At 65.7% G+C, this 50,399-nt stretch carries 39 protein-coding genes; 17 read left to right on the forward strand and 22 right to left on the reverse strand.

All coding sequences use genetic code 11. The features are described 5' to 3' along the window. Window positions 1–716, reverse strand: a 716-nt coding sequence (locus ACN0WF_RS19170) for a cache domain-containing protein (protein ID WP_417774375.1), incomplete at its 3' end; no start/stop codon positions are given. Between the two features lie 226 nt (window positions 717–942). Here ACN0WF_RS19170 and ACN0WF_RS19175 point away from each other — a divergent pair. The 3 genes from ACN0WF_RS19175 to ACN0WF_RS19185 all read left to right on the forward strand — a co-directional run bounded on the left by ACN0WF_RS19175 (window position 943) and on the right by ACN0WF_RS19185 (window position 4,623). Continuing rightward, complete coding sequence (locus ACN0WF_RS19175) at window positions 943–1,692, forward strand: glutathione S-transferase family protein (protein ID WP_417774376.1); 750 nt, start codon at window positions 943–945, stop codon at window positions 1,690–1,692. Window positions 1,693–1,933: 241 nt separating this feature from the next. Further along, window positions 1,934–2,356: a nucleoside-diphosphate kinase gene (ndk, locus tag ACN0WF_RS19180; protein ID WP_417774377.1), complete on the forward strand. Its 423-nt coding sequence runs from the start codon at window positions 1,934–1,936 to the stop codon at window positions 2,354–2,356. A gap of 185 nt (window positions 2,357–2,541) precedes the next feature. Then, window positions 2,542–4,623, forward strand: a complete 2,082-nt coding sequence (locus tag ACN0WF_RS19185) for a molybdopterin-containing oxidoreductase family protein (RefSeq protein ID WP_417774378.1) — start codon at window positions 2,542–2,544, stop codon at window positions 4,621–4,623. A 13-nt stretch (window positions 4,624–4,636) separates the two neighbouring features. On the opposite strand, the gene ACN0WF_RS19190 is transcribed toward ACN0WF_RS19185, so the two are convergent. After that, the gene (locus ACN0WF_RS19190; protein ID WP_417774379.1) at window positions 4,637–5,383 is read right to left on the reverse strand and encodes a glutathione S-transferase family protein; all 747 of its coding nucleotides are present in this window, start codon (window positions 5,381–5,383) and stop codon (window positions 4,637–4,639) included. A 94-nt stretch (window positions 5,384–5,477) separates the two neighbouring features. Here ACN0WF_RS19190 and ACN0WF_RS19195 point away from each other — a divergent pair, with 94 nt between their 5' ends. Further along, window positions 5,478–6,200 (forward strand): helix-turn-helix transcriptional regulator, encoded by a 723-nt coding sequence (locus tag ACN0WF_RS19195; protein WP_417774380.1) that lies wholly within the window; start codon window positions 5,478–5,480, stop codon window positions 6,198–6,200. Between the two features lie 36 nt (window positions 6,201–6,236). Here ACN0WF_RS19195 and purN read toward each other — a convergent pair whose 3' ends face one another. Next, entirely contained in the window at window positions 6,237–6,902 is a 666-nt protein-coding gene (gene purN / locus ACN0WF_RS19200; RefSeq protein ID WP_417774381.1) for a phosphoribosylglycinamide formyltransferase, read from the reverse strand. Then, window positions 6,899–7,978: a phosphoribosylformylglycinamidine cyclo-ligase gene (gene purM, locus ACN0WF_RS19205; protein WP_417774382.1), complete on the reverse strand. Its 1,080-nt coding sequence runs from the start codon at window positions 7,976–7,978 to the stop codon at window positions 6,899–6,901. Before purM ends, purN begins: the two co-directional genes overlap by 4 nt. Before the next feature lie 267 nt (window positions 7,979–8,245). Between purM and ACN0WF_RS19210 the strand changes: the two genes are divergently transcribed. The 4 genes from ACN0WF_RS19210 (at window position 8,246) to ACN0WF_RS19225 (ending at window position 13,891) form a co-directional block, all read left to right on the forward strand. Next, window positions 8,246–9,352: an AI-2E family transporter gene (locus ACN0WF_RS19210; protein ID WP_417774383.1), complete on the forward strand. Its 1,107-nt coding sequence runs from the start codon at window positions 8,246–8,248 to the stop codon at window positions 9,350–9,352. Further along, a complete protein-coding gene (locus ACN0WF_RS19215) occupies window positions 9,345–10,037 on the forward strand; it encodes an HdaA/DnaA family protein (RefSeq protein ID WP_417774384.1) in 693 nt (230 codons plus the stop codon). The genes ACN0WF_RS19210 and ACN0WF_RS19215 overlap by 8 nt, the downstream gene beginning before the upstream one ends. 115 nt (window positions 10,038–10,152) lie before the next feature. Then, the gene (locus ACN0WF_RS19220; protein WP_417774385.1) at window positions 10,153–12,372 is read left to right on the forward strand and encodes an RNA degradosome polyphosphate kinase; all 2,220 of its coding nucleotides are present in this window, start codon (window positions 10,153–10,155) and stop codon (window positions 12,370–12,372) included. Further along, window positions 12,365–13,891, forward strand: a complete 1,527-nt coding sequence (locus ACN0WF_RS19225; protein WP_417774386.1) for an exopolyphosphatase — start codon at window positions 12,365–12,367, stop codon at window positions 13,889–13,891. Before ACN0WF_RS19220 ends, ACN0WF_RS19225 begins: the two co-directional genes overlap by 8 nt. Before the next feature lie 143 nt (window positions 13,892–14,034). On the opposite strand, the gene rnd is transcribed toward ACN0WF_RS19225, so the two are convergent. Continuing rightward, window positions 14,035–15,267, reverse strand: coding sequence for a ribonuclease D (rnd, locus tag ACN0WF_RS19230; protein ID WP_417774387.1), 1,233 nt, complete (start codon window positions 15,265–15,267; stop codon window positions 14,035–14,037). Window positions 15,268–15,526: 259 nt separating this feature from the next. Between rnd and aspS the strand changes: the two genes are divergently transcribed. Beyond that, window positions 15,527–17,311 (forward strand): aspartate--tRNA ligase, encoded by a 1,785-nt coding sequence (gene aspS, locus ACN0WF_RS19235; protein ID WP_417774388.1) that lies wholly within the window; start codon window positions 15,527–15,529, stop codon window positions 17,309–17,311. Between the two features lie 27 nt (window positions 17,312–17,338). Then, window positions 17,339–19,114 carry an ABC transporter ATP-binding protein gene (locus ACN0WF_RS19240; RefSeq protein WP_417774389.1) on the forward strand — a complete coding sequence of 592 codons (1,776 nt, stop codon included), beginning with the start codon at window positions 17,339–17,341 and terminating at the stop codon, window positions 19,112–19,114. A 161-nt stretch (window positions 19,115–19,275) separates the two neighbouring features. Here the strand turns inward: ACN0WF_RS19240 and ACN0WF_RS19245 are convergent, their stop codons facing one another. The 3 genes from ACN0WF_RS19245 to ACN0WF_RS19255 form a co-directional block, all read right to left on the reverse strand. Beyond that, on the reverse strand, window positions 19,276–21,375 hold the full coding sequence (locus ACN0WF_RS19245; protein ID WP_417774390.1) for a hypothetical protein: 2,100 nt from the start codon (window positions 21,373–21,375) through the stop codon (window positions 19,276–19,278). A gap of 169 nt (window positions 21,376–21,544) precedes the next feature. Next, complete coding sequence (locus ACN0WF_RS19250; RefSeq protein WP_417774391.1) at window positions 21,545–22,735, reverse strand: hypothetical protein; 1,191 nt, start codon at window positions 22,733–22,735, stop codon at window positions 21,545–21,547. Window positions 22,736–22,896: 161 nt separating this feature from the next. Next, window positions 22,897–23,805, reverse strand: a complete 909-nt coding sequence (locus ACN0WF_RS19255; protein WP_417774392.1) for a sugar kinase — start codon at window positions 23,803–23,805, stop codon at window positions 22,897–22,899. A 154-nt stretch (window positions 23,806–23,959) separates the two neighbouring features. Here ACN0WF_RS19255 and ACN0WF_RS19260 point away from each other — a divergent pair, with 154 nt between their 5' ends. From ACN0WF_RS19260 to ACN0WF_RS19275, 4 genes are all read left to right on the forward strand, one after another. Then, on the forward strand, window positions 23,960–25,576 hold the full coding sequence (locus ACN0WF_RS19260; protein ID WP_417774393.1) for an EAL domain-containing protein: 1,617 nt from the start codon (window positions 23,960–23,962) through the stop codon (window positions 25,574–25,576). A gap of 105 nt (window positions 25,577–25,681) precedes the next feature. After that, window positions 25,682–26,662 carry a D-alanyl-D-alanine carboxypeptidase family protein gene (locus ACN0WF_RS19265; protein ID WP_417774394.1) on the forward strand — a complete coding sequence of 327 codons (981 nt, stop codon included), beginning with the start codon at window positions 25,682–25,684 and terminating at the stop codon, window positions 26,660–26,662. 120 nt (window positions 26,663–26,782) lie between these two features. Beyond that, entirely contained in the window at window positions 26,783–28,369 is a 1,587-nt protein-coding gene (locus ACN0WF_RS19270) for a PAS-domain containing protein (RefSeq protein WP_417774395.1), read from the forward strand. Further along, window positions 28,359–29,180, forward strand: coding sequence for a response regulator (locus ACN0WF_RS19275; RefSeq protein WP_417774396.1), 822 nt, complete (start codon window positions 28,359–28,361; stop codon window positions 29,178–29,180). Before ACN0WF_RS19270 ends, ACN0WF_RS19275 begins: the two co-directional genes overlap by 11 nt. A gap of 168 nt (window positions 29,181–29,348) precedes the next feature. Here ACN0WF_RS19275 and ACN0WF_RS19280 read toward each other — a convergent pair whose 3' ends face one another. The 5 genes from ACN0WF_RS19280 to ACN0WF_RS19300 all read right to left on the reverse strand — a co-directional run bounded on the left by ACN0WF_RS19280 (window position 29,349) and on the right by ACN0WF_RS19300 (window position 34,774). After that, on the reverse strand, window positions 29,349–30,638 hold the full coding sequence (locus tag ACN0WF_RS19280) for a TRAP transporter large permease (RefSeq protein ID WP_417774397.1): 1,290 nt from the start codon (window positions 30,636–30,638) through the stop codon (window positions 29,349–29,351). Further along, window positions 30,635–31,153 (reverse strand): TRAP transporter small permease, encoded by a 519-nt coding sequence (locus tag ACN0WF_RS19285; protein ID WP_417774398.1) that lies wholly within the window; start codon window positions 31,151–31,153, stop codon window positions 30,635–30,637. Before ACN0WF_RS19285 ends, ACN0WF_RS19280 begins: the two co-directional genes overlap by 4 nt. Window positions 31,154–31,219: 66 nt before the next feature. Then, on the reverse strand, window positions 31,220–32,242 hold the full coding sequence (locus ACN0WF_RS19290) for a TRAP transporter substrate-binding protein (RefSeq protein WP_417774399.1): 1,023 nt from the start codon (window positions 32,240–32,242) through the stop codon (window positions 31,220–31,222). A 91-nt stretch (window positions 32,243–32,333) separates the two neighbouring features. After that, entirely contained in the window at window positions 32,334–33,749 is a 1,416-nt protein-coding gene (locus tag ACN0WF_RS19295) for an FAD-binding oxidoreductase (protein WP_417774400.1), read from the reverse strand. Window positions 33,750–33,868: 119 nt separating this feature from the next. Next, the gene (locus ACN0WF_RS19300; RefSeq protein ID WP_417774401.1) at window positions 33,869–34,774 is read right to left on the reverse strand and encodes a dihydrodipicolinate synthase family protein; all 906 of its coding nucleotides are present in this window, start codon (window positions 34,772–34,774) and stop codon (window positions 33,869–33,871) included. Between the two features lie 279 nt (window positions 34,775–35,053). Here ACN0WF_RS19300 and ACN0WF_RS19305 point away from each other — a divergent pair, with 279 nt between their 5' ends. Continuing rightward, entirely contained in the window at window positions 35,054–35,842 is a 789-nt protein-coding gene (locus tag ACN0WF_RS19305) for an IclR family transcriptional regulator (RefSeq protein ID WP_417774402.1), read from the forward strand. A 25-nt stretch (window positions 35,843–35,867) separates the two neighbouring features. Here ACN0WF_RS19305 and ACN0WF_RS19310 read toward each other — a convergent pair whose 3' ends face one another. From ACN0WF_RS19310 to ACN0WF_RS19350, 9 genes are all read right to left on the reverse strand, one after another. Continuing rightward, a complete protein-coding gene (locus tag ACN0WF_RS19310; RefSeq protein WP_417774403.1) occupies window positions 35,868–36,674 on the reverse strand; it encodes an IclR family transcriptional regulator in 807 nt (268 codons plus the stop codon). 102 nt (window positions 36,675–36,776) lie between these two features. Further along, a complete protein-coding gene (locus ACN0WF_RS19315) occupies window positions 36,777–38,483 on the reverse strand; it encodes a dihydroxyacetone kinase family protein (RefSeq protein ID WP_417774404.1) in 1,707 nt (568 codons plus the stop codon). 15 nt (window positions 38,484–38,498) lie between these two features. Then, entirely contained in the window at window positions 38,499–40,031 is a 1,533-nt protein-coding gene (locus ACN0WF_RS19320; RefSeq protein WP_417774405.1) for a tripartite tricarboxylate transporter permease, read from the reverse strand. A 16-nt stretch (window positions 40,032–40,047) separates the two neighbouring features. Then, the gene (locus ACN0WF_RS19325; protein WP_417774406.1) at window positions 40,048–40,575 is read right to left on the reverse strand and encodes a tripartite tricarboxylate transporter TctB family protein; all 528 of its coding nucleotides are present in this window, start codon (window positions 40,573–40,575) and stop codon (window positions 40,048–40,050) included. Next, window positions 40,572–41,540 (reverse strand): tripartite tricarboxylate transporter substrate binding protein, encoded by a 969-nt coding sequence (locus tag ACN0WF_RS19330; RefSeq protein WP_417774407.1) that lies wholly within the window; start codon window positions 41,538–41,540, stop codon window positions 40,572–40,574. Before ACN0WF_RS19330 ends, ACN0WF_RS19325 begins: the two co-directional genes overlap by 4 nt. Before the next feature lie 127 nt (window positions 41,541–41,667). Beyond that, the gene (locus ACN0WF_RS19335) at window positions 41,668–42,588 is read right to left on the reverse strand and encodes a dihydrodipicolinate synthase family protein (protein WP_417774408.1); all 921 of its coding nucleotides are present in this window, start codon (window positions 42,586–42,588) and stop codon (window positions 41,668–41,670) included. A 361-nt stretch (window positions 42,589–42,949) separates the two neighbouring features. Continuing rightward, a complete protein-coding gene (locus tag ACN0WF_RS19340) occupies window positions 42,950–43,330 on the reverse strand; it encodes a VOC family protein (RefSeq protein ID WP_417774409.1) in 381 nt (126 codons plus the stop codon). 256 nt (window positions 43,331–43,586) lie between these two features. Next, entirely contained in the window at window positions 43,587–46,979 is a 3,393-nt protein-coding gene (locus tag ACN0WF_RS19345; RefSeq protein WP_417774410.1) for an acyl-[ACP]--phospholipid O-acyltransferase, read from the reverse strand. Between the two features lie 58 nt (window positions 46,980–47,037). Continuing rightward, window positions 47,038–47,319 (reverse strand): YiaA/YiaB family inner membrane protein, encoded by a 282-nt coding sequence (locus ACN0WF_RS19350; RefSeq protein WP_417774411.1) that lies wholly within the window; start codon window positions 47,317–47,319, stop codon window positions 47,038–47,040. A gap of 186 nt (window positions 47,320–47,505) precedes the next feature. Here ACN0WF_RS19350 and ACN0WF_RS19355 point away from each other — a divergent pair, with 186 nt between their 5' ends. Next, on the forward strand, window positions 47,506–48,087 hold the full coding sequence (locus ACN0WF_RS19355; protein ID WP_417774412.1) for a TetR/AcrR family transcriptional regulator: 582 nt from the start codon (window positions 47,506–47,508) through the stop codon (window positions 48,085–48,087). A gap of 449 nt (window positions 48,088–48,536) precedes the next feature. Further along, complete coding sequence (locus ACN0WF_RS19360; protein ID WP_417774413.1) at window positions 48,537–50,147, forward strand: AAA family ATPase; 1,611 nt, start codon at window positions 48,537–48,539, stop codon at window positions 50,145–50,147. Window positions 50,148–50,399: the final 252 nt, after the last annotated feature.

Here is a 50,399-nt window from a genome sequence, read left to right on the forward strand (position 1 = left end):
CGGCCGGCGCCGGGCACGGCGACGGAGAGGTCGCCCTCGGCGAGGTGGCGCATGGCGTCGGTGATCGCGGCGATGGGACGCGAGATGCTGTTGGCCAGATAGAGCGCTGCACCCGCGATCAGCAGGATCAGCGGAACAACCCAGAGCGCGGTGGAGATCATCTGCGAGTAGAAGGCGCTGTCGACGTCATCGACGTAGAGCGCGGAGGAGATCGCCCAGTCCCAGGGAGCGTATCTGGCGGTGTAGCTCACCTTGGGCGCCGGCTCGCTCTCGCCCAGGCGGGGGAACTCGAACTCGGTGTAACCACCGCCGCGCCGTGCCGCCTCGACCTGGCCGACGACGAACTCGATGCCGTTGGCGTCCTTCGAGGTCCACAGGTTCTTGCCCTCGACCTGCGGGCTCGGATGGACGATGACCGCCCCTTGCCGAGCCGAGCTTGAATCGATCACGATGAAGTAGTCGCTGCCGTTGTAGCGCATCTGCCGCAGGGAGTTGCGCAGGCTCTCCTGAGCATCGGCAACAGAAATCTTGCCGGCCTCGGCGTCGGCTGCGACCTTCTTGATGAGGCTGAGCGCGGTTTCGACCTGGGTTCTGACCAGGTCGCGGCGCGCCTCCATCATGGAGGTGTAGAATGTGTAGGTCTGGACACCGACGACAAGCAGCAGGGCTGCAAGCGCGCCGGCAACCAGCACGAGCATTTTCTGTTTGATGGACATGGCGGAAAGCGACCTCTGGAACCAAGCGATGCCTCCATCAGCGCGTGAACCTCTGAAATGAATGTAAATTCGAGCGGTAATTGCCTTGAAATTGCCACTTGCCGTTGAGGCAATTTAGAATGATCGCAATCTGTGATTATACTTATTTCCGCAATTAAAATCTCAGGTTGTCAGAGTTGAACTCTTCGTGTGCCGTGGCGGAGACCGAGCGGTCGCGCCTTGGCGTATGATGTTCGCGCAGATAGGCTGTCCCACCAAAGCCGAGACCCACAATCGGGAGCCTGACGTGAGCCGTATCCTTTATGAACTCTGCGGGGCCGAAGCCGAGCGCTGCTTCAGTCCTTTTGCCTGGCGTGCGCGCATGGCGCTGCTTCACAAGGGGCTGGAGTTTGAGCGCCGCCCGACGCCCTTCACCAGCATTGCGCGGATCGCACCGGAGGCGGGCAAGACCGTCCCCATCCTCGTCGACGGCGACAGGACGATCTGCGACAGCTGGGCCATTGCCTGCCATCTCGAGGATGCCTATCCGGATCGGCCGTCGCTATTCGGCGGCGACGGCGGGCACGCGGCGGCGAAGCTCATCGAGAGCTGGGCGAACGCCGCTATCTCGAGCCGGATCGTGCAGATGATCGTCAAGGATATCCATGACATCCTCGCGCCGGAGGACCAGGCCTACTTCCGGGCATCGCGCGAGCCGCGCCTGGGCAAGACGCTCGAGGCCGCGCAGGAAGGGCGCGAGGACCGGCTTGCAGACCTGGCCACTGCGTTGCTGCCGATGCATCTCATGCTCAAGAGTCAGCCCTTCATCGGCGGCGCGGCGCCGATGCACACCGATTACCTGCTTTTCGGCACCTTGCAGTGGGCGCGGGTGGCGAGCCCGTTCAGCCTGATCGATCCGGAAAGCCCGATCGGACAGTGGTTCGAGCGCTGCCTCGATCTCTACGACGGGCACGCGCGCGCTGTGAAGGCTGCCTAGCCGGCTTCGTTTCGCAGTGGCCGGACGTGTGCGGTTCGGCGGAAATCGGCGGGAAATGGCCGGTTGCGATCTTGCGGGGGAACGTGAGCCCCGCTATACGCTAGGCGCGCCGGCGAGGGCCGGAGAAGTTTCACGAAGCCGGCGGCTGAGGATCGCGAGATCCGGCCGCCGATTTGCGCGCGTGCGCTGCGAACGCGCATTGACGATAACCGCGCATCGACAACAACGGGATTGAACAACAATGGCGATCGAACGCACCTTTTCGATGATCAAGCCGGATGCCACCAAGCGCAACCTCACCGGCGCCATCACGGCGATGCTCGAGGAGGCCGGCCTGCGCGTCGTCGCTTCCAAGCGCGTGTGGATGTCGCGCCGCGAGGCCGAGGGTTTCTACGCGGTCCACAAGGAGCGTCCGTTCTTCGGCGAGCTCGTTGACACCATGACCTCCGGCCCGACCGTGGTCCAGGTTCTCGAGGGCGAGAACGCGATTGCCCGTAACCGCGAAGTCATGGGCGCCACGAACCCGGCCGATGCTGCCGAGGGCACCATCCGCAAGAGCCACGCGCTCTCCATCGGCGAGAACTCCGTGCACGGCTCCGACGCTCCGGAGACGGCCGCCGAGGAGATCTCCTACTGGTTTTCCGCGACCGAGATCGTCGGCTGATTGACGCCGATCCTTCGCAAGACACTGCTGAAGCCGGCCCTTGTGGCCGGCTTCTTCGTTTGTGCGGCGCTTGACAGGCGGCAGGCTCCGGTCAACCTTTGCCGCCCGCCCGGTGCCTCCGGCTTTGCCTGAGGCGTGTACTGTCCGTTCCGGTCCTACCGCCCGTTCCGACCATAGAGTGACGCATGAACGCACCCGTTCTCAAGGCTTCCGTCTGCCCGCATGACTGCCCCTCGACCTGCGCGCTCGATGTGGAGGTCGGGCCCGACGGACGGATCGGCCGGCTGCGGGGGGCGCGAGAGAACGCCTATACGGCTGGCGTCATCTGCGCCAAGGTGGCCCGCTACGCTGATCGCCTCTATCATCCGGACCGGTTGACGCGTCCGCTGCGCCGGGTTGGCGCGAAGGGGGAGGGGCGCTTCGAGCCGGTTTCCTGGGAGGATGCGCTCGATATCGTTGCCGAGGCCTTTCTCAAGGCCGAGGCCGCGCATGGGGCCGAGACGGTCTGGCCGTATCACTATGCCGGGACGATGGGACTGGTGCAGCGCGACAGCATCCACCGACTGCGTCACGCCAAGGGCTATTCGCGCCAGTTCGACACGATCTGCACCAATCCGGCCTGGACCGGGTACATCGCGGGAACGGGAAAACTCGCCGGCCCCGACCCGCGTGAGATCGCGCTGTCGGATCTTGTCGTCATCTGGGGCACCAACGCTGTCTCCACGCAGGTCAACGTGATGACCCACGCCATCACCGCGCGCAAGACGCGCGGGGCGAAGATCGTCGCCATCGACGTCTATCCGACGCAAACCGTGAAGCAGGCGGACCTGGGACTGGTGCTGAAGCCGGGCACTGACGCTGCGCTTGCCTGCGCCGTCATGCATGTTCTGTTCCGCGACGGCCATGCCGATCGCGCCTATCTGGCGGCGTTCACCGACTGCCCGGACGATCTGGAAGCCCATGTGGCGAACCGCCCACCGCAATGGGCGGCGGCCATCACCGGCCTTTCGGTCGAGGAGATTGAGACTTTCGCGGCAATGGTCGGGCGTACGCCGAAGACCTTCTTTCGGCTCGGCTATGGTTTCACGCGTTCGCGCAACGGCACGATTTCGATGCACGCCGCCTCCTGCATCGCGGCTGTGACCGGCGCCTGGCAGCACGAGGGCGGTGGCGCCTTCCACAACAACGGCGCGATCTACACGCTCGACAAGTCGATGATCGAGGGAACGAGCCTGATCGATCCGACGACGCGGCTTCTCGACCAGAGCAAGATCGGCCGCGCTCTCACCGCCGATGCTGACGCCTTGCGCCACGGACCGCCGGTCACGGCGATGCTGATCCAGAACACCAATCCGGTTTCGGTCGCTCCCGAACAGGAGCTGGTGAAGCAGGGCTTCGCGCGCGGGGATCTCTTCGTCTGCGTGCACGAACAGTTCATGACCGAGACCGCGCGGATGGCCGACATCGTGCTCCCCGCGACCCAGTTCCTGGAGCATGACGACGTCTACAAGGGCGGCGGGCATCAGTATATCGTGCTGGGTCCCAAGCTTACCGAAGGGCCAGGCGAAACGCGCGAGAACCTTTACGTTCTCAACGAGATCGCACGACGCGTGGGGGCCACGGAACATCCCGGCTTCGCGATGGACGCGCGCGAACACATCGACTGGATGTTGAAGGCCTCGAACTTCGGCTCCCTGGAGCAGTTGGAGCGCGACCGCTGGATCGATTGCCAGCCGAACTTCCGCAAGGCGCATTATCTCGACGGTTTCGCCTGGCCCGACGGGAAGTTCCGTTTCCGCCCCGAGTGGCCGGCGGTTCCCGCCCCCAACGACGGGTTGATGGGCCCCCATGCCGAGATCCCGGCGCTGCCCGACTACTGGGAGGTGACGGAGGCGGCCGACGAGACGCATCCCTTCCGTCTGGTGACGGCGCCGGCGCGCTCCTTCCTGAACTCGACCTTCAACGAGACGGCCGGTTCGCGCGACAAGGAGGGGAGGCCGGAGCTGATGATCTCGCCGGCGGATGCCGCGCGCCTTGCCATCGGCGACGGCGACCTCGTGCGCATCGCCAACCGGCGTGGCGCCGTTACGCTGCACGCCAGACATGTCGAGGGACTGAAGCCCGGCGTCGTCATCGCCGAGGGCATCTGGCCGAACGATGCATATCCGGACGGGCGCGGCATCAACACGCTGACGGGGGCGGACGCCATCGCCCCCTTCGGGGGCGCCGCTTTCCATGACACCGCCATCAAGGTGGAGAAGGCCTGAGGCGCCGGCGAACTCAGGCCGCGATTTCCGCCATCCCGATGAGGTCGGCGGGGATATTGGCCTTGTCGCCGAAGACCGTCCTTTCGAAGCGCACGACATAAGCCGGCAGTGTCTGGAGCGCCCGCGCATAGGCGAAGAGGGGCGTGTCGCTGGCGCAGGCGAGGATCGCGTAGAGCACGCCGACCACGGCCGCGTCGACGCTCGTCGGGCTGTCGCCCATCAGGAACGGCTTGTCATCGAGCCAGGCCGCGATGGCGTCGAGATCGTCGGCGCCGAAGCGGTAGATATCTTCGCGCGCATGCCGCCCCAGCCCCTGGGTGTGGAGATAGCCGGTCACCTGTCCTCGAATATCGAGAACGGTCTTGCGGCCGGCCTCCTCGGGCAGAGCGCCGAAGGCCGCCGAGATCATGACCTCCTCGCTTGCCGGGTCGATCCAGCGCGAATAGACGAGCACCCAGCGCAGATGCTCCTCGCTCATCCGTCGGAAGGCTTCCGCTACGGCGCGTTCCTGGCCGGTCAGGCGGGCGTCGACCGCGAGACCGTGGTGCTTTTCCAGATGACGCTGGATCAGCGAGCTGTCGGGAACGATCTCATCGCCATCGCGCAGGACCGGCACCTTGCCATGCGGCATCAGCGCGGGATCCGGCGGGATCTTGCGGTAATCCTTCCCGGTCATGGCCACGAGCGCCTCAGCCTTGTAGCCGAATGGTGAGAGGCTGCGGATGCCTTGCGACGTGGGAAAATCGACGAGTTCGAGCATGGCGAAGTTTGCCTCCGGTTGTTGACGGAATGCTTGTAGCGCACCGCTCCTGACAGCATATTGTCAGCATGGAAGGCCATGCGGGAGAGGGATAGTGCGCCGCGCCGACAGACTTCTTCAGATCCTTCAGGTCATCCGCCGCGCGCGCGGGCCGGTCAGCGGCGCGGCCATCGCCGGCGAACTCGAGGTTTCGCTGCGCACGGTCTATCGCGACATTGCCGCGCTCCAGTCGACCGGGGTGCCGCTGCGCGGAGAGGCCGGAATCGGCTATGTGCTCGAGGACGGCTACGACATGCCGCCGTTGATGTTCACGGCCGAGGAGCTCGAGATCGTCATGCTCGGACTGCGCATGGCTCAGGGGCGGGGGGATGCGGCCATTGCACTGACAGCGCGTGATGCCGTCGCCAAGATCGCCGCGGTGCTGCCGGAGGCGCTGCGCGACGGGTTTCTCGATGCGCCGCTTTACGCGCCCTCCGCCGCCTCCCTGCCGCCTGAGCGGATCGAGCTGGCGCGCCTGCGCGAGGCGCTGCGGTGCGGACGAAAGATCGAGATCCTGTATCAGGTCCCGGGGCGCGCCCCGGAGCGGCGGGTGGTCTGGCCGATCGTGCTCGCCTTCTTCGACCGCGCCCGTGTGCTCGCCGCCTGGTGCGAGCTGCGCAAGGCCTACCGCAATTTTCGCAGCGACCGCATTCTCGAGCTGGAGTTTCTCGATGCGCGACCGCCGCGCGCGCGAAGCTGGCTCTATCGCGACTGGTGGTCCAGGGAGATGGCGACGGCGCGGGAGGAAACGGCGGTGCGGGAGGTGGCGGAAGGCTGAACGTATCACGCGATGCGGCGATACGTGGTGCCTGGGTCAGTCGCCGGGAACGAGAAGCGGCGCGGGATCCGCCGCCGTTCCGGAGGTTCGCAGCACGCGCATGCCCTCGACGCGAAGCTCGCCGGAGGCCACCAGGGCAAGCGCCCTTGGATAGAGCGCGTGTTCGACGCCAAGCACGCGGGCGGCAAGCGTCTCTTCCGTGTCGTCGTCGCGCACGGCGATCGCGCCCTGGGCGATGATCGGGCCGGCATCCATCTCCGGGCGCACGAAATGCACCGTCGCGCCATGCAGCTTACAGCCCTCGGCCAGCGCGCGGGCATGGGTGTCGAGCCCCTTGAAGGAGGGCAGCAACGCCGGATGGATGTTGATCAGCCGGTCGTTCCAGCGCTCCACGAACCAGGGGGTCAGGATGCGCATGAAGCCGGCGAGAACGACGAGTTCCACATCGCGGGAGCGCAGCTCTTCGTCGAGCAGCTCCTCGAAGCGCTGACGCCCGCCATGGCCGCGGTGGTCGACGGTCGCGGTCGCGACGCCTGCGGCTGCTGCCTTTTCCAGTGCCGGCGCGCCGGGCTTGTTGGCAATGACGACGGAGATTTCGGCCGGGTAGGCCGGATCGGCGGCGGCTTCGAGCAGGGCTGTCATGTTGGAGCCGCGACCGGAAACGAGAATGGCGGTGCGCCGGCGCACGGCGGGTACGCTCACAGCGCCAGCGTCCCGTCGAAGATCACCGCCTCGCCGTCGCGGGCCTCGAGCGCGCCGATACGGGTGACGGTTTCGCCGGCCTCGGCGAGCGCGGCGCTCACCGCATCGGCGGCGGCCGCATCGACCGCAATCACCATGCCGGCGCCGCAGTTGAAGGTGCGCAGCATTTCGGACTGGACGACGCCGCCGGTCTTCGCGAGCCAGCCGAACACCGGCGGCACGGCGATGGCCGAAAGGTCGATGCGCGCGGCAAGGCCTTCGGGCAGCACGCGCGGCAGGTTCTCCGGCAGGCCACCGCCGGTGATATGGGCAAGCGCCTTGATGCCGCCACCGGTTGCGGCGATGGCGGCAAGAAGCGGCTTCACGTAGATGCGTGTCGGCGTCATCAGCGCCTCGCCGAGCGTCATGCCCTGTGCGAAGGGAGCCGGCGCCGACCAGTCGAGACCGGAGGCCTCGACGATCTTGCGCACCAGCGAGAACCCGTTGGAGTGAACGCCGGAGGAGGCGAGCGCCAGCAGCACGTCGCCCGGCCCGACATCGGCGCTTGGAAGCAGGGTGCCGCGCTCGGCCGCGCCCACGGCAAACCCGGCAAGATCGTAGTCGCCCTTGCGGTACATGCCGGGCATTTCTGCGGTCTCGCCGCCGATCAGCGCGCAGCCGGCGATGCGGCATCCCTCGGCAATGCCGCTGACCACGTCGGCGGCGATGTCCACGTCGAGCGCGCCGCAGGCGTAGTAGTCGAGAAAGAAGAGGGGTTCCGCACCCTGAACGACCAGGTCGTTGACGCACATGGCCACAAGATCGATGCCGACGGTCGCGTGCGCGCCGCTGTCGATGGCGATCTTGAGCTTGGTGCCGACGCCATCATTCGCGGCGACGAGAACCGGATCGGAGAAGCCGGCCGCCTTCAGGTCGAACAGGCCGCCGAAGCCGCCGATCTCGCTGTCGGCACCGGAACGGGCCGTTGCCTTGACGAAGGGCTTGATCCGCCGCACCAGTTCGTTGCCGGCGTCGATGTCGACCCCGGCGTCTGCGTAGCTCAGACCATTGCTTGGCGGCTGGCTTGCGGCGCTCATATTCTGTGTCTCCGAAAATCCCGTTCACAAGGCGCGCGCATACAAACACAGAAAGTGCGGAATGCAAGCGAAACCGCGCCGCGATGCACAATAGCGCGCCCGACGGGGGATGGGGGGCGTGGACGAGGGATAGCGGGCAAGACCGGAGCTGGCCGCCTTGACGCCCGGCGGCGGCCCTGCGTATCTGCACAAGGGAAAAAGGCGCGGAACGCTGCGGTTCTCGCGGCCGCACACCGCCCGTATGCTCCGATCTGGGGAGAGCCGAACGTGACCTTGCAAAGACAGATCTATTTCTGGCTGGGGTCGTTCCTTGCCTTTGCCCTCTTTGTTTATCTGTTCAGCCCGATCCTGCTGCCCTTCGTCGCCGGCATGGCGCTCGCCTATCTGCTCGACCCGGTGGCCGACCGGCTGGAAACCTTCGGCCTGCCGCGACTTGCCGCAACGATCCTCATTCTGACGAGCTTCGTCATCGCGTTCATCGTCGTGCTGCTGCTGCTGCTGCCCATGCTCGGCAACCAGCTTTCCGCCTTTCTCGATGCCTTTCCGGGCCTGGTCAACTCGCTCCAGACGCTGGTCACCAACAATCTCGGCGACCGGGTTCTCGGTTTCTTTGGCGCTGGCGGGGAGGAGATGAAGGCCAATGTCGGCAGCCTTATCGGCGAGGGCGCCGGCTGGATCGCCAGCTTTGCCAAATCGCTGTGGAACGGCGGGCAGGCGCTGCTGTCGGTCGTTTCGCTCTTCGTCGTAACACCGGTCGTCGCCTTCTATCTGCTGCTCGACTGGGACCGCATGGTGGAGCGGGTCGACGGCTGGGTGCCGCGCCAGCATCGCGACACGGTGCGCCGGCTGGCGGGGGACATGGACAGGGCGGTGGCCGGCTTCGTACGCGGGCAGGTCAGCGTCTGCTTCCTGCTTGGCACGTTCTATGCCGTCGGGCTGGTCTCGGTCGGGCTCAACTTCGGCCTGCTGATCGGCATCGGTGCCGGGCTTATCAGCTTCATTCCCTATGTTGGCGCGACCATGGGGCTTTTTGTTTCGCTCGGCGTCGCCGCCGTCCAGTTCTGGCCAGACTGGCCGATGATCGCCATCGTCTTGGCGGTCTTTGCCGTCGGTCAGTTCCTCGAGGGCAATATCCTGCAGCCCAAGCTGGTTGGCTCCAACGTCGGCCTGCATCCGGTGTGGCTGATGTTTGCCCTGTTCGCCTTCGGCTATCTCTTCGGCTTTGTCGGCATGCTGATCGCGGTTCCGGCCGCGGCCGTCATCGGCGTGCTCGCCCGCTTCGCATTGTCCCAGTATCTGGCGAGCCGGCTCTATGACGGACAGGAGGGGCCGCCCGCGAGCGAGGCTGGCCACACGGAGCACGACGATGCGTGAGATCAAGGACGCGCAGGCCGAGCAGCTGCCGCTGGTGCTGCCGCACGAGGCTGCTTTCGGGCGCGACGATTTCCTGCCCGGGGCCTCGAACCGGGCAGCGCTCGGACTGATCGACGACTGGCCGCGGTGGCCTTCGCCGGTCGCGCTGCTGGCCGGGCCGGTCGGCTCTGGCAAGACCCACCTGGTCCATGTCTGGCAGGAGGCGAGCGGTGCGGCGATGATCGCCGCGCGCGACCTCGGGTCGGCCGACATCGATGCGCTGGCCGCGTCCGGGGCGGTCGTCGTCGAGGATGCCCATGCAGGCTTCGACGAGACCGCGCTGTTTCATCTGGTCAACGCGGTCCGCAATGCTGGCGGATATCTGCTCGTCACCGCGCGAAGCTGGCCTCAATCCTGGGGGCTGACGCTTCCCGACCTTGCCTCGCGGCTGCGCGCCGCGACGCCGGTCGAGATTCTGGAGCCGGACGACGACCTGTTGCGACGGGTGCTGGTGAAGCTCTTCGCCGACCGGCAGATCGATATCGACGCGACGGTGGTGGAGTTTCTGGTTGTGCGCATGGAACGCTCGGTCGCGGCCGCGCAGGATATCGTCGACCGGCTCGACAGGGCGTCGCTTTCGGCCGGCCGCCGGATCACGCGCCCGCTCGCCGGACGGGTTCTGGAGACCATGAGTGCAGGGAACTGAGCCGGGTTCGTGTTTCTCTTGCGACTGATGCAAATCCGTCAAACCATTCCTATAGGGTCGCCGCTGTTGTAAATCAGGTGGAGCCGGCGAGGCGCGCCGGACGCAGGAGGCAGGAATGAACGACACGAGCACCAAGGACACCGCGGCCCAGAGCGGAAAATCCCAGGCGGTGCCGGTGCCGAACACCGGGGACGCTGCCGAGGCGCTTGCCGGGCATCCGAGCCGTTTCATCAACCGCGAGATCTCGTGGCTGCAGTTCAACCGCCGCGTTCTGGAGGAGGCGGAAAACACCTCCCATCCGGTACTTGAGCGCCTGCGTTTCCTTTCGATCTCGGCCAACAATCTCGACGAATTCTTCATGGTGCGTGTCGCCGGCCTGCGCGCGCAGCTGCGCGAGGGGTTCGGTGCGCGCTCCATCGACGGCCTGACGCCGGGCGAGCAGCTCGAGCGGGTCACCGCGGCGGTGCTGACGCTGCAGAACGAACAGCAAAGCGTCTGGCGCGAGATGCGCAGCCTCCTGGCAACCGTCGGCTTCACCATCATTGACGAGGCAGACCTTTCGGCGGCCGACCGGCGCTGGCTGGAAGACTATTTCCTCGCTCATATTTTCCCGGTGCTGACGCCGCTGGCGATCGATCCGGCGCACCCGTTCCCCTTCATCGCCAATCTCGGCTTCTCCCTGGTGCTTGAGCTTGCGCCGCAGAAGGGCGGGCGCGGCATGACGGCGCTGCTGCGCATTCCCTCCCAGCTCGACCGCTTCGTGCGGCTGCCGAGCGTCGACGGCGAGGCGGGCGAGCGGTTCATCACCATCGAGACCGCGCTTGGCCTGTTCACCTCCCGTCTCTTCCCTGGCTACGAGATCCGCGGCCGCGGCGCGTTCCGCGTCATTCGCGACTCCGACCTGGAGATCGAGGAGGAGGCGGAGGACCTGGTGCGGCTGTTCGAAAGCGCGCTGAAACGCCGCCGTCGCGGGTCGGTGATCCGGCTCGAGATCGAGCATTCGACACCGCAGTCCCTGCGCGAGTTCGTCGCCGATGCGCTGCATGTCGACAACGACGAAGTGTTTCTCGTCGATGGGCTGCTGGCGCTCAACAATCTCTCGCAGCTCGTGTCCATCGACCGCGACGATCTGAAGTTCGTGCCTTACACGCCGCGATTCCCGGAGCGAATCCGCGAGCATGGCGGCGACTGTTTCGCGGCGATCCAGCAGAAGGATCTTGTCGTCCATCATCCTTACGAGTCCTTCGACGTCGTGGTGCAGTACCTGCGCCAGGCGGCCCAGGATCCGGACGTCGTCGCCATCAAGCAGACGCTGTATCGCACCTCCAACAACTCGCCCATCGTCAAGGCGCTGGTGGAGGCGGCGGAGGCCGGCAAGTCGGTGACGGCGCTGGTCGAGCTCAAGGCGCGCTTCGACGAGGAGGCGAACATTCGCTGGGCGCGCGATCTGGAGCGCGCCGGCGTGCAGGTGGTCTTCGGTTTCCTGGAACTGAAGACCCACGCCAAACTGTCCATGGTGGTGCGCCGCGAGCATGGCGAGTTGCGCACCTACTGTCACATCGGCACCGGCAACTACCACCCGATCACGGCGCGGATTTACACGGACCTGTCCTATTTTACCGCCGATGCGGAGATCGGGCAGGACGTGGCCAAGATCTTCAACTACATCACTGGCTATGCCGAGCCGGTGGAGCTGAAGCAGATGATGGTCTCGCCGGTGACGCTGCGTCGCGACATGATGGACATGATCGCGGCCGAGGCCGAGCACGCCCGCGCCGGCCGTCCCGCGCAGATCTGGATGAAGATGAACTCGCTCGTCGATCCACAGATTATCGACGCGCTTTATGACGCCAGCCAGGCGGGGGTGAAGATCGAACTGGTGGTGCGCGGAATCTGCTGCCTCAGGCCCGGAATTCCGGGGCTCTCGCAGAACATCCGCGCCAAATCCATCGTCGGCCGTTTCCTCGAGCACAGCCGCATCTTCTGTTTCGGCAACGGCCACGGGCTTCCCTCGCCGAAGGCGGTCGTCTATATCGGGTCCGCTGACCTCATGCCGCGCAACATCGACCGTCGCGTGGAAACCCTTGCACCCTTGCGCACGCCCACGGTGCACGAACAGGTTCTGGACCAGATCATGGTAGCGAGCCTCAAGGACAACCAGCAGAGCTGGTGGCTTCTCGCGGATGGCGGACACGAACGGATCCGTCCCGGCCGCGGCGAGAAGGCGTTCAACGCCCACCAGTACTTCATGACCAACCCGTCTCTTTCCGGGCGGGGCAAGTCGCTGCGCAGCAACAGTCCAAAATCGTTCTCGGAGCCGGTGTCGCGTGGCTGATGCGCTGTCGCATGAACTGGTGCGCGGGCGGCTGAACGGCAGCGGCCCGATCGCAGTCATCGACATCGGGTCGAATTCGATCCGGCTGGTCGTCTATGAGCGCAACGCGCGTTCGCCGACGGTCCTCTTCAACGAAAAGGTGTTGGCTGGTCTCGGTCGCGGCGTCGCCGCGACCGGTCGGCTTTCGGAAGGGTCCGCGGCGCTGGCGCTGAACGCGCTCGTGCGCTTTCGCCGGTTGTGCGACCAGATCGGCGTCGTCGACCTGCATATCCTCGCGACCGCGGCCACGCGCGACTCGGAAAACGGTGCAGGCTTCATCGATGAGGTGGAGCGGACCTGCCGCGCCAAGGTGCGGGTGCTTTCGGGTCGCGACGAAGCGCGCCTCGCGGCGCTCGGCATCGTCTCCGGCATCTGGAAGCCGGACGGCATCGTCGGCGATCTTGGCGGCGGCAGCCTTGAGCTCGTCGAGCTCAAGAACGACACGGTCGGACGCGGCCAGACATTGCCGCTTGGCGGAATTCGCCTGCAGGAAGAGGCCGAGGCCAAGGTCGCCAAGGCGCAGAAGCTCGCCGAACAGGCGCTTGCCGAGGTGGATTGGCTTCCCATCGGTGCGGGCAAGTCCTTCTACGCCGTCGGCGGGACCTGGCGATCTCTCGGCCGGCTGCATCTCTTCCAGAACGGCTATCCGCTGCATGTGATGCACGATTACGCCATCCCGGCGGAGGAGGCGATCGAGTTCTGCCAGCTTGTCAGCCGGCGCGATCCCGACAGTCTCGACAAGATCGAGGTCGTGTCGCGGGCGCGCCGCGCGCTGCTGCCCTACGGCGCGGCGGTGATGGAAAAGGTGCTGCGCCGGACAAAGTCCTCGCGCGTGGTGCTTTCCGCCCTTGGTCTGCGCGAGGGGCTTCTCTACGATCTCATGTCGGAGGAGATGCGTCGCCAGGACCCGCTTGTCGAGGCGGCGCGCGAGCTTTCGGTCCTTCGCTCGCGCTCGCCCGCCTACGGCGAGGAACTGATCGCCTGGACCGACCGGCTGTTTCCCTCGGTTGGCATCGACGAGACCGAGTACGAGCGTCGCCTGCGTGCCGCCGCCTGCCTGCTCTCCGACATCGGCTGGCGCGCCCATCCCGACTATCGCGGCGAGCAGAGCCTCAACATCATTTCCAATGCCGCCTTCGTCGGAATCGATCATGCCGGGCGCGCCTATCTGGCGCTCTCCGTCTTCTACCGGCATCAGGGCCTGGTGGAAGACGCCCTCGGACCCGGTATCCGCGAGCTCGCCCACACGCGTCTCAAGGACCGCGCCCGCATCCTCGGTGGCGCCTTGCGGCTAGCCTCGGTGCTCAGCGCGTCCGTCGCGGGCATTCTGCCACAGATCGACGTGAGCGCCGACAAGGGCGAGGTCGTTGTGACCTTGCCCGGAGAACTCGTGGCGCTGCAGGGCGAGAGGCTGTCGAAGCGGGCGAACCAGTTCGCCAGGCTTCTTGGCCTCAAGGCCCGCATCGACCCGCGCCCCTGACGACGGGGCTCATCCGACGCCTTCCTTCTCCGGCGCCAACTTTGTGGTCATGCCTCGAGTTGGGTTTTCGTGATCTGTAAAAAGCAAAGCCCGCCAGGGCATTCCTGGCGGGCTTTGCTTTTTTCGTTGAAGAGTGTGATGCGCTATTGAGTGGCGACGGCCTTGGGCTTGTTGCCGCGGCGCTTGCGGCCGCCGTCCTTGGCGGGCTGGATCACCTCCACCGGCTCGCCCTGTTCGACGGCGACGACACGCCGGCCGTTGAAGGCCAGCGCCATCTCGCCGCGTTTCAGCTTGAGAGCCGCCTCGCCGAAGAGTTCGCGACGCCAGCCGGTGAGGGCTGCGACATCCGCCTCGTCGCTGGCGGCGATCTTCTCCAGATCCTCCACCGTCGCGATGACCTTGGCGGCGACGCCATTGGCCTCGCTGGTCAGCTTCAGGAGCACCTTGAGAAGGTCGACGGCCGCGGCCGAGCCGTCCGGCGCCGATCGCCCCTTGGGGACCTCCGGCAGCTCTTCCTTGGGGATCGCCAGGGCGCGCTTCACCGCGCCGAGGATATCCTCGGCCGTGCGCGAGCGCTCGAAGCCGCGTGGGATCGTGCGCAGTGCGGCCAGTGCCTGGGCGTTGGCCGGTTGCTGGGCGGCGATCTCATAGATCGCGTCGTCCTTGATGATGCGGTTGCGCGGCACGTCGCGCTGGTGCGCCTCGCGCTCGCGCCAGGCGGCGACCTCCTGTAGCACGGCAAGCTCGATCGGCTTGCGCACTCTGAGCTTCAGGCGCTTCCAGGCATTCTCGGGGTCGGTGCGATAGGTGCTTTCCGACGTCAGGATCTCCATTTCGTCGCCGACCCAGTGGGAGCGGCCCTGTTCGGCGAGGTTCGCCTTGAGGAAATGGTAGACGTCGCGCAGGTGCGTCACATCGGCCAGCGCATAGGCCAGCTGCTTGTCGCTGAGCGGCCGGCGGGCCCAGTCGGTGAAGCGCGACGACTTGTCGATGTGCTCGCCGGTGACCCTGTGCACGAGCTGGTCGTAGGAGATCGAATCGCCGAAGCCGCACACCATCGCCGCGACCTGGGTGTCGAACACCGGATGCGGGATAAAGCCGCCGAGATGATAGATGATCTCGATGTCCTGCCGTGCGGCATGGAACACCTTCACCACCGTCTCGTCGCGCATGAGCTCGAAGAAGGGTTCCAGATCAATACCGTCGGCTAAGGCGTCGACGATCACGGCTTCATCCATGCTTGCGATCTGGATTACGCAGAGCTTGGGCCAGAAAGTGGTTTCGCGGAGGAACTCAGTGTCGACCGCGACAAAGTCATGGGTGGCGAGGCGCCGACAGACGTCGGCGAGGTCCTTGGTGCTTGTGATAATATGCATGGTGATCGCGACATATATCTTATGCTTGCCCGCTTGTCGCCACGAAAGCGCCGCGAAACCCGCGTGGCAGGCATTCCCGTCGGGGAGGGCTTGGTGGAGCAGGCCGGTGGGGGGTGCAAACTGTGCCGCGACCTTGACTTTGTCGCGCCGGCGTGGCTTGTGCACGGCGCGCCGCTGATGCGGCGGCTGGCGGCATCTCGCCGCTCAGACGACGCAAATCCGCGCATTCCTGAGTATCTGACCGGCCATCGAGGACGACATGCATCGCTATCGCAGCCACACATGCGGAGAACTGCGCGAAACCCATGTGGGGCAGCCCGCGCGCCTCTCGGGATGGGTTCATCGCGTGCGCGATCACGGCGGTTTGCTGTTCATCGACCTGCGCGATCACTACGGCATGACGCAATGCGTGGTCGATCCCGATTCGCCGGCGTTCAAGCTGGCCGAGAGCGTGCGCGCCGAATGGTGCGTCCGCATCGACGGCGACGTGAAGAAGCGCACCGATGAGACGATCAACGAGACGCTGCCGACCGGCGCGATCGAGATCTTCATCCGTGAGATCGAGGTTCTCGGCGCGGCGCGCGAGCTGCCGCTGCCGGTCTTCAACGAGCCGGACTATCCCGAAGATATCCGCCTGACCTACCGGTTCCTCGATCTGCGCCGCGAGACGCTGCACGAGAACATCATGACGCGCACGCGCATCATTGCCTCGATGCGTCGCCGCATGGGCGAGGGGGGCTTCACCGAGTTCCAGACGCCGATCCTGACGGCCTCCTCGCCGGAAGGTGCGCGCGACTTCCTCGTGCCGTCCAGGCTGCATCCGGGCAAGTTCTATGCGCTGCCGCAGGCGCCGCAGCAGTTCAAGCAGCTGCTGATGATGTCGGGCTTCGACCGCTACTTCCAGATCGCGCCGTGCTTCCGCGACGAGGATCCGCGCGCCGACCGTCTGCCGGGCGAGTTCTACCAGCTCGACGTGGAGATGAGCTTCGTCGAGCAGGACGACGTGTTCTCCACGATGGAGCCGGTGATGCGCGGCGTCTTCGAGGAGTTCGCCAACGGCAAGCCCGTGAGCGAGACGTTCCCGCGCATTCCCCATGCGGAGGCGATCGCGAAATACGGCTCCGACAAGCCTGACCTGCGCAACCCGATCGAGATGCAGAACGTCAGCGAGCATTTCGCCGGCTCCGGCTTCAAGATCTTCGCGCGCATGCTCGAGGACGAGAAGAACGCCGTGTGGGCCATTCCCGCGCCCACTGGCGGTAGCCGTGCCTTCTGCGACCGGATGAACTCCTGGGCGCAGGGCGAGGGCCAGCCGGGCCTGGGCTACATCTTCTGGCGCGAGGAAGGCGAGAGCGTCGAGGGCGCCGGTCCGCTTGCCAAGAACATCGGTCCGGAACGCACCGAGGCGATCCGCACCCAGCTCGGCCTGAACGCGGGCGATGCCTGCTTCTTCGTTGCGGGCGATCCGAAGAAGTTTTCCGACTTCGCCGGCAAGGCGCGCACGCGGGCGGGCGAGGAGCTCGATCTGGTCGACCGCGACCGTTTCGCGCTCGCCTGGATCGTCGACTTCCCGTTCTTCGAGTGGGACGAGGAAGAGAAGAAGGTCGAGTTCGCGCACAACCCGTTCTCCATGCCGCAGGGCGGGCTCGAGGCGCTGGAGACCAAGGATCCGCTGTCGATCAACGCCTTCCAGTACGATCTGGTCTGCAACGGCTACGAGATCGCGTCCGGCTCGATCCGTAACCAGTCGCCCGACCTGATGGTCAAGGCCTTCGAGAAGGTCGGCCTGTCGAAGGCCGACGTCGAGGAGCGTTTCGGCGGACTCTACCGCGCCTTCCAGTATGGCGCGCCGCCGCATGGCGGCATGGCCGCCGGCGTCGACCGCATCGTCATGCTGCTGGTGGGCGCGAAGAACGTGCGCGATGTCAGCCTGTTCCCGATGAACCAGCAGGCGCAGGACCTGCTCATGGGCGCGCCGTCCGACGTCTATCCGAAGCAGCTCCGCGAGCTTCACATCCGGCTGAACCTGCCGGAGAAGGGCTGAGGCCCGGAGGGCGCGGAGGCGGCCGACATGCGCAAGCGTCTCGAAGCCTGGCTGTTTTCCGATGCTGATGGCGCGCTCTCCCTGATCCGTCGTCTGGTGATGGAGAACGTGCGCCAGTTCGCATGGCGCTATGCGCTCGCCTTTGCCTGCATGGGGCTGGTCGCCGCCTGTACCGGGGCCAGCGCCTGGGTGATGCGCGACGTCATCAACCAGGTGTTCCTGGAGCGCGACGCGGGGATGGTCGGGGCCATCGCGGCCTTCGTCTTCGCCGTCTTCGCGCTGAAGGGGCTGGCCACCTACGGCCAGCTTGTTCTCCTCGGGCAGATCGGCAATGCGCTCGTTGCCTCCGCGCAGAAGCGCCTGTTCCGCTCGATCACCAGCCAGGATGTCGCCTTCTTCGAGAGCTCCGGCGTCGGCGATCTCGGAACCCGCCTGTCACACAACGCCAACGCGGCGCGCGGCGCCCTCGACCTCGTGGTCACCGCGCTTGGGCGCGACGTGCTGACGGTGATCTCGCTGGTCGTCGTCATGGTGGCGCAGGACCCGCTGATGAGCGCCATCGCGCTGCTGATCATGCCGCCTGCGATCCTGGTTGTCGGCAAGCTCGTGCGCCGCGTGCGGCGGGTGGCCAAGTCGCAGTTCGTTTCCATGACGAACATCCTGTCGATCACCCAGGAAACGATCTCCGGCATTCGTATCGTCAAGGCCTTCGCCGTCGAGGCGCGCATGCGTCGGGAGATGGACGCGGCGATCTCCGACGTGGAGCGCCAGGCCAACAAGATCACCCGGCTTTCGGCCCGCACCTCGCCGGTGATGGAGACGCTCGGCGGCATCGCCATTGCGCTGGTCATCGTCTACGGCGGCTATTCCGTCATTGAGCTTGGCAGCGATCCGGGGGCGTTCTTCGCTTTCATCACGGCGCTGCTGCTGGCCTATGATCCGGCCCGCCGGCTTGCCCGGCTCAATGTCAACCTCACCGCGCATCTGGTCGGCGTTCGCCTGATGTACGAGGTGCTCGACCGCGAGACGGCGGAGCGCGAGGCGGAAGCCCCCGCGCCCCTCGCGGTCACCGAGGGGCGCGTGCGGTTCGAGAACGTCGCCTTCCGCTATGGCGAGGCCCCCGCGCTCGACGGGCTCGACTTCGAAGCGCGCGCGGGCGAGGTCACGGCGCTGGTTGGGCCCTCGGGCGCCGGCAAGTCGACGGTGTTCGCGCTTCTCGAGCGTTTCTACGAGCCCGATGCCGGTCGCATCGTCATCGATGGGCAGGACATTCGCGGCGGGTCCATCGCGGAGCTGCGGTCGCAGATCGCGCTGGTCTCGCAAGACACGTTCCTGTTCGACCTTTCGGTGCGCGACAACATTGCCATCGGCCGTCCGAGTGCGAGCGAGGAGGAGATCCGTCAGGCCGCGCGCGAGGCCAATGCGGACGAGTTCATCGCCGGTCTGGATTTTGGCTACGACACACGTGTAGGCGAAGGGGGCGGGCGTCTTTCCGGTGGGCAGCGCCAGCGTATCGCCATTGCCCGCGCCATCCTCCGCGACGCACCGATCCTGCTGCTCGACGAGGCGACCTCGGCGCTTGATTCCGAAAGCGAGGCCAAGATCCAGGCCGCGCTTGCGCGCCTGATGCGGGGCCGTACCACGCTTGTCATTGCCCACAGGCTCGCCACCGTGCGCGAGGCGTCCCAGATCGTCGTCATGAACCGCGGTCAGGTTGCCGAGCGCGGCACCCATGCCGAGCTCTTCGCGCAAGGCGGACTTTACAAGCGCCTCTGCGATCTCCAGTTCAGCGACGCCGGCTGAGCCGCCGCCTTTTCGACCGGGCAGGGCAGCACCACGCCGCACGCAGACATGAAAAGGCCCCGCCGGAGCGCTCCGGCGGGGCCTTTTCACGTTTGTCGTTTACCCGCAACCGGGCAGAGAGTGCATCGGCCGGGCCGTCAGGCGACCCGGCCGATGCCCGATCAGTTGCCGTTCGCCTTGGCGGAAAGGCCGAGAACCTCGGGCAGTGAGGCCGGAGTCGTTGCCGCCAGACCGAGGATCATGGCCGCCGGAACGGGCGACTTGGGTGTCATCTCGATCACCAGCTCGTCGGGCGAGACGAGGAAGCTGCGCAGCGCACCGTCCAGGCTCTTCGCGAAGGGCGAACCCTGAATCGGGCCAAGGCTCGCGGTCGCCTGATCGGCGAGGGCGCCAGCGAGCGCCTCGGCCGGGACCCCGACGTCGTCCGACTGCAGTTCCAGATAGGCGGCGATCAGCCTGGCGTCGCGGATGCTCAGGCGGGCCTGCTTGAGCGTCGCGGTCGCCACGGCCGCCTGTGCCTGCTCGGGGTTCTCGAAGACGATCCGGGGGATGCCGCCGGACGCGGCCGTCAGCTCGACCTCTCCGCCACCTTCGACGCTCATCTTCAGCGGTTCGAGCATCAGGTCCTTGCTGTCCTCGTCCCAGTGCAGGCGGATGTGGTCGTCGTAGTTGATCTGCTTGATGCCGAGCTTCGTAAACAGCTTCTCGGCGGTCTCGTCGTCCAGCAGTTCCAAGGGCAGGCTGGCGCCTTCGGTCTTGATCTCGATGCTGGTCGGGATCGGGTCGATGAAATCGCTCATCGCCAGCGTGTAGCTGTCGAGGCGGACCGGACCGGGCATTTCGTCGCTCGAGATCGCGAGACCCTTCATGTCGATGCCGCCAAGCATCGGCATCACGGACAGGATTTCGGTGATCGAGGGCTTGCTCATCTTGGTGGCGATGGCGAAGCGGAGATAGGACACCAGCGGCGCAAGCCTCAGGTCGGTCATGTGGAACGAGTCGAGGTCGAACTTGCCGTTGTGCTGCTTGCTGGTGACGGCGACGCCCTCGATGCCGAAGGCACCGACGCCGCGATAAGAGGCCTCCTTCAGCGACATCTTTTCAACCGTGCCATTGACCTCGTCCGAGGTGACCTTGAGCGAGGACACCTCGCTGCCTGCCACGGAAAACTCCTGCAGCACGCCGAGCGCGCCCTCGACCAGCGGCATGACGCCGGCTTCGTCCTGCGGGAGCGTGCCGAGCGCGGCCTGATCGAGGAACGTGCCGAGGTCGAACGGCGTCACGTCGCTCGGCAGCCGCGTGTCGTCCACGGTCACCGCATCCACGGAGATCTTGGCGAAGGGGGCATCGATCTTCATGCCGTCGATGGAGATGGCCTCGATGATCGTCTCGCCGACCTTCTCGTCGGCCGGAAGCACGGCGAAGGCGCGCAGAATGGGGCGAATGTCGGATCCGGTGATGACATAGGGACCGGTCTCCTGGGTGAGCTTGAACTCTGTGTCATCGCCGCTGCCGGCCGGTGACACGTGCCGGCTTTCCGAGAGCGTCCGCTCTATGCGCTGCTCGCCGATCCGACCGTCGAGCATGTCCTTCAGCGAGACCTGCTCATAGCGTTCGCTGGAAAAGGCGCCGTTGGGAAGCTCCGACTTCATCTCGACCAGACGCGCGGACGAGCTCTTCACGACCGCTCCGAGCATGGTGCGGACCGCCGGGAAGAAGCGGCTGACAGGATGGGCGTCGTCCGGGGCGATGGTGACATAGGGCTGGAAGTAGCCGGTCGTCACCGCGTCGAACTGCGAGCCGGAGAACTTGAAGGCTTCGCGCGCGCCGTCGTCCGTCACGCCGCCGGACAGCTCGAAGGTCATCTCGCCAGGCTGCTCGAGGCGGTTGACGAAGACTCCGTTCTTCCGGGTCTCGACGCCCTGCAGACGGGCCTCGGGAAGAGAGAAGCGGATGTCGATGTCGATGTCCTTGCCGGCGATGTTGAACGCGAGGTCCCAGCCGAACTTGATATCGCGCACGGTCGCGTCGGACGGCGCGGTCTCGACGATTTCGCTGTATTCGGCCTGGGTTGCCCCATTGGCCTTCATCCAGGCGAAGTACCCCTCGATCGCATCGCGCGCCGGATTGGCGAGCGCCGGCGTCGCGAACTGGACCGTCGTCAGCAGAGCTCCGGCGAGCGTTGCCGTCACGGGGGCGAGGCGTCCGCCGATGCGGCGGCGCGGGGTGTGGGCAATTGCGCCCTTTGTTGAAGCTGTCATGTGAACGCTTCCCTGTTTTGCAGGTTCATTTGGGGACGTCAGCGACCAGACCGGCGAGGGGCTCGCCGGCCTGTATCTGCGTGCTGAGTCATCCAAGCGCCGCGGCGCCTGGACGAAGTGTCCCGGAGGGATGTTCGGAAGACCGGCTTCCGAAACGGATACGTGCCTGTCAGTCGGCTTTCGGCTGGTTTGCCGTGATCGTGACGTTCAGGATGTCCGGGAGCATCTGCGGGGCCATCATCGCCGTTCCCATCACCTGGGCGAAGGGGAGCGGCGTGGAAGGGGCGGCCACCGCGGCGAAGGACTTGGGCTCGTTCAGGAAGGTTGTCGCCGCGCTGGCGATCTTCTTCTGGAAGTCGACGTTGTTGACGACCGACAACAGCATCGGCAGCGCGCCGGTCAGCTGTCCGACGAACTCCGCGCGCGACACGCCGGAGGACTTGGCCTGGCTCTCGAGGAGGCGGTCGACGAGCGAATCATTGTCGAGGCGCATGCTCAGGCGTTCCAGCGTGAGGCTCTGCATGAGCGCCATCGCCTGCTCGGGGTTGTCCTGGGAGGCGTCGAGCTTCTTGACGATCTCGCGGGTCAGTCCGCCGATGGCAAGCGAGGCGCCGAGGGTCCCGACTTCCGTGCCGCCGACCGTCAGATCGCTGACCAGCAGCTTGCCGCTCTGCGGATCCCAGTCGGCCGCGAAGCTGCCCGACAGGGTGAGCTTGTCGTAGCCGAGGTCGGTGAGCGTCTTCTTCTCCTCGTCGTCGAGCGAGGCGGCAGAGATCTCGACGCCTTCGATGGCGAGCGAGCCGGAAGTCGGCAGGTCGCCGTCCATCTCGTCGATGGTGGCAACGACACTGGCGATCGGGATGAGCCCCTGCTCGTTGGCGTCGATGACGATGCCGGTGAGCTCGGCGCGCGAATAGGACGGAGCGATGCCGTCCGCCGAGCCGGCGGCCTTCACTGTCTCGGGGGAGGGCATGACCGGATCGTCGATGGAGATCGACTTGACCTCGATCCTGACCGTCTCGTCGCCATCCTTGCCGTCGACGGTGACGCCGGACATGACCATGCTGTCGGCATTCAGTCCGCCGGAGGCGGGCAGGACACCATCGGTGATCACGGTGGTACCGACGATGAGCTTGGCCTCGTTGCCCTTGTCCTTGATCAGGGTCTCAAGGCCCTTGATCGTGACCGCGCCGCCCGCTTCGGACACGCCGTCCTGAACGGTGACCGTGGCATTTCCGGCCTCGACGATCGCCAGGAACCGGTCGGCGATCTCATTGCCCGTCGGCTCGAAGGCCAGCGCGGGCGACACCGCGAGCATCGGGCAGGCGAGCGCGATCGCGAGCGCTGAACGGGGGGCCATGTGCATCATTCAATCATCTCCGAAATTCGGGTTTCCTTGCACCGCTCCCTGCCTGCGGTCGCGCTAGATTGCGTCAATTGCCGCGCGCGAACAACCCGCGCGCGAACAGGCTCGCCCCAGCCCCGGGCGATGCGTGGCGGCAAGGTGATCACGGACAATGTCTAAACCGTGACAGTGGAAGACTTTTCCGGCCATTGCGCGATTGCCTCGGCGACCCTTGCCTCGGTCGGCATGCTGGCTTCGTTGCCGAGGTGCTGGATTGCATTGGCGGAGGCGCCGCGGGCAAAGCGGAAATGCGCCTCCCAGCCCGCCTCCGGGTGGGCGAGAAAGTGGTGGATATAGGCTCCGTGGAAGATATCGCCGGCGCCGTTGGTGTCGATGATGCGCTCCCTGGGCACATCGAGCGCGGGCATGTGCTGGTTCGTGCCATCGCCCTCATACCAGTGCATGCCCTCGTCGCCGATGGTCACGGCGCCGATGCGGCAGCCCTTGGAGCGCAAGTAGTCGAGCGTGTCGGCGATGCCGAAGCCGAGCTGCTCGCAAAAGCGCGCCGAGACCACCGCGACGTCGATCAGTTCCAGCAGGTCTTCGGTGCCGGGGCGCACCGCGCCGCCATCGAGCGATGTCAGGATGCCGCCGGCGCGACAGGCTCTGGCATAGTGCAGGGCCGCGTCGGGCATGTGGCCGTCAAGATGCAGTGCGCGGCAGCCGTCCAGGTTAAGCGGCTGCCAGGGGTGCAGGTAATCGTCGTCGCGGCAGCGCACGATGGCCCGTTTCCCGTCCTTCGGCATGATGAAGGAGAGGGAGGATTCGCGCACTTTCCGCCCGTGGATGGAGATGCCGTATTTTGCCGCCATGTCGAGGAACATGCGCGCCAGCCAGTCGTCGGCGAGCGAGCACATGATGTCCGGGCGCGAGCCGAGGCTGGCGCAGGCGAAGCCGGCGGTGACCGCATTGCCGCCGAAGCTGACCGCATAGTCGCGGGCGATGGTTTTCTCGTCGCCGGTCGGCAGTTCGTCGGTGAGAAAGGTGATGTCGATATAGGTCTGGCCGATGAACAGTGCCTGCATGGATTTCCTCTTGCTGTCCGGGGCGGGGCCGGTATCCCGAGCGGGGCGGGAGGGGCGGCGCGAGCCCGGATTTCCGGGGCCGCAAAGCCCATCTTCAGGGCTCATTTACCAAAACTGTGCAGGATGGCGACATCGGTCAATCTCGGAATCGCGCGTGTCCCATCGCTATGCCCTGTTCTTTCGAACGCTGACACTCGCGCTCGCACTTGCGATAGCGCCGCTGATCGCTGCCAACTACATCCTGAGCAACTACGCCGAGGCACAGGCCGAAAGCGAGATGAAGGCGATCGCCGAGCGCTACATCCTGCGCGCGGAAAAGGCCATCGGCGACGCCGTGTCGGTTCTCCAGAAGCTGCACCAGGGCGGTTTCGTCACCTGCGCGGCCATGGACCGGGCGGCCTTTCATGCCGGTCTGCTCGAAGCTCCCTTCGTCCAGATGATCGGTGTGGTCGACAGCGGCGGCGTGCTCATGTGCAACGTTCCCGATGAGGCGACCAGCGGCAAGCCGGTGCTTCCCGTGCTGCAACCGGATTCGCCGCTCGTCGGCATCGGCATGCGCGACAAGAGCTACGAGGGCACCAACGTCGCGCTGGTGAGCTGGCGGATCGGCAACGGCCAGCGGCTTCTCGCCGAAATCTCGCCGGTCTCGATTTCCATCGATCCGGGCGCGGAATACCTGCGCCCCTTCCGCCATGTGGAGCTGCAGCTCGGCGACGGTGTCGTGTGGCTGCGCTCGGGCGAGGAGAGCAGCTTCGATGCGACCGCGGCCGAGCGCCAGCTCGCCGTCACCGCTCTTTCCAGCAAGTATCCGATGTCGGCGACGGTGACGGCTCCGGTCTCGGCGGCCGAGACCATGGTCAAGGATCTCAAGGTGGTTGCGGCGATTGCCAGCGTTGGCGTCGCGATCCTGTTCGTGGCGTTCGGCGTGTGGTTCTCGTGGCGGCCGGAAAGCGAGGCGGAGGACGATTTCGTCCAGGCCATCCGCAAGAGCGAGTTCGTGCCCTACTACCAGCCGGTCATGGACATCGAGACCGGGCGGCTTCGCGGCTGCGAGGTGCTGATGCGGTGGGTTCGCCCCGACGGCACGGTCATCTCGCCCGGCGCCTTCATGACCTTCGCCGAGACCTCCGGTCACGTCTTCGAGATGACACGGCAGATCATGCGCAAGACCTGTGTGGAGGTCGGCGACCTCTACTACCGGAATCCGGATTTCAAACTGTCGCTCAATCTGTTTGCCGGTCACTTCGAGGATCGCAGGATCGTCGACGACCTGCGCGAGATCTACGGGAACTCGCAGATTGCCTTCCAGCAGCTGGTGATGGAGGTGACCGAGCGCCAGCCGCTGTCCGACATGGAGACGGCGCGCAAGATCATCGCCGAGATGCAGGCCCTGGGCTTGCGCGTCGCGCTCGATGACGTCGGCACCGGCCACGGCGGCTTCGCCTATCTCCAGAAGCTTGGCATCGACATCATCAAGATCGACAAGATGTTCATTGACAGCCTCGGGACGGACGACAATTCCACGACCATCGTCGACACGATGGTCGAGCTGGCCGACAATCTCGGCATGGGCATCATCGCGGAGGGCGTCGAGACCATGGAGCAGATCGAGCGGCTGCGCGCGCTCGGCGTGTCCGCTGCCCAGGGCTATATCTTCTCTCCGCCGCTTCCCGCCAATCTGTTCATCGATCTGGCAGAGGCGCTCGCCAGCAACGGCGAGGGCGCCGGCGAGGAGGACGAGGACACCGAGGACGCCGCCGCAGTCGCCTGAGGCCCTCCATCCCGTGCAGTTCAGCCATGCGCCGTCTTGCGGCTTTTTCCGTGAGGCGGCTTTCGCTATGGTGGCGCCGTTTCGTACCAGCAGGCGGCAGTTCTCGTGTCCAGTTCCTCCCTTTCTCCTCGTTCCCTCGAAACACGCATCCACAGCGGACGGTGCGCCCGCCTGCGCTTTGCCGCGCTCGCGGGTGCGCTCGCCCTGGCGCTTGCTGCCTGCCAGGGGGCGCGGGATAGCGGGCGTACAACGGCGCTTGCGCCCGTCACGCCGTCTCCGGCGGTCGCCTCGGCGGCGCTTCCGGCGCTCCAGGACAGCGGAGCGTCGACCTCGGATCTGGCCTATGCTCCGGTTGGCAGCGCGGTGGTGCGCGGGCATTCGGTTATCGTCGTGGATGCGGCGTCAGGGCGCGTGCTGCACGAGGAGGCCGCCGACGGTCTGCGCTATCCTGCGTCGCTCACCAAGATGATGACGCTCTATCTGCTCTTCGATGCGCTCGACCGGGGAGAGGTGACGCTCGACACACCGCTGAAGGTGTCGGCCAACGCGGCGAGCCGGCCGCCGGCCCGCCTCGGCCTCAAGGCGGGAACCACGATCCCCGTGCGCAAGGCGATCCAGGCTCTGGCGGTCAAGTCGGCCAATGACGTGGCCGTGACGGTGGCGGAAAACCTCGGCGGCTCGGAAGATGCCTTTGCCGCGCGGATGATGGCGAAAGCCCGCGCGCTCGGCATGACGCGGACACGCTTCGTCAATGCCTCGGGCTTGCCCGACCCGCGCCAGGTGACGACGGCCCGTGACATGGCGATCCTCGCGCGGGCGCTGAAAACGCGCCATGCGGACCGGGCCGGGGCCTTCACCGCGCGGTCCGTCAGCTATGGCGGAAAGACCTTCAAGACGACCAACAATCTGCTCGGCCAGGTCGCCGGCGTAGACGGCATCAAGACCGGCTACATCAGCCTTTCCGGGTACAACCTGGCGGCTTCCGCCGGGCGCGGCGGACATCGTGTCATCGCCGTCGTGATGGGCGGCAAGAGCGAGGCGTCGCGGGACGCGGAAGTGGCTGAGATACTTGAGCGCTATCTCTAGGTTCCGCGCTTTTTCACGTGTGACGGTAGGTATATTTCGCGATACCTAAACTTTTAATCTTCGTGTTTGTTCGATTTGAAGGAGGGTGACGCAGGGTTGTTCCGTTGAAGGAGGACTGCGATGCCCATCATCCACGGCAATTTCTCGGCGAGCGAACTGCTCCGGCACATTTCCGCATCCGTGCATCAGGGCATCGCTGTGATGGACGCCGACCTGAACTTCGTCCTCGTCAACAAGACCGCGGCCGCGATGCTCGATTTGCCGGAGGAATTCCTGGAGCGCAGCTTCTCGCTCGAGGAACTCATCCGCCTGAGTGTCGTGCGCGACGGCGTGGAGGATGTCGAGGCCGAGGTCAGCACACGCATCAAGGTCGCGATGGAGCGCGCGCCGCATGATTTCGAGCGCGTCCGCCCGGATGGCAAGGTCATCCGCATTCAGGGCACGCCGCTTGAGGGTGGCGGCTTCGTCACGATGTTCACCGATGTGACCGAGCCGTACCGCCAGAAAGCCTCGATCCTTGAGGAGAACGACCGCCTCGAACTCCGGCTCAAGGAGCGTTCGCTGGAGATTGAGCAGAATCGCGGCATGCTGCTCGCCGCGGTGGATGCGGTGCGTGATGGGCTTGCCATCGCCGACGACAAGGGGCGGTTGCTTCTGGCCAACAGCAGCTTCCGCAAGATCCTGTCGGGTGTTGAGGACAGGCTCGTCGCCGGCGCCGACGTGATCGAGGTCCTGCGCCAGGCAGAGGGCGACGATCTCTCCGAGGCGGTCGCCGAATTCCGCGGCGACGGGGCGACGGAGCACAAGTTCTCGGGCGGCACATGGTACCGGGTGAGTTGCCGGCCTACCGGCGACAACGGGCTGATCTTCAAGCTCACGGACATCACAGCCTTCAAGAAGCAGCATTCCAAGCTGCGCCGGCACACGGACGAACTGGTGCGCATGCTGCGCCAGGAGATTCAGCTCAACGAGATGCAGCGTGAATTCGTCTCCATGGCCTCGCACGAGTTTCGCACGCCGCTTGCGATCATCGACAGCAACGCCCAGCGCATCCTGCGGCGCATCGAGGATATCGACACGCAGGCGCTGGCCACGCGTGTCGGCAACATTCGCGAGTCGGTCGACCGGATGCAGTATCTGATCAACCGCTTCCTCAATGCGTCCCAGTCGGAGACCGGCGACCTCGAGCTTGAGCTGGCGCCAAAGCCGTTGCGTGACGTGGTTGAGGACGTGTGCCGGCGCCAGTCGCGCATCGCCGCGACCCATGCAATCGACATCGACCTGGGCGGGCTCGGCGAGGAGGCGATGATCGACCAGAACATGTTCGAACAGTGCCTGATCAATGTGCTTTCCAATGCGGTGAAATATTCGCCCGGCGCTGAGAAGGTGCAGGTCACCGGCTCGCGCAAGGGGCGCTACAACGTCATCCGCGTTCGCGATTATGGCGTCGGCATTCCCGCCGACGAGATTCCCAAGATCTGTAACCGCTACTTCCGCGCGTCGACATCGAGCGGCATCGCGGGCACGGGCATCGGCCTGAACATGGCTCAGATGGTGATTAAGAAGCATCGGGGCAGGCTGGTCGTGACAAGCAAGGTCGGGGAGGGGACGAGCGTCGATATTCTTCTCCCGGTCTTTGAAAGCGGTGTCAGGGATGGCGCCGGGCAGAACGAAGTCAGGCAGGAAAGGGCAGCACATGGGGCGTAAGGCAAAGATCCTGTGCATCGAGGACGAGCGTCTGCTGCTGGTCGATCTGGTCGATGAACTGACGGATTCCGGCTACGAGGTGCTGGCCGCCAACAACGGCGCCGAGGCGATGGAGCTGCTGAAGAAGCACACCCCCGATCTCGTTCTGTGCGACATGATGATGCCGGCGATGGACGGACCGCAGGTGCTGCGCCGGGTGCGCGAGGAGTTCCCGCGCCTGAGCCGCATGCCGTTCATCTTCCTGACGGCGCTGGCGACCCGCGACGACATCATCAGCGGCAAACGGCTCGGGGCGGACGACTATCTCACCAAGCCGATAGACTTCGACCTGTTGTTCGCCACGATAGAGACGCGGCTGTCGCAGGTGGCGCGCATCGACGGGCTCTACCGCACGCAGCTTCAGAAGATCCAGGAAGCCATCTTGAAGAAGTCGAGCAGCAAGGGACCGGTGCGGATTTCGATTGTCGCCGGGCCGGCGAAGATCAGCGAGCCGATCAAGTCGGCGCTGGAGGAGCTGGGCTGTGTGGTGACGCTCGTGTCGGAGGAAACGCTCAAGCACAGCCAGGCCGACTTCAGCCACGAGGATCTCGTTTTCCTTAACTACTCGAAGATCGTTCACCTCTGCCTGAAATACATCGTCGACCGCAGCAAGGCGGCGTCGAAGGCGAAGATCATCATGCTGTCGCCGCCGAACCTGACATCGGAGCAGAAGGACGGTCTGTCCCAGACGGGGGTCGACGGTTTCATCGAGTATCCGTATCGGCCCGTGGAGGTCTTCAAGCAGGTCATGGAACGCCTCCAGCCCGCATGAGGTCGCCGGGTGCAGGCAGCGATGCCTGTTTCCGGCCGGCCTTCCTCCCGTTCACTCCGCTCCTTTCCCCCTCCCGTCGGGGCGGAGCCGGGAGGAAGGCCATAACTGCCACCGGGCGCCGCGAGGCGCCCGGTTTTTTGTCGTGCGGTCGTCGCCGGACCGGCTGCGTCAGAGCAGGCCCATCATGCGCGGCAGGAAAAGGACCGTCTCCGGCACATAGGTGATCAGCATCAGCACCGCGAGGGCCGCCAGGAAGAAGGGCATCATGTGCCTCACCATGCGCTCTATCGGTATGCCGAGCACGATGGAGCCGGTGAACAGCGCGGTGCCATAGGGGGGCGTGATCAGGCCGATCACCAGATTGAATGTGGCCATGACGCCGAAGTGCACCGGATCGATCCCGAGTTCGACGGACAGAGGCATCAGGATCGGCATGACGATGAAGATCGCCGGCAGCATGTCCATGAACAGTCCCCAGAACAGCAGGAAGACGTTGATGATCAGCAGGACGAGGATCGGGTTGTCGGTGATGGCGAAGATCGTCCGCGCCACCAGCGCGGGCACCTGCTCCGTCGCCAGGACCCAGGAAAACACGTTGGAGGCGCCCGTCAGCATCAGCACGGCGGCCGAGAGCGTGCCCGAGCGCAGGAAGATGCGCCACAGCAGTTTCGGGTCGGGCCGCATTCCGGTTTCCGCAAGCAGCAGCAGGAAGCCCCAGCCGACGGCGGCGGCGGAGGCCTCGGTCGGGGTGAAGACACCCGACAGGATACCGCCGAGAATGATGCCGGGCATGGCCAGGAACGGCAGTGAGCCGACGACGATCCGGGCGGCTTCGCCCGCCGACCGGCTCGGACTGCGCGCGATATTGTTGCGACGGGTGGTGATGAAGACGGCGATGGCCATGGCGATGGCGACGAGCAGGCCCGGCACGAGGCCGCCGACCAGCATGCCGCCGATGGAGGTGCCGGTGACCGCGCCGACGAGCACGATCGGGATGGAGGGCGGAATGATCGCCCCCTTGATCGAGGTCGACACGGTGAGCGCGGCGGCGAAGTCGCGGCTGAAGCCGGAGCGCGTCATCATGTCCGTCTGCATCCGCCCGAGCGCCGCGATGTCGGCGATGGAGGAGCCGGAGCAGCCTCCGAAGAGCATCGAGGCGAGGATGTTGACGTATCCGGTGCCTCCACGAAGACGTCCCACCAGAAGCTGGGCGAACTTCAGCAACCGGTCCGCGGTGCCGGACGCCACCATGAGCTCGCCCGCCAGCATGAAGAAGGGGATCGCCATGATGGTGAAGAAGTCGATGCCGTTGAAGAACTGTTGCGCGACGAGGTACATCGGCTCGCCGGCAACGGTGAAATAGACGATGCAGGCCAGCAGCATTCCGAACGATAGCGGAAAGCCCGCGACCGTCAGCAGGCCGAAGGCGACCAGCATCCAGGCAAAGGCGGGGTTCATTCAGTGACCTCCTTGACGTCGGCCTGCTCGTCGAGGTCGACAAGCGGTGGCTGGAGCTGCTTGAAGGCCAGCATGATCAGCATTGCCGCGGCACCGATGGGCACGGCGAGAAAGATCCAGAAGTATTGGATGCGCAGGGCGGGGGTGCGCATCCGGCCGTCGTGAAGCGCGACGTCGAGGCCCTGCCAGAACAGAACGGCGAAGGTCGCCGCCATCAGCGCGGCCAGCAGGCGGGCGATCCATGGCTGCGCGGCGGCCGGCAGCATGTCGGTGAAGATCGTCAGTCGCGGGTGCTGGTCCGTCCGCAGGGCGACCGCGCCGCCGAGGAAGGCCATGAAGATCATCGTATAGCGGGCAAGCTCTTCACCCCAGAAGAAGGCGATGCCGAAGACCGAGCGCCCGATCACCAGGGTGAGCACCACCGCCACCATGATGACGAGCGACAGCACGACGAGATTGCTGAAGAGGAGCTGGAAGAAGCGATCCAGCCTGCCGATCCATCCTCGCGAAGTCATCCAGGACCTCCCTTGTTGGTGGAAAGAGGGACCGCCCGCGCCTGGCGCGGGCGGCAAGGAGGCAGGTCAGAAGCCGGCGCCAGTGGCTTCCATGTGGGCGAGGAAGCCGTCGACGAACTCCTCGCCGAACTCTTCCACCGCCCAGGCCTTGGTCGGCTCGATGCTCGCGGCGCGGAAGGCCGCGAACTGTGCCGGCGAGAGGGTGTGAACCTCGACGCCGTTCTTGCGGATCTCGTTGATGCCGATCAGGTCCTGGACCGCGCCGATGCCGTCATGCGCCAGTGAGGCTTCCGCGTCGGCGGCCAGGATGGCACTGCGCTGCGTCTCGCTCAGGCCCTGCCACCAGTCCTCATTGGTGATCATCGCGCCCGTCGTCATGACGTGCTGGGTTTCGGTGAGATGGCCCTGCACCTGGTAGAAACGCTGCAGGATGATGTTGGAGGGGGTGTTCTCCTGGCCGTCGACGACGCCGGTCTGCAGCGAGGTGTAGGTCTCCAGGTAGGGGATCGGCACCGGCGTTGCGCCCAGGGCCTCCATCATCTTCTGGTGCGGCACCACTTCCATGGTGCGGATGCGCAGGCCCGCCATGTCGGCCGGCTCCATGATGGCGCGCGTCTTGGAGGTCATGTCGCGGAAGCCGTAGGGGTGGAGCGAGATCACGCGGATTCCGGTCTCGGCGGCCACCTCGTCGAGCAGCTTGGCGATGAACGGATTGTTGCGGTTCATCGTGGCGTTGAAATGCGCGCGGCTTTTGAACAGGAACGGCATGTCGACGATGCTGAGCTTGGAATCGCCCAGCGAGGCGAGGACACCTGAGGCGACATTGGCAAAGCCCAGCGAACCGCGCGAGATCTGCTGAACCATGGCGCGCTGGTCGCCGAGCTGTCCGTTGGGGTAGAGCTCGACGTCGAACTCGCCGCCGGTGAGACGGCCGACCTGGTCGGCGAAGACGTGCATGTAGGCGGAGACCGGCGCCGTTGCCGGATCATCCGGATCGGCCCATGTGGCCTTGAGCGTCTCCTGCGCGGCGAGCGGTTGCGCCGTCACGAGCGCGGTGGCGAGAAGTGCTGCTTTCCATCCCAGTTTCATGTGTTCCTCCCTGGTGGCGAAGGCGTGCTGCTTCGCTTTTCTGACTGGCTCGCATCCGGCGGGGCTCCTCCACCCCGGTCGAAGGCGACCTTCATCCGGGCGGCGGGTCGTGCCGCTGCGGAATGAGCTTGCCGGGATTCATCAGCCCCAGCGGATCCAGCGCTGCCTTCACGGCGCGCATCACCTCGAGCCCCTCGCCATGTTCCTCGGCGAGGTAGCGCATCTTGTGCAGTCCGACCCCGTGCTCGCCCGAGCAGGTGCCGCCGTAGCGGATAGCCCGCCAGCTGACCCGGTCGGCGAGCGCATCGGCGCGGGCGCGCTGGTCGGGGTCGCGGGGGTCGAAGAGAATGCCGAGATGGAAGTTGCCGTCGCCGACATGCCCGACAATGGGAACGGTGAGGCCGCTGGCGCGCACGTCTTCCTGGGTTTCCAGAAGGCAGGCGGCCAGGTTCTCGATGGGCACGCAGGCGTCGGTGCCCATGTTGCGCGAACCCGGCACGAGCGCGATGCAGGCCTCGTAGGCATGGTGGCGCGCGCTCCACAGAGCCGTGCGCGCCTCCGGCGTCTCCGCCTCGCGCCAGGACAGGCCGCCCGTGTCGCGGGCCATTTCCTGGAACAGGTCGGCCTGCTCGCGCGCGGCGCCGGGCGTGCCGTGGAATTCGACGAAGAGCGTCGGGGCGGCCTGCATGTTCTGAAGTCTGGAATAGCGGATGCAGGCGTCGGCCTGGACCTCGTCGAGCAGCTCGAGCCGAACCACACGCAGGTCCATCTGCCGGGCGAGAGTGGCCGTCTTCACCGCCGCCTCGAGCGTCGGGAACTGGCAGACCGCCGAGATCACCGCCTCGGGCTGGCCGACGAGCCGGATGCGCAATTCGGTGATGATGCCGAGCGTTCCCTCGGAGCCGATGTAAAGACGGGTCAGGTCGTAGCCGGTGGCCGACTTGCGGGCGCGGCTGCCGGTGTGCACGACGCGGCCGTCGGGGGTGACCACGGTGAGGCCCAGGACGACGTCGCGCATGGTGCCGTAACCGACGGCGTTGGTGCCCGAGGCGCGAGTCGCGGCCATGCCGCCGAGCGTCGCGTCGGCGCCCGGGTCGAGCGGAAAGAACAGCCCCGTGTCGCGCAGCCGGGCATTGAGCTGCAGGCGCGTTACCCCGGCTTCGACATGGCAATCCAGCGAGCCGGTTGAAACGTCCAGGACGCGGTTCATGCGCGTCAGGTCGACGCTGACGCCGCCGCGCAGGGCGGCGACCTGTCCCTCGAGCGAGGAGCCCGCCCCATAGGGGACCATCGGGATGCGATGGGCGTGGCAGATGCGCGCGAGGTCTGCGATCTCGGCGGTGGTCTGCGGATAGGCGACAAGATCGGGCATGCCGGCGTCCGGCAGTCCCTCGCCGTGGCTGTGGTGCGTGCGCTCCGCCTCGGAGGCGACCAGCCGGTCGCCGAGCAGCGCGCGCAGGGCCTCGCCGGCGGTGGCCAGGGCAGCGGGGCGCGGCCGTTCAGTCATGGTGCCGTCCCGTTCCGGCGCGCGCCGCCGCGGTCGGGTTTCCGTCTCGTGTCATTGCATCCCCCCTGCAATCGCGGCCGGGCAGGAGAGGGCGCCACTCGCGGGCGCCCTCCCTGTCGTCAGGCCGGCTCGGTCAGCTTCTCGTACTTCAGCACTTGCGAAAGCGCGGCGCGGATACGCTCCGCCTGGGCCGCGCTGGTGGCGGGCATCGGCGCTCGCGGCAGGCCGCTCGGCACGCCCTGTTGCGACAGCGCATATTTGACGTTCGCCGGCAGATTGTCGGCCGAGATGGTGTTCCAGAAGCGCAGCAGACTTTCGTGGATCTCGCGCGCCAGCTTGTGGTTGCCCGCCTGCACGGCATCCCAGAGCGCCACGCAGACGCCGGGCACGGCGGCCGGGTTCGCGGCGATGGTTCCGCAGGACCCCATGGCGAAGGAGGGATAGAGCAGGGCGTCCACCGCCGAGAAGATCAGCGCGTCGTCGGGCGCGGTGATCATCAGGTCGGCGAAGAGCTTGAGGTCTCCGGCGCTCTGCTTGACGCCGATCACATTGGGGATCTCGCGGATGATCTTCACCAGGAGCTCCGGCGAGAGATAGTTCCACGGCACCACGTTGTAGATCAGGATCGGCAGGTCGGTGGTGTCCGACAGGGTCTTGAAATGGGCGTAGGTCGCCTCCGCATCCGGCTTGAAGACGTAGTGCACTGGCGTGATCTGCAGCGCGTCGATGGCGAATTTCGTCATCAGCCGCGCCTTGTGAACGGCGTCGCGGGTCGAGTTTGTGATGATCCCGGCGATGACCGGAACGCGGCCCTGTGCTTCCTGCGCGCAGATTTCCGCCACCCGCTCCAGTTCCTCCGACGTGAGCGTGTGACCCTCGCCGGTGCTGCCGCCGAAGCAGATGCCGTGGACCCCGCGTGAAATGACGAAACGGACGTTCTCGCGAAGCGCCGCCTCATCGATCTCTCCGGCCGCATCGAAGGGCGTCACGATCGGCGGAATGATCCCGTGGATCTTGTGTTTCATGGAAATGCTCCTCTCCCGTATTTCGGTGGAGGAGTATCTGTGGCTTTTCCTCTCCGTCAAACGGAAATTCGAATTCAAAACCACAATGCGGGATTGGAATTGATTTTCTTTTTGATGCAAGTCGAAGAAGCAGCTATTTTTGAACAATTGTGCAATGCGATAACGCTCATGTATTTATTTGCATTGCAACATTATACCGGAATGCGGGATTTGTGTTTGGTTGTAGGAAAATCTGATTGCTACTATTAATCTCGTAATGCGGGATATGAGGGAGGGGAGATGGAGACCAAGAACGTCAAGACGCTGGGCAAGATGGTGAGCGTGCTGGATTGCTTCTCGACAACGGAACGCACGCTCTCCGTTTCGGAGATCGCCGAACGCACGGGGTTGCCGCGCTCCACGGCGCACCGCTCCATTCTGGCGCTGAAGGAGGTCGGCTTCCTCGAGCAGGACCGGGCTCGGGATGCGTATCGCCTCGGCTTGCGGCTGTTCCAGCTCGGCGCCACCGTGCTCAACAATCTCGACCTGCAACGCAAGGCGCGGCCGATCTGCGAGGCGCTGAGCAGCCTCTCCAGCGAGAGCGTGCATCTGTGCGTGTTCGACGGCGAGCGCATGGTCTTCGTCGAGCGCGCTGTCGGTGGCCCGACGGGCGAGCAAAACGACACCATCGTGATGGAGATCTCGCCCTGCTACTGCACGGGGGTGGGCAAGGCGACGCTCGCCTTTCAGCCAGAGCCGATCATCAACCGGGTGATCGCCGCCGGCCAGGACCGCTTCACGCCCCACACGATCGTCGAGCCCTCGGCGCTGCTGGAGGAACTGGCCGGGATCCGCGAGCGCGGCTACGCGCTCGACCGTGAGGAGCACAAGATCAACGTGCGCTGCGTCGCGGCACCCATTCGCAATTCGTCGAACCGGGTGATCGCGGCCCTTTCGGCCAGCGGCCCGGCGCGGCGCATGCCGGAAGAGCGCCAGCTTCAGCTCGCGCCCTATGTGATCGGCCACGCCGAGGCGATCTCGAAACGTCTCGGCTGGGTGGCCGACGCCAATGCGGGAGCGGTGGTCTGAACGGGGTCGCATGGCGCGCCGGCGTTCAGGCGCCGGTGTAGCCGAGGCTGCGCGAGATCTGGTCGGCGTGATAGACCACCACCTTGGCCAGTTCCTCGACGTCGGCCTCGGTGAGGCGCCAGTTGGGCCCGGAGACGGACAGGCCGGCGAAGACCTTGCCGTTCTGGTTGCGGATCGGTGCTCCCACGCAGCGCAGGCCGGGGCGGTGTTCGCCTTCGTCGAGCGAATAGCCGCGCTCGCGGATGACACGCAGTTCCTCGCGCAGGCGGTCGCCGTCGGTGATGGTTGTGTCGGTGTATTTCGGCAGCCCGCTTTCGACCAGCCGGTCGACGACCTCGTCGGGCTGAAAGGCGAGCGCCGCCTTGCCGACGCTGGTGCAATGCGCCGGGGCGTTCTCGATCCGGTTGACGCCGGAGGCCGGGTCGCTGCCGCTTTCCGTGCGCCGGATCACCACCGCCCGGTAGCCGTCGAAGATCGCCAGCGTCACCACATGGTCCGTCATCCGGTCGAGCGCATCGACGATGGGGTAGGCCTCACGGTGAATGTCGAGGTTGGACAGCGCCATGTTGCCGAGCTCGAAGAGCTTCAGGCCGAGCCTGTAGGCGTCGCGGTGCCGGTCCTGATCGAGAAAGCCCACGTCCCGCAAGGAGGCCATGAGCCGGTGCGTCGTCGACCGCGGAAAGCCGGTCCGGTCGCTGATCTCGGCAAGCGACAGGGTTCTGTCGTATGTCGTGAAACAGTCGAGCACCCGCACCAGTTTGCCGAGCGACTTCATTCCTTCATCGCGTTTGACCGGCGTTGTCTCCGGTGCCCGAGCATCGTTCTGGTCCATGAATTCCGCATCTTCCCTTGGGGCCGGCTGCGAATCTAGCGCAGCCGGCTTCAACTGTCTCGTGTTTCGGCCGGGTTTCACACCCCGCCGGACGGGGCGTTCTCAGCCTTGCCAGGTCCCGCTGGCGTCCTTGCCGGCAAGGGCGGCCATCCAGATGGCGACGGCGACCGCGCCACCGTCGGCATGCCCGAGAGCTCGGTCGCCGAGGTAGCTGGCGCGGCCGAGCTTGGGCGACATCTCGCTGGTCGCCTCCGCTCCCTCGCGCGCAGCCGTCGCGGCCGCCGCGAGCGCCTCCTCAAGGGGGCGGCCGGACTGCCGCGCCGCCTGCCAGGCGGCGAGCGCGGGGGCAAGCGCATCGACCATGGTGCGGTCGCCGGCCTTTGCTCCGCCAATGTCGGAAACGGCACCGATGCCGGCCGCGAAGGCGCGGTCCCAGTCCTCGTCAGCCGGCTGTGCGCTGTCGGGCAGGGCATGGGCCGCACGCATCAGGGCGGATGCGTAGAACGGGCCGGAGCTTCCGGCGATTGCCCGACGCATGGCGTCTGCAAGGCTCATGAGGAACAGGCGCGGCGTGTTGTATGCGCCGTCCGGCAGGGCCTTCAAGGCTTCCGCTCCGCGGTACATGCTGGCGCCGAGATCGCCGTCGCCGGCCTTGGCATCCAGGTCGGTGAGCAGCGTTTCGGCCGAGATCATGGACTGTGCCGCGCGCGCGCCGGCGGCCTTCAGTGCCGGGGTCAGGGGGCCTGCCTGAGGCGCGGGGATGGTGCTTTCGACCTGCCTGCCGGCAAGGCGCTTGCCGGTGCCCACGCCTGCGGTCGCCGGCCAGACGCGAACCTTCGTCGGTGCTGCGAGCCAGGTCGCGCGCGCATCGTCGATTGGCAGCAGCGTGATCGAGCAGCCCGGCATCTCCAGCGCGGTCATGAAATTCCCCGTCCAGATCATCTCCGGTCGGAGGCCGCGCGTCTTCAGGCTGTCGAGCGCGAGCCCGGCGATGATCGCCAGCTCCATCGGCGGGGTGCCACCGAGCCCGTTGATCAGAACGCCGACGCGCCCCTTTGACGGCAGTTCCGCGACCAGCGTGTCGAGCAGGCGGTCGACGATCTCGGTTGCGGGGCGCATGGGACTGCGTTCCACGCCCTTTTCGCCGTGAATGCCGAGGCCGAACTCGATCTCGTCTTCGCCCAGTTCGAAACCCGGCTTGCCGGCGGAAGGGACGGTGCAGGAGCCGAGGCCGACACCCATGCTCACCAGGTCGCCGGCGACGCCGCGGGCGAGCCCGGCGATCTCCTCCAGCGTCCGCCCGCTTGCCGCCGCCGCGCCCGCGACCTTGTGCACCAGCACGGTGCCGGCGATACCGCGTCGGCGGTCGCGAGGCACGCGCTCGCCGAGCGCCACGTCGTCGGCGACGAAGACCACTTCCACCGGGATGCCTTCCTCGCGCGCCATCTCGGCGGCGAGCGAGAAGTTCAGCCGGTCGCCGGTGTAGTTCTTGACCACCAGCACGCAACCTTTGGGGCCGGAGGTGGCGAGGATCGCCGCCAGCACCGCATCGACGCTCGGCGAGGTGAAGACGTCGCCGGCGACGGCGGCCGACAGCATGCCTTCGCCGACATAGCCCGCGTGGGCCGGCTCATGCCCGCTGCCGCCGCCGGAAATGATCGAGACCGGGCGCTTTGCCGTGTCCTGGGGAATGTCGGCGCGCAGAACGACAGCCTCTCCCTCCAGCAGCGCCAGCGCCGGGTCGCTGGCGACCAGGCCCTGGAGCAGGTCGGCGACGGTGTTGCGCGGGTCGTTGATGAGCTTTTTCATGGCAGGACCTTTCGTTCAGTGCGTTTCCGGATGGCGCGAGGCATGTGCCTCCGCATGCCGGAGAGATCGGGTCGCGGAGATCTTCCGCCAGGCGATCCGCGCGAGCGGAATCAGCCACACGAGCAGAGTGACGACGCCGAGTGTGGCGGAGACGGGGCGTTCGAAGAAGCCCAGGAAGTCGCCGCGCGAGGCAATCATCGAGGTGAGGAAGTTGCGCTCCACCAGGGGGCCCATGACGAGGCCGAGGATGACGGGCGCAACGGGGATCGCGGCGCGGGAAAAGATCCAGGCCATGATGCCGAAGCCTATCATGACGCCAACATCGAAAAGCGAGTTGTTGACCGAAAAGGCGCCGATTGCACAAAAGAGCAGGATGCCGCCGTTGAGATAGGCGCGCGGCACGGAGAAGATCAGCCCGGCGGCGCGGATGGCGAGATAGCCGAGCGGCAGGATCAGCAGGTTGGCGATCAGGAAGATGAGGATGACGGCGTAGAAGTTCTGCGGATTTTCCGTCAGCAGTTGCGGGCCGGGGTTCAGCCCTTTCATGAACAGGACGCCGACCGCGATCGCCGTCACCGCGTCGCCTGGAACGCCGAAGACGGTGGCCGGGATCCAGGCGGAACAGAGCGCGGCGTTGTTGGTCGCGCCCGCCTCGACCAGCCCTTCCGGGTGCCCGGTGCCGAATTTTTCGGGCGTCTTCGAGGCGCGGCGCGCGTTGGCATAGGAGATCCACGCGCCGAGGTCTCCACCGGCGCCGGGAAGCGCTCCGATCAGCGTGCCGAGGCCGGCGCCGCGCAGAAGGTTCACCCGATACCGGCGCAGGATCGTTCCGACGCCGGCGAAGGGATTGCGAATGCGGGTGACGCCTCCGGTCGCGCCGGTCTGGGTTCCGTTCATCAGCTCGCTGATGGCGAACAGGCCGATCATCGCCGGGACGAAGGACAGGCCGCCCATGAGGTTGGTGCTGCCGAAGGTCAGCCGCGCGGCGCCGGTGAGCGGGTCCATGCCGACGCAGGAGGCGAGCAGGCCGACGAACAGCGCGAAGGTCGACTTCGCCAGCGAGCCGCCGGTGACGAGGGCGCAGCAGGACAGGCCGAGGACCGCCAGCCAGAAATACTCGAAGCTGGAGAAGCGCAGCGCCGCCGTGGCGAGCGCCGGGGCGGCGATGGCGAGCACGGCGAAGCCGAACAGGCCGCCGAGGAAGGCGGAGACCAGAAGCGTTCCGAGCGCCTGCCCGCCGCCTCCCTTGCGCGTCATGGCGTGCGCCTCGTCCGTATAGGCGGCGGAGGAGGGGGTTCCGGGAATGCGCAGCAGCGCGGCGGGAATGTCGCCTGCCGTGATCGCCATGGTCGTGCAGGCGATCACCGTCGCGATGGCCGGGATCGGGTCCAGATAGAAGGTGAAGGGCACGAGCAGCGCGGTCGCCATGGTCGCGCTCAGGCCCGGGATCGCACCGACGAAGAGACCGAAGGCGCAGGACAGCAGGATCGCCAGCAGCGTTGTCGGCGTACCGACCAGCGCCATGGCCTGCGCAAGGGTGTCGAGCATTGAACGGGCCTTCCTCTCAGAACAGGCTGCCGGCAGGCAACGGGACGCGCATGACTTCGGCGAACGCCAGATGGACGGCCGCGCCCAGCACGAGCGTTGCCCCCAGCGCCGGCAGCCAGCGCGCGCCGCAGGCCTTCATCAGCACGAATGCCGAAAGGGCGGCGGCCGGCAGGAAGCCGATGGCCGGCGTCGCCGCCAGCGCGGCGACCAGAAGTGCGGGAACGAGCAAGGCGAAGCGCAGGGACTGCGGTGCAGCGCCGCGGGGGGCGCCGACCGGGAGGCGGCGGACCGCGCCGAGACCCATTGTCACGCCGAGGCCGGTGAAGACGACGCCGCAGATCGTCAGCAGCAGGCCTGGCCCGATCACCGTGCGCGGGATCATCGCCCGGTAGTCCTGTGCGTGGATGACGAGTGCCACGCCCATCGCCAGCGACACGCCGGCGATGACAAGATCGAGAAGCGGGGAGGTTTGCGAAGGCCCGGGCGGGGACGCCCCGGCGGATGCCGGGGCGCTGTCGTCCGTGGTGGACGGCCTGCTCGTCATTTGGCGAGGCCCGCTGCCTTCAGCGCGTTGCCGAACTGGGCGTCGCGGTCGGCGAGATACTGTTCGAACTTCTCCGGCGGAAGGTAGGTCGGGCCGAACTGGCGGGCTTCCATGAAGGCCTTGAACTCGTCGGAGGCGGTAACCTTCTCGAGCGCCGCGCCGAGGGTTGCGACGATCTCGGGCGCGGTTCCCTTGGGCGCGGCGAGGCCGCGCCAGCCGCTGATGGCGACGTCGAGGTTGGCCGCTTCCTTGACCGTCGGCACGTCCGGATAGTTGACGTTGCGCTCGGTGCCCAGGGTGGCGAGCGGACGGATCTCGCCGGCGTCGAGCAGCGCGCGCGCCTCCGGGAACTGAACCACCGCCGCCTGGATGACGCCCGAGGTCAGAAGCTGGAGCGCGGGGGCCGCGCCCTCGGAAGGTACCCAGAAGGCTTCCCTGCCGCCGGCCTCGTTGACGAGCTGCGCCCAGGCGAGATGGTTGACGCCGCCGATGTTAGCGCCGCCCGCCGGCACGGCGGCGCTGTCCTGCTTGAGCGCGTCGACGAGGCCCTGCAGGGTCTTGTAGGGCGAGCCGGTGGCCACGAAGACCGCGCCGTAGTCGGCGTTGAACAGGCCGATGGGCGTGTAGGACGTGTAGTCGAGGTCGGACTGGCCGAGCCAGTGGAACATCGACAATTCGGTGGTGATGTTGCCGAGCGTGTAGCCGTCGGGCTTGGCCTCGGCCATGTCGGTGTGGCCGATCACGGCACCGCCGCCGGTGCGGTTGACGACATTGACCGGTTGGCCCAGCTCGTCCTGCAGCAGTTTGGCGACGATGCGCGCCGTGGCGTCCGAGCCGCCGCCCGCCGACCAGGGGCAGATGATGGTGACGGCGCGGTCTGGATAGTCGGCGAAGGCGGGGCCACTGGCGAGCATGAGCGCCGCGGCGGCGGCGAGGGTGGCTGTGCGCTTGAACTTCGTGATCATGGGGCTTCCTCCATAGAACCCTTTGGCTTTTTTCAGTCGGTCGCGCGCCCGCTCCTCCGGGTCCGCAACCGGTGCCGCCGCCCCGGCCCTGTGGGGCTGGGCGGCGGCCGTCAGTTCGGCGAGGCGGTCAGATCAGGCCCTTGAGGGCGGCGTCGATCGCCGTGCGCTGCTCGGCCGTGACCGGCTCCATCGGCGCGCGCGGTGCGTACATCGGCAGGCCCTGGCAATGCTGGATGTACTTGACGCAGGCCGGCAGGTTGTCGTGGCGCAGCGCGTTCCACAGCGTGTTGAGGCGGCGGTGCAGTTCCAGCGCCTCTGGGTGATTGCCGGCGCGCGTCAGCTTGAAGAGCTTCGTCGTCGCGCCGGGCAGGGCGGCGGTCAGCGCCGAGATCGCGCCATCCGCGCCGAGCGCGAAGCCCGGGTAGAGCAGGGCGTCGATGCCGGTGAGTACGATGTTGTCGGGCTTGCAGGTCTGGATCAGGTCCGAGAGCGACTTCAGGTCGCCGGAGCTCTGCTTCATGCCGACCACGCCGGGCACCTCGTCCATGACGCGCAGCATCAGGTTGATGTCGAGGTAGTTCCACGGGATCACGTTGTAGATCAGGATCGGGATACCCGTTTCTTCCCAGATCGTCTTGAAGTGGCGCACCGTGGCGTCGGCGCCGGGCTTGAAGAGATAGTGCACCGGCGTGACCTGCAGCGCGTCGATCTTCAGCCCGTCGAGCATCTTCACCCGGTCGATCGCCTCCTTGGTGGAGTTGACGATCAGCCCGGCGACAAAGGGCGCGCGCCCGTCGACCGCCTCGGCGGTGGCGAACATTGCGTCGCGGAATTCACCGTCGGAAAGCGCGTGTCCCTCGCCCGTGGAGCCGCCGGCGACGACGCCCGAGGCGCCTGCGGCGAGCGTCCATTCCATCTGCGCGGCAATCGCCTCCGGCAACAGCCGGCTTTGCGCGTCGAACGGCATGGTCACCGGGGGCAGGATGCCGGTGAGCCGCGACTTCAGCGCAGGCTTGTCCAGCGCGCTGATCCTAGCATCGACGTTCATTCAAAAATCCCTTCCATTCCGATTGGCGGAATCCAGTTCCGATAAAACTGTAGGGACAGAGAAAGCCTGTCGTCAATCTGAAATCTCAAAATAAGGTCTGTCGTTCCGTATTGCGGGATTTGCACGCAAGCCAGAGCATGTCGGGCACTGGTGCTCGGTACCGCGCGCGGCGCCCTGACACCTGAAGGCATGGGCACGAAAGTCCTTGCGGACGCTATGTGTCACGTCATTCTTTGGGCCTGCGAGGGCCTGCAAGGGCTTGCAGCGGTGAGGCGCAGCCGGCTCGAGCGAACCGCTGAAAAGGAAGGGGGGGGATTGTCGCGACTGCTGTTGGAGATGGACGAAGGCTTTTTGCGGAGGATCACTCAGTGCGTTGCGGCTGTGTCGTTTCCAGGTGGGTAAGCACGTTGACGAGGCGGCCAAACGGGTCGCGGACGTAGAATCGTCTCACGCCCCAGGGCTCCTGCCGGGGGCCATATTCCACGGCAAGTCCTGCCGCTCTGGCGCGTTGCAGCACATCCTCGAAATCGTCGACCTCGATCGAGAGATCGGGGACCGGCGTGCCGGAGCCTCCCTCGCTGGCGATGCTGATCTGCGGCGCGCCGAGGGCGGGCGGTGCGGCGAAGGTCATGATCCAGCCGTGGTCCATGACGACGTCGAGGCCCAGGATCTCGCTGTAGAAGGCGCGAGCGGCATCGGGTTGTGGTGCCGCGATGTTGGCGACTATGCGCTTGACCACCATAATTCTCTCCGTCGTTGAGCGGTTTACATGATCCGGCCGCGGCGGGAGGGCGCCGGCCGCCACCGAGGCTAGGGCCGACAGGGCGCCGGCCGCAATCTTGTCGTGCCAGGTGGGGATGCGCCGGAGCGGCTTGAGGCTGCCGCGGGTGTTCCAGGCGGGGCGCTGCGGGAGGCCGATGGAGAGGGTGCCTCACGCGGGAAAAAGGCCGTGCGCCGCTCAAAGCGGGCACGGCCTTGCGGATGTCGGCGGTTCGGCCTCAGCCGGTCTGGTCTCCGGCTTGGGCCAGCCGGTTGATCGCGGCGAAGTCGAGCTTGCCGGTGCCCAGAACCGGAACCTTCGCGACGGCGCGGACCTCGGCCGGAACCATCAGATCCTGCGCGCCGGTCTTCCTGGCGTGAGCGAGGAAATCGGCGCGGGTCGCGGTCGGACATTCGGTGATGAGCACCAGCCGCTCGCCCTTGCGGTCGTCGGCCATGGCCGCCACCGCCGACAGGTGTCCAGGCCACAGATGGCCGGCCATTTCCTCGACCGCGGCCAACGACACCATCTCGCCGCCGATCTTGGCAAAGCGTTTCGCCCGGCCCTTGATCGCGAGGAACCCGTCCTCGTCGATGTCGACGATGTCACCGGTGTCGTGCCAGCCGTCGCCAAGCGGACGAATGACGCCGGGCTCCTCGGCGAGCAGGTAGCCGAGCATCACGTTCGGGCCCGCGACATGCAGCCGACCGCCAACCTCGACGCCGGGCACCTTCTCAAGCCGCGCCGTCATGCCCGGCAGCAGTTTTCCGACCGTGCCCGGCTTGTTGAACATCGGCGTGTTGATGGCGATGACGGGGGCGGCCTCCGTGACGCCGTAGCCTTCCAGAATGCGAACGCCGAAGCGCTCCATGTAGGTGTGGCGGGTGGACGGCTTCACCGGCTCCGCGCCTGCAAAGCAGTAGCGCAGCGAGCGGAAGTCGTAGGCATGGGCCATCCGCGCATAGCCGTTCAGGAACGTGTCGGTGCCGAACAGGATCGTCGCGTTGGAGGCGTAGATCAGCTCGGGAACGATGCGGTAGTGCAGCGGCGAGGGGTAGAGGTAGATCGGCACGCCGGAGACGAGCGGCAGGATGGTGCCGGCCGTCAGGCCGAAGGAATGGAACATCGGCAGCACGTTGAAGAGCTTGTCGCTCGGCGTGAAGTCGATGCGCGCCGCCGCCTGCGCCGCGTTCGCCAGGATGTTGCGGTGGCTCAGCACCACCCCCTTGGGCTGGCCCTCGGAGCCGGAGGTGAACATGATCGCGGCGACCTGCGAGGCGCTGCGGGTCGCCAGCGGTCGGGTACGGTTCAGGCGTCCGACGACCTTCCGGGCGAAGCCGATTTCCTGGCGCACGTCCTCCAGCCAGATGAAGCGCACCTGCTGGCCGACTTCGGCGATGAGACCGTCGAGCTTCGCCTGGGTGATGAAGGCGCGCGAGGACAGCACGGTCGTGACCTTGGCGGAGCGGCAGGCGGAGGCGATGTTGCGTGCGCCGGCAGTGAAGTTGATCATCGCGGGCACCTTGCCCGCGGACATCAGCGCCAGCATGGTCACGACAGTGCCGTTGGCGTTGGGCAGCATCAGACCGACGTTTTCCTCGTCCGGCAGCATGTCTGTCAGCTTGCGCGCAAGCACGGCCGCGCCGGTCAGCAAGGTGCCGTAGGTGAGGGGGCCGGCGATCGGGTCCTCGATGGCGGTCGTCTTCATGCCGCGTTCACGCGCCGTGTCGATGACTCGCTCGACCACGGTCTTGTCCTCGCGGATGCTGGTCGAGAACATCAGGTCGGACATGATGCCGTAGAGCGCGGAGCCCGCCGCCGCGCGGCGCTTGCGACCCCTCAGATCCTCGGCCACGGTCAAGTGCTGCGGCTCCAGGATCGTCACCGTCACCTTCGGGAAAAGCCGTTTGCGGATCTGCGTCGGGCTCAGATAGGAGAACGGCGTCTTCTCGAAACCGTCGATGCGGATGGGCACGATCTTCGCCCCGGTCTTGTCCGCGACCATGGCCGCGCCGTCATAGACCTTCATCAGGCTGCCGGTGACGGTGATCCTTCCTTCCGGGAAGATGACCATCGGCTCGCCCGCATTGACCACCTTGATCAGCGAGCGCGTCGCCATCGGCTTCGCTGGGTTGACCGGCAGGGCGTTGGCGAGCTTCAGGAACGGCTTGATCCAGGGCTTGCGCGCGACATGATAATCGATGGCGAAGGTGGGCTTCCGCTCGCTCAGCGTCAGCGCCATGGCGGCGTCGAGATAGCTCACATGGTTGAGCGCCAGGATCGGTGCCTCACCGGCGTTCTGCAGGTTTTCCAGCCCCTTCACCTCCATGCGGAAGAAGGCGCGGTAGATGATGGAGATGAGGTCGCGGAAGGGGGAGGTCGGCAGCGTCTTGAGCATCACCACGGCGGCGAGAGCGTTGAGCGCGGCCAGCACCAGCATCACGCTCGACACGCCGAAGCCCAGTTTCTGCGCCACCGCGAGCGCGACGCCGGCGACCACCATGGTGGCCGCGCCCAATGCGTTGGCACCCGCAATGGTCCGAGCCCGGTGATCGGGGGCAGCCCAGGTCTGCAACGCGGTGAAGGTGGGGACCACCAGCATCGCGCCGGCAATCGCCAGCCCCGCCATGTCGAGCGCCATGCGCGCCACGCCCGCCTGGCCGAGGAAGTCGGCGAGCGGAAGCTGGGCGGCCGGGGCGGCGAAGCCGTTGACGGCGAAATGAATGTCGAGGCTGAAGAGCGCCATCAGCGCGGTGCCCAGCACCGCCGGCAGAAGCACGACCCGGCCGGCGCAGAACCATGCGGCAATGGCCGAACCGATGCCGATGGAGACCGCGAAGACGGTGAGGAAGAAGGTGATGGCCGCTTCGCCACCGCCCATCACCTCCTTGACGATGACCGGCAGCACCGCCATCACCACCGCACCCGCGACCCAGAACCAGGCGCTCATGGCGGCGACGCGGAACAGGCGGCTGTCGCGGGCGAGATCGGCGAGGATGGCCCAGGTCGAGCGCAGGATGTTGGCGTCGATCTTCAGGCCGGGGGCCGCGACCTGTGTGGACGGGATCTTGCGGCTGACGAGATAGCAGACGGCGGCAAGCGTCATCATGACGGGCGCGAAGAGGAGCGGGGCCTCGCCGCGGGCGAACAGAAGGCCCGAGGCGATCGTCCCGCCGAGAATGGAGATGAACGTGCCGGCCTCGATCCAGGCATTGGCGCGCGGCAATTCCTCGGTGTCCAGGTGATAGGGCAGGATGCCGTATTTCACCGGGCTGAACAGCGCCGAGATCGTGCCGAAAATGAAGAGCGCGACGAAGAGGACGGGGATCGACTGGAGCGCCATGCCGGCAACGGCGACCGCCGCGCCGCCGACTTCGGCAAGCTTCAGCCGCCGCGCGACGGTTGCCATGTCGCAGCGGTCGGCGATCTGGCCGCCCATCGCGGAAAGCAGCAGGAAGGGGGCGATGAAGACGGCGCCGGCCAGCGAGACGAGCGCGGCGGAGCCGTCGGCGACGTGGAACAGGATCAGGAAAACGAGCGCGTTCTTCAGGAAGTTGTCGTTGAACGCGGACAGGAACTGGGTCCAGAACAGCGGCGCGAAGCGCGGCGATTTCATCAAGGATCTGGTCATGAGGGCCTCCCTTGAGGGCAGTGGGGCCGTGCGCGGCCGGCAGAGGATTTTTGCGGCATCAGGATTTGCCGGAGGTGCCGACATCCATCAGCAGCTTCTCGGTGCGGGCATTCTCGATACGGTTGTGGAACTTCAGTGCCTCCTCCCGGTCGCGCAGGGTCTTGGTCAGCGCCACCGTGGTGTGCACCAGCATGACCGCGGCCATGGCGTAGAAGCCCTTGGCGGCGAAGCTCGCCTCCATGGAGTAGATGCCGATCGTCGTCATTGTCGCGGCGACGGCGAAGCTGGCCATCGTGAACAGCGTCCAGGCCTGCGAATGCTTGGGGGCGAAGTCTTGCATGGCGGTGTCTCCTTGAAAGCTCGGGTCAGTTGGTTTCGGCGTGACGTGCGATGCGGCGCGGTTGCGTGGGGCGGACTGTATAAGTGAACAATGTTCACCATTTGACAAAATCACGCCGGGGAGGCAGGGTCAAGAAGAAAATGAACAATGTTCAATTGTCAGGTCGGGGCAGGACGAATGGCGGGCATGCAGAAGGCCAGGAGCGAGGAGACGCAGCGCCGGGTGCTGGCGGCGGCGACCGCGCTGATGGAGGAGGGGGGCTTGCGCGCCCTGCAGATCCGCGCGGTGGCGGAGCGGGCGGGCTGTTCGGTCGGCTCGGTCTACAAGCACTATGCCGATGTCGACGCGTTGATCATCGCGGTGAACGGCATAACCCTGACGCGCATCCGCGCGGCAATGACGGCGGCAACAAGGGGGCTGTCCGGTCCGGTTGTCCGCCTGAAAGCGCTCGCCGCCGCCTATCTCGGTTTCGCGCGCGACAACGCCAACCTATGGCGCGGCCTTTTCGACCACGATCTGCCCGATGACAAACCGATCCCGGAGGAGCACAGGCAGGAGAACGTCATGCTGCTCTCCTTCATCGGCAGCGAGATACACGCCCTCGACCCGAGCCTGAACGAGGCGGCTCTCGCCGCGCGCGCCCGCACCTGTTTCGCCGCCGTCCACGGCCTCGTCGCCATCAGCCTGGAAAAGCGTTTCATCGGCCTGCCGGGCGCCTCGCTGTCGAGCGAGATGGACTTTCTGGTCGAACGGCTGGCGGGAAGGTGAAACGAAGCGCTTCCCTGCCTCGGCCACGGCCGCCGGATCGGCGCTCCCGCCAGATGAATTCGCGTGCTCCTACGGTCCAGCGGGAACCGTCGGACCAAAAGATCCAGGCAAATGCTTTGTGCCCTGATGGCGGTCGTTCGCGTTCTTGGATCCAGCTATCGTAAGCAGCCATTCACTCCGCTCCGTGCGAAGGTGCTGACTGGGCGGGAAGCCGACTTTTGCGGCAACCGCACTAATTCAATTCAAAACACGCGAAGCAGCCATTCGCGGTCGATGGCTTTGACGCAGAACCTCCTTCATTCCAATCTCTAATTAAAGCTCGTACTAGCTCCTTTTCGTATTGCGACGTGATCCAATTATCCTGCTACGGGTCGCCGGCGAAATTTAGCTTCCTACCAGCTCCTACAGACCTTAAGTTGTGGCGGATAGTACCTAACACGGAATTGCCTATGCCTTTCAATCTCAACTTCCCGGCGCAGAACGTCGAGGTATCACAGCTACAACTGGAACCAGGGCAAATGCTGTTCGTCCTTGGCGCCAATGGTACTGGCAAGTCGAGCTTGATGCACCGCTTTGCCGCACAAAACCGCAACCGGACTAGAAAGATCTCAGCGCACCGACAAACGTGGATGAACACCGACGCATTAGATATGACGCCTGCCAATAAGCTGCGAATAGAAAATAGCATTCGAAACGAAGATCAGAGTATTGAGTCGCGGTATCGCGATCAGCATGCTGCGCAACGAGCGAGCATGACGATCTACGAGCTCATTGACGCTGAGAACGTTCGGGCCCGATCAATAACGGCAGCGTTCGATGCTGGCGATATGGCTGCGGCAACCGAAGCCGCGAAGGTGGAGGCGCCGATTGCTGTCATCAATGAATTGCTTCTCCAATCCAACATCCCTGTCCGGATTAGCGTCCGCCAAAACGAACGAGTGATGGCGAGCAAGGACGGCGGGCCGGAATACAGTGCAGCGCAACTTTCTGATGGTGAGCGCAACGCCTTGTTGATTGCGGGTAACGTGTTAACTGCACCCCCCGGAACGCTCCTCATCATCGACGAACCCGAACGGCACCTCCACCGCTCGATCATCTCCCCGCTTTTAAGCCAGCTTTTTGAGCGGCGTTCCGATTGTGGGTTCGTCATCTCGACGCACGACCACGACCTGCCTCTGGAGGTGCCGGGCGCGAGAACGCTTCTGCTGCGCTCGTGCAACTTCGATGGCCGGAATGTTCAGGGTTGGGAGGCAGACGAACTACCGGCCGAAAACCCGATTGACGACATCCTCAAGCGTGATCTTCTCGGGGCTCGACGGAAGATACTTTTCGTTGAGGGAACCGAGAGCAGCTTGGATAAGCCGCTATACAGTTTGATCTTCCCCATGGTGTCGGTGATCCCTAAGGGCAGTTGCCGAGACGTAGAACAGGCCGTCGTGGGAAGTCGTGCGGGTGAAGGTTTCCACTGGCTACGCGCGTTCGGGATTGCAGACGGAGATGGCTATGCCCTCGACCAGATCACCGCGAAGCGTGAAAGAGGTGTTTATGCTTTGCCTTTCTATTCGGTTGAAGCAATCTATTTTCACCCGCGCATCATAGAGTGGATCGCGACACGCCAAGCAGCCGTTTCGGGCGAAGATGCTGGAGAATTGGCGCGCGCGGCTCTCGCAGCAGGGGTTGCCGCCGTCTCCGGGCACACTGAACGACTTGGCCGAAAGGTGGCAAAGAAAGCCGTCCGAAAATTGATCATGGAGCAAATCCCCAACGACGATGAACTTCTCGCTGGGCGGCAGGTCGTTATCGACAATAATGCAACAGAGATCAGAGCAACACGGAAAGCCGAACTTGATGCGGCAGAGGCAAATGGAGATTGGGAATCCATCTTGACCAAGTGCCCGGTGCGAGAGTCGAGTGCCCTCGCCGACATCGCTACCGCGTTGGGCTTCCGCAAGATTGAGGACTTTGAGAAAGCGGTGCGACACCTGCTAACAGTGGACAATGACGCCCTCGGATTTGTTAGGGGTCTGTTTGGCAACCTGACCGATCAGTTGGACGCTTGATCGAATTGCTGTCTCCCGAATGAACGGCAGCTTTCAGACACTTATCCTTACTATAGCGAATGACCGCTCCGGGCCGAAAGCGTCGCCGCAAGCCGTGTGCGCTAATGTCCGCTTTAGCGCCTAGTCAATCGGAAACCCTCCATTCACCTCACGTCCCCAAAGCCGACAGCCGCCTCTGGTCTGCCCCCAGAAAAGTGGTCCTTCTTGAAGTAGGCTTTCGAGCCAGATGGAGGACGAACGAATGGGACAGAA

The organism is Stappia sp. (genome assembly GCF_048268045.1).
Lineage (GTDB): Bacteria > Pseudomonadota > Alphaproteobacteria > Rhizobiales > Stappiaceae > Stappia.

What these genes read in the sequence shown, in the direction of transcription:
- ACN0WF_RS19295 (WP_417774400.1), bottom strand. Translation starts at nt 33,749, where the DNA reads ATGACTGAACGGCCGCGCCCCGCTGCCCTGGCCACCGCCGGCGAGGCC.
- ACN0WF_RS19300 (WP_417774401.1), bottom strand. Translation starts at nt 34,774, where the DNA reads ATGAAACACAAGATCCACGGGATCATTCCGCCGATCGTGACGCCCTTC.
- ACN0WF_RS19320 (WP_417774405.1), bottom strand. Translation starts at nt 40,031, where the DNA reads ATGCTCGACACCCTTGCGCAGGCCATGGCGCTGGTCGGTACGCCGACA.
- ACN0WF_RS19255 (WP_417774392.1), bottom strand. Translation starts at nt 23,805, where the DNA reads ATGCAGGCACTGTTCATCGGCCAGACCTATATCGACATCACCTTTCTC.
- ACN0WF_RS19220 (WP_417774385.1), top strand. Translation starts at nt 10,153, where the DNA reads ATGAACGACACGAGCACCAAGGACACCGCGGCCCAGAGCGGAAAATCC.
- ACN0WF_RS19340 (WP_417774409.1), bottom strand. Translation starts at nt 43,330, where the DNA reads ATGGTGGTCAAGCGCATAGTCGCCAACATCGCGGCACCACAACCCGAT.
- ndk (WP_417774377.1), top strand. Translation starts at nt 1,934, where the DNA reads ATGGCGATCGAACGCACCTTTTCGATGATCAAGCCGGATGCCACCAAG.
- ACN0WF_RS19325 (WP_417774406.1), bottom strand. Translation starts at nt 40,575, where the DNA reads ATGACGAGCAGGCCGTCCACCACGGACGACAGCGCCCCGGCATCCGCC.
- ACN0WF_RS19310 (WP_417774403.1), bottom strand. Translation starts at nt 36,674, where the DNA reads ATGGACCAGAACGATGCTCGGGCACCGGAGACAACGCCGGTCAAACGC.
- ACN0WF_RS19185 (WP_417774378.1), top strand. Translation starts at nt 2,542, where the DNA reads ATGAACGCACCCGTTCTCAAGGCTTCCGTCTGCCCGCATGACTGCCCC.
- ACN0WF_RS19280 (WP_417774397.1), bottom strand. Translation starts at nt 30,638, where the DNA reads ATGAACCCCGCCTTTGCCTGGATGCTGGTCGCCTTCGGCCTGCTGACG.
- ACN0WF_RS19360 (WP_417774413.1), top strand. Translation starts at nt 48,537, where the DNA reads ATGCCTTTCAATCTCAACTTCCCGGCGCAGAACGTCGAGGTATCACAG.
- ACN0WF_RS19355 (WP_417774412.1), top strand. Translation starts at nt 47,506, where the DNA reads ATGCAGAAGGCCAGGAGCGAGGAGACGCAGCGCCGGGTGCTGGCGGCG.
- ACN0WF_RS19175 (WP_417774376.1), top strand. Translation starts at nt 943, where the DNA reads ATGATGTTCGCGCAGATAGGCTGTCCCACCAAAGCCGAGACCCACAAT.
- ACN0WF_RS19290 (WP_417774399.1), bottom strand. Translation starts at nt 32,242, where the DNA reads ATGAAACTGGGATGGAAAGCAGCACTTCTCGCCACCGCGCTCGTGACG.
- ACN0WF_RS19270 (WP_417774395.1), top strand. Translation starts at nt 26,783, where the DNA reads ATGCCCATCATCCACGGCAATTTCTCGGCGAGCGAACTGCTCCGGCAC.
- aspS (WP_417774388.1), top strand. Translation starts at nt 15,527, where the DNA reads ATGCATCGCTATCGCAGCCACACATGCGGAGAACTGCGCGAAACCCAT.
- ACN0WF_RS19190 (WP_417774379.1), bottom strand. Translation starts at nt 5,383, where the DNA reads ATGCTCGAACTCGTCGATTTTCCCACGTCGCAAGGCATCCGCAGCCTC.
- ACN0WF_RS19245 (WP_417774390.1), bottom strand. Translation starts at nt 21,375, where the DNA reads ATGACAGCTTCAACAAAGGGCGCAATTGCCCACACCCCGCGCCGCCGC.
- ACN0WF_RS19215 (WP_417774384.1), top strand. Translation starts at nt 9,345, where the DNA reads ATGCGTGAGATCAAGGACGCGCAGGCCGAGCAGCTGCCGCTGGTGCTG.
- ACN0WF_RS19305 (WP_417774402.1), top strand. Translation starts at nt 35,054, where the DNA reads ATGGAGACCAAGAACGTCAAGACGCTGGGCAAGATGGTGAGCGTGCTG.
- ACN0WF_RS19330 (WP_417774407.1), bottom strand. Translation starts at nt 41,540, where the DNA reads ATGATCACGAAGTTCAAGCGCACAGCCACCCTCGCCGCCGCCGCGGCG.
- ACN0WF_RS19350 (WP_417774411.1), bottom strand. Translation starts at nt 47,319, where the DNA reads ATGCAAGACTTCGCCCCCAAGCATTCGCAGGCCTGGACGCTGTTCACG.
- rnd (WP_417774387.1), bottom strand. Translation starts at nt 15,267, where the DNA reads ATGCATATTATCACAAGCACCAAGGACCTCGCCGACGTCTGTCGGCGC.
- ACN0WF_RS19275 (WP_417774396.1), top strand. Translation starts at nt 28,359, where the DNA reads ATGGGGCGTAAGGCAAAGATCCTGTGCATCGAGGACGAGCGTCTGCTG.
- ACN0WF_RS19315 (WP_417774404.1), bottom strand. Translation starts at nt 38,483, where the DNA reads ATGAAAAAGCTCATCAACGACCCGCGCAACACCGTCGCCGACCTGCTC.
- ACN0WF_RS19335 (WP_417774408.1), bottom strand. Translation starts at nt 42,588, where the DNA reads ATGAACGTCGATGCTAGGATCAGCGCGCTGGACAAGCCTGCGCTGAAG.
- ACN0WF_RS19345 (WP_417774410.1), bottom strand. Translation starts at nt 46,979, where the DNA reads ATGACCAGATCCTTGATGAAATCGCCGCGCTTCGCGCCGCTGTTCTGG.
- ACN0WF_RS19285 (WP_417774398.1), bottom strand. Translation starts at nt 31,153, where the DNA reads ATGACTTCGCGAGGATGGATCGGCAGGCTGGATCGCTTCTTCCAGCTC.
- purM (WP_417774382.1), bottom strand. Translation starts at nt 7,978, where the DNA reads ATGAGCGCCGCAAGCCAGCCGCCAAGCAATGGTCTGAGCTACGCAGAC.
- ACN0WF_RS19240 (WP_417774389.1), top strand. Translation starts at nt 17,339, where the DNA reads ATGCGCAAGCGTCTCGAAGCCTGGCTGTTTTCCGATGCTGATGGCGCG.
- ACN0WF_RS19250 (WP_417774391.1), bottom strand. Translation starts at nt 22,735, where the DNA reads ATGGCCCCCCGTTCAGCGCTCGCGATCGCGCTCGCCTGCCCGATGCTC.